Annotated in this window: 56 protein-coding genes (2 of these 56 running past the window's edge); 35 read left to right on the forward strand and 21 right to left on the reverse strand. The window is 63.0% G+C overall.

All coding sequences use genetic code 11. From position 1 onward, the window contains the following. The 9 genes from gshB to P9875_RS04675 all read left to right on the forward strand — a co-directional run. Positions 1-248, forward strand: partial view of a glutathione synthase gene (gene gshB / locus P9875_RS04635; protein ID WP_278317699.1) — the 3' end only. Its footprint begins 709 nt before the window's first position; 248 of the gene's 957 nt are visible here — the last part of the coding sequence; its start codon lies beyond the left edge, outside the window; its stop codon occupies positions 246-248. Positions 249-262: 14 nt separating this feature from the next. Then, positions 263-667 carry a PTS sugar transporter subunit IIA gene (locus P9875_RS04640; RefSeq protein WP_035824452.1) on the forward strand — a complete coding sequence of 135 codons (405 nt, stop codon included), beginning with the start codon at positions 263-265 and terminating at the stop codon, positions 665-667. A gap of 92 nt (positions 668-759) precedes the next feature. Further along, on the forward strand, positions 760-1,029 hold the full coding sequence (locus P9875_RS04645) for an HPr family phosphocarrier protein (RefSeq protein ID WP_278317700.1): 270 nt from the start codon (positions 760-762) through the stop codon (positions 1,027-1,029). A 44-nt stretch (positions 1,030-1,073) separates the two neighbouring features. Further along, the gene (gene ptsP / locus P9875_RS04650; protein ID WP_035828605.1) at positions 1,074-2,816 is read left to right on the forward strand and encodes a phosphoenolpyruvate--protein phosphotransferase; all 1,743 of its coding nucleotides are present in this window, start codon (positions 1,074-1,076) and stop codon (positions 2,814-2,816) included. A 134-nt stretch (positions 2,817-2,950) separates the two neighbouring features. Next, positions 2,951-4,150, forward strand: a complete 1,200-nt coding sequence (metX, locus tag P9875_RS04655; protein ID WP_278317701.1) for a homoserine O-succinyltransferase MetX — start codon at positions 2,951-2,953, stop codon at positions 4,148-4,150. Beyond that, positions 4,147-4,758, forward strand: a complete 612-nt coding sequence (gene metW, locus P9875_RS04660; protein ID WP_034749410.1) for a methionine biosynthesis protein MetW — start codon at positions 4,147-4,149, stop codon at positions 4,756-4,758. Before metX ends, metW begins: the two co-directional genes overlap by 4 nt. After that, positions 4,758-6,017, forward strand: coding sequence for an AmpG family muropeptide MFS transporter (locus tag P9875_RS04665; protein WP_278317702.1), 1,260 nt, complete (start codon positions 4,758-4,760; stop codon positions 6,015-6,017). Before metW ends, P9875_RS04665 begins: the two co-directional genes overlap by 1 nt. Then, positions 5,998-6,900 (forward strand): M48 family metallopeptidase, encoded by a 903-nt coding sequence (locus tag P9875_RS04670; RefSeq protein WP_099403370.1) that lies wholly within the window; start codon positions 5,998-6,000, stop codon positions 6,898-6,900. The genes P9875_RS04665 and P9875_RS04670 overlap by 20 nt, the downstream gene beginning before the upstream one ends. Position 6,901: 1 nt before the next feature. After that, a complete protein-coding gene (locus P9875_RS04675) occupies positions 6,902-7,801 on the forward strand; it encodes an RluA family pseudouridine synthase (RefSeq protein ID WP_278317703.1) in 900 nt (299 codons plus the stop codon). A 6-nt stretch (positions 7,802-7,807) separates the two neighbouring features. Here P9875_RS04675 and P9875_RS04680 read toward each other — a convergent pair whose 3' ends face one another. Further along, complete coding sequence (locus P9875_RS04680; protein WP_219311942.1) at positions 7,808-8,584, reverse strand: exodeoxyribonuclease III; 777 nt, start codon at positions 8,582-8,584, stop codon at positions 7,808-7,810. Positions 8,585-8,692: 108 nt separating this feature from the next. Here P9875_RS04680 and pyrE point away from each other — a divergent pair, with 108 nt between their 5' ends. Further along, positions 8,693-9,355: an orotate phosphoribosyltransferase gene (gene pyrE / locus P9875_RS04685; RefSeq protein WP_035824465.1), complete on the forward strand. Its 663-nt coding sequence runs from the start codon at positions 8,693-8,695 to the stop codon at positions 9,353-9,355. On the opposite strand, the gene P9875_RS04690 is transcribed toward pyrE, so the two are convergent. Continuing rightward, the gene (locus P9875_RS04690) at positions 9,352-9,606 is read right to left on the reverse strand and encodes a GNAT family N-acetyltransferase (protein WP_278317704.1); all 255 of its coding nucleotides are present in this window, start codon (positions 9,604-9,606) and stop codon (positions 9,352-9,354) included. The two genes, pyrE and P9875_RS04690, sit on opposite strands and share 4 nt — an antisense overlap. Beyond that, entirely contained in the window at positions 9,594-10,337 is a 744-nt protein-coding gene (locus P9875_RS04695; protein WP_278317705.1) for a sulfite exporter TauE/SafE family protein, read from the reverse strand. Before P9875_RS04695 ends, P9875_RS04690 begins: the two co-directional genes overlap by 13 nt. A 124-nt stretch (positions 10,338-10,461) precedes the next feature. Between P9875_RS04695 and P9875_RS04700 the strand changes: the two genes are divergently transcribed. The 5 genes from P9875_RS04700 (at position 10,462) to P9875_RS04720 (ending at position 13,392) form a co-directional block, all read left to right on the forward strand. After that, a complete protein-coding gene (locus P9875_RS04700) occupies positions 10,462-11,355 on the forward strand; it encodes a LysR substrate-binding domain-containing protein (RefSeq protein WP_034749390.1) in 894 nt (297 codons plus the stop codon). 21 nt (positions 11,356-11,376) lie between these two features. After that, positions 11,377-12,246, forward strand: coding sequence for an alpha/beta fold hydrolase (locus P9875_RS04705; protein WP_278317706.1), 870 nt, complete (start codon positions 11,377-11,379; stop codon positions 12,244-12,246). A 95-nt stretch (positions 12,247-12,341) separates the two neighbouring features. Then, positions 12,342-12,533 carry a YqaE/Pmp3 family membrane protein gene (locus P9875_RS04710; protein WP_035824477.1) on the forward strand — a complete coding sequence of 64 codons (192 nt, stop codon included), beginning with the start codon at positions 12,342-12,344 and terminating at the stop codon, positions 12,531-12,533. Positions 12,534-12,598: 65 nt separating this feature from the next. Further along, positions 12,599-13,063 carry a carboxypeptidase-like regulatory domain-containing protein gene (locus tag P9875_RS04715; protein ID WP_035824479.1) on the forward strand — a complete coding sequence of 155 codons (465 nt, stop codon included), beginning with the start codon at positions 12,599-12,601 and terminating at the stop codon, positions 13,061-13,063. Then, entirely contained in the window at positions 13,063-13,392 is a 330-nt protein-coding gene (locus tag P9875_RS04720) for a hypothetical protein (RefSeq protein WP_278317707.1), read from the forward strand. Before P9875_RS04715 ends, P9875_RS04720 begins: the two co-directional genes overlap by 1 nt. 6 nt (positions 13,393-13,398) lie before the next feature. Here the strand turns inward: P9875_RS04720 and P9875_RS04725 are convergent, their stop codons facing one another. The 3 genes from P9875_RS04725 to P9875_RS04735 form a co-directional block, all read right to left on the reverse strand. Then, positions 13,399-14,436, reverse strand: coding sequence for an oxidoreductase (locus tag P9875_RS04725; RefSeq protein WP_278317708.1), 1,038 nt, complete (start codon positions 14,434-14,436; stop codon positions 13,399-13,401). Positions 14,437-14,530: 94 nt separating this feature from the next. Next, positions 14,531-15,778: a M56 family metallopeptidase gene (locus tag P9875_RS04730; RefSeq protein WP_219311928.1), complete on the reverse strand. Its 1,248-nt coding sequence runs from the start codon at positions 15,776-15,778 to the stop codon at positions 14,531-14,533. Continuing rightward, a complete protein-coding gene (locus tag P9875_RS04735; protein WP_176389121.1) occupies positions 15,775-16,158 on the reverse strand; it encodes a BlaI/MecI/CopY family transcriptional regulator in 384 nt (127 codons plus the stop codon). Before P9875_RS04735 ends, P9875_RS04730 begins: the two co-directional genes overlap by 4 nt. A gap of 309 nt (positions 16,159-16,467) precedes the next feature. Between P9875_RS04735 and P9875_RS04740 the strand changes: the two genes are divergently transcribed. Continuing rightward, positions 16,468-17,022 (forward strand): hypothetical protein, encoded by a 555-nt coding sequence (locus tag P9875_RS04740; protein WP_158300227.1) that lies wholly within the window; start codon positions 16,468-16,470, stop codon positions 17,020-17,022. Positions 17,023-17,091: 69 nt separating this feature from the next. Here P9875_RS04740 and gatB read toward each other — a convergent pair whose 3' ends face one another. From gatB to gatC, 3 genes are read right to left on the reverse strand one after another with little or no spacing between them, the layout of a single operon-like run. After that, positions 17,092-18,552: an Asp-tRNA(Asn)/Glu-tRNA(Gln) amidotransferase subunit GatB gene (gatB, locus tag P9875_RS04745; RefSeq protein WP_423221813.1), complete on the reverse strand. Its 1,461-nt coding sequence runs from the start codon at positions 18,550-18,552 to the stop codon at positions 17,092-17,094. A 53-nt stretch (positions 18,553-18,605) separates the two neighbouring features. Next, the gene (gatA, locus tag P9875_RS04750) at positions 18,606-20,090 is read right to left on the reverse strand and encodes an Asp-tRNA(Asn)/Glu-tRNA(Gln) amidotransferase subunit GatA (RefSeq protein WP_423221814.1); all 1,485 of its coding nucleotides are present in this window, start codon (positions 20,088-20,090) and stop codon (positions 18,606-18,608) included. A gap of 52 nt (positions 20,091-20,142) precedes the next feature. Then, a complete protein-coding gene (gene gatC, locus P9875_RS04755) occupies positions 20,143-20,445 on the reverse strand; it encodes an Asp-tRNA(Asn)/Glu-tRNA(Gln) amidotransferase subunit GatC (protein ID WP_034784699.1) in 303 nt (100 codons plus the stop codon). Between the two features lie 350 nt (positions 20,446-20,795). Between gatC and P9875_RS04760 the strand changes: the two genes are divergently transcribed. From P9875_RS04760 to P9875_RS04785, 6 genes are all read left to right on the forward strand, one after another. Next, positions 20,796-21,839, forward strand: coding sequence for a rod shape-determining protein (locus tag P9875_RS04760; RefSeq protein ID WP_010393186.1), 1,044 nt, complete (start codon positions 20,796-20,798; stop codon positions 21,837-21,839). Between the two features lie 108 nt (positions 21,840-21,947). Continuing rightward, entirely contained in the window at positions 21,948-23,003 is a 1,056-nt protein-coding gene (gene mreC, locus P9875_RS04765) for a rod shape-determining protein MreC (protein ID WP_278317710.1), read from the forward strand. Beyond that, positions 23,000-23,512 carry a rod shape-determining protein MreD gene (gene mreD, locus P9875_RS04770; protein ID WP_034749354.1) on the forward strand — a complete coding sequence of 171 codons (513 nt, stop codon included), beginning with the start codon at positions 23,000-23,002 and terminating at the stop codon, positions 23,510-23,512. The genes mreC and mreD overlap by 4 nt, the downstream gene beginning before the upstream one ends. Before the next feature lie 12 nt (positions 23,513-23,524). Then, positions 23,525-25,495, forward strand: a complete 1,971-nt coding sequence (mrdA, locus tag P9875_RS04775; RefSeq protein ID WP_034784702.1) for a penicillin-binding protein 2 — start codon at positions 23,525-23,527, stop codon at positions 25,493-25,495. Between the two features lie 8 nt (positions 25,496-25,503). Beyond that, complete coding sequence (gene rodA / locus P9875_RS04780) at positions 25,504-26,619, forward strand: rod shape-determining protein RodA (protein WP_035824498.1); 1,116 nt, start codon at positions 25,504-25,506, stop codon at positions 26,617-26,619. Then, positions 26,619-27,662 carry a septal ring lytic transglycosylase RlpA family protein gene (locus tag P9875_RS04785; RefSeq protein WP_278317711.1) on the forward strand — a complete coding sequence of 348 codons (1,044 nt, stop codon included), beginning with the start codon at positions 26,619-26,621 and terminating at the stop codon, positions 27,660-27,662. The genes rodA and P9875_RS04785 overlap by 1 nt, the downstream gene beginning before the upstream one ends. A 52-nt stretch (positions 27,663-27,714) precedes the next feature. Here P9875_RS04785 and P9875_RS04790 read toward each other — a convergent pair whose 3' ends face one another. From P9875_RS04790 to argS, 7 genes are read right to left on the reverse strand one after another with little or no spacing between them, the layout of a single operon-like run. After that, the gene (locus tag P9875_RS04790; protein ID WP_278317712.1) at positions 27,715-28,410 is read right to left on the reverse strand and encodes an SPOR domain-containing protein; all 696 of its coding nucleotides are present in this window, start codon (positions 28,408-28,410) and stop codon (positions 27,715-27,717) included. Further along, a complete protein-coding gene (locus P9875_RS04795; protein WP_278317713.1) occupies positions 28,404-29,159 on the reverse strand; it encodes a type III pantothenate kinase in 756 nt (251 codons plus the stop codon). The genes P9875_RS04790 and P9875_RS04795 overlap by 7 nt, the downstream gene beginning before the upstream one ends. Before the next feature lie 4 nt (positions 29,160-29,163). Then, positions 29,164-29,958 (reverse strand): biotin--[acetyl-CoA-carboxylase] ligase, encoded by a 795-nt coding sequence (locus tag P9875_RS04800; RefSeq protein WP_278317714.1) that lies wholly within the window; start codon positions 29,956-29,958, stop codon positions 29,164-29,166. Between the two features lie 10 nt (positions 29,959-29,968). Continuing rightward, entirely contained in the window at positions 29,969-30,742 is a 774-nt protein-coding gene (locus tag P9875_RS04805; protein ID WP_278317715.1) for an SDR family oxidoreductase, read from the reverse strand. Positions 30,743-30,779: 37 nt separating this feature from the next. Next, positions 30,780-31,451, reverse strand: a complete 672-nt coding sequence (locus P9875_RS04810; RefSeq protein ID WP_278317716.1) for a thiol:disulfide interchange protein DsbA/DsbL — start codon at positions 31,449-31,451, stop codon at positions 30,780-30,782. Positions 31,452-31,460: 9 nt separating this feature from the next. Continuing rightward, positions 31,461-32,177, reverse strand: coding sequence for an SPOR domain-containing protein (locus tag P9875_RS04815; protein WP_099403353.1), 717 nt, complete (start codon positions 32,175-32,177; stop codon positions 31,461-31,463). Between the two features lie 20 nt (positions 32,178-32,197). Continuing rightward, positions 32,198-33,907 carry an arginine--tRNA ligase gene (gene argS, locus P9875_RS04820; RefSeq protein WP_278317717.1) on the reverse strand — a complete coding sequence of 570 codons (1,710 nt, stop codon included), beginning with the start codon at positions 33,905-33,907 and terminating at the stop codon, positions 32,198-32,200. A 376-nt stretch (positions 33,908-34,283) separates the two neighbouring features. Between argS and rsmB the strand changes: the two genes are divergently transcribed. From rsmB to P9875_RS04860, 8 genes are all read left to right on the forward strand, one after another. Continuing rightward, entirely contained in the window at positions 34,284-35,705 is a 1,422-nt protein-coding gene (gene rsmB / locus P9875_RS04825; RefSeq protein WP_176389131.1) for a 16S rRNA (cytosine(967)-C(5))-methyltransferase RsmB, read from the forward strand. Positions 35,706-35,802: 97 nt separating this feature from the next. Next, on the forward strand, positions 35,803-36,309 hold the full coding sequence (locus P9875_RS04830) for a DUF4390 domain-containing protein (protein WP_225243733.1): 507 nt from the start codon (positions 35,803-35,805) through the stop codon (positions 36,307-36,309). Next, positions 36,309-38,606 (forward strand): sensor histidine kinase, encoded by a 2,298-nt coding sequence (locus tag P9875_RS04835; RefSeq protein ID WP_278317718.1) that lies wholly within the window; start codon positions 36,309-36,311, stop codon positions 38,604-38,606. The genes P9875_RS04830 and P9875_RS04835 overlap by 1 nt, the downstream gene beginning before the upstream one ends. Positions 38,607-38,704: 98 nt before the next feature. Beyond that, positions 38,705-39,424 (forward strand): response regulator, encoded by a 720-nt coding sequence (locus P9875_RS04840; RefSeq protein ID WP_035824525.1) that lies wholly within the window; start codon positions 38,705-38,707, stop codon positions 39,422-39,424. Then, positions 39,421-39,822 carry a GTPase gene (locus P9875_RS04845; RefSeq protein ID WP_278317719.1) on the forward strand — a complete coding sequence of 134 codons (402 nt, stop codon included), beginning with the start codon at positions 39,421-39,423 and terminating at the stop codon, positions 39,820-39,822. The genes P9875_RS04840 and P9875_RS04845 overlap by 4 nt, the downstream gene beginning before the upstream one ends. Positions 39,823-39,975: 153 nt before the next feature. Then, positions 39,976-40,233, forward strand: a complete 258-nt coding sequence (locus P9875_RS04850; RefSeq protein WP_035824528.1) for a BTH_I0359 family protein — start codon at positions 39,976-39,978, stop codon at positions 40,231-40,233. Positions 40,234-40,310: 77 nt separating this feature from the next. Further along, positions 40,311-41,090 carry a class II glutamine amidotransferase gene (locus P9875_RS04855; RefSeq protein ID WP_099403398.1) on the forward strand — a complete coding sequence of 260 codons (780 nt, stop codon included), beginning with the start codon at positions 40,311-40,313 and terminating at the stop codon, positions 41,088-41,090. Between the two features lie 137 nt (positions 41,091-41,227). After that, on the forward strand, positions 41,228-42,508 hold the full coding sequence (locus tag P9875_RS04860; protein ID WP_219311899.1) for an EAL and HDOD domain-containing protein: 1,281 nt from the start codon (positions 41,228-41,230) through the stop codon (positions 42,506-42,508). 155 nt (positions 42,509-42,663) lie between these two features. Here P9875_RS04860 and P9875_RS04865 read toward each other — a convergent pair whose 3' ends face one another. Beyond that, positions 42,664-43,035 (reverse strand): SPW repeat protein, encoded by a 372-nt coding sequence (locus P9875_RS04865; protein WP_099403347.1) that lies wholly within the window; start codon positions 43,033-43,035, stop codon positions 42,664-42,666. 111 nt (positions 43,036-43,146) lie between these two features. Further along, on the reverse strand, positions 43,147-46,917 hold the full coding sequence (gene metH, locus P9875_RS04870; RefSeq protein ID WP_423221845.1) for a methionine synthase: 3,771 nt from the start codon (positions 46,915-46,917) through the stop codon (positions 43,147-43,149). Positions 46,918-47,604: 687 nt separating this feature from the next. On the opposite strand from metH, the gene P9875_RS04875 reads away from it, so the two are divergent. Both P9875_RS04875 and P9875_RS04880 read left to right on the forward strand, forming a co-directional pair. Then, complete coding sequence (locus tag P9875_RS04875; protein WP_278317721.1) at positions 47,605-50,070, forward strand: IPT/TIG domain-containing protein; 2,466 nt, start codon at positions 47,605-47,607, stop codon at positions 50,068-50,070. Positions 50,071-50,226: 156 nt separating this feature from the next. Further along, entirely contained in the window at positions 50,227-50,634 is a 408-nt protein-coding gene (locus P9875_RS04880; RefSeq protein WP_278317722.1) for a tautomerase family protein, read from the forward strand. Here the strand turns inward: P9875_RS04880 and P9875_RS04885 are convergent, their stop codons facing one another. From P9875_RS04885 to def, 3 genes are all read right to left on the reverse strand, one after another. Beyond that, positions 50,635-51,537 carry a LysR family transcriptional regulator gene (locus P9875_RS04885; RefSeq protein ID WP_278317723.1) on the reverse strand — a complete coding sequence of 301 codons (903 nt, stop codon included), beginning with the start codon at positions 51,535-51,537 and terminating at the stop codon, positions 50,635-50,637. Between the two features lie 14 nt (positions 51,538-51,551). Then, positions 51,552-52,508 (reverse strand): methionyl-tRNA formyltransferase, encoded by a 957-nt coding sequence (fmt, locus tag P9875_RS04890; RefSeq protein WP_278317724.1) that lies wholly within the window; start codon positions 52,506-52,508, stop codon positions 51,552-51,554. 97 nt (positions 52,509-52,605) lie between these two features. Continuing rightward, positions 52,606-53,148 carry a peptide deformylase gene (gene def, locus P9875_RS04895; protein WP_099403342.1) on the reverse strand — a complete coding sequence of 181 codons (543 nt, stop codon included), beginning with the start codon at positions 53,146-53,148 and terminating at the stop codon, positions 52,606-52,608. Between the two features lie 305 nt (positions 53,149-53,453). On the opposite strand from def, the gene dprA reads away from it, so the two are divergent. The 3 genes from dprA to P9875_RS04910 all read left to right on the forward strand — a co-directional run. Continuing rightward, the gene (gene dprA, locus P9875_RS04900) at positions 53,454-54,557 is read left to right on the forward strand and encodes a DNA-processing protein DprA (protein ID WP_278317725.1); all 1,104 of its coding nucleotides are present in this window, start codon (positions 53,454-53,456) and stop codon (positions 54,555-54,557) included. 94 nt (positions 54,558-54,651) lie between these two features. After that, on the forward strand, positions 54,652-55,116 hold the full coding sequence (locus P9875_RS04905; RefSeq protein WP_034749287.1) for a DUF494 family protein: 465 nt from the start codon (positions 54,652-54,654) through the stop codon (positions 55,114-55,116). 263 nt (positions 55,117-55,379) lie between these two features. Further along, positions 55,380-56,648: the 5' portion of a DNA topoisomerase III gene (locus tag P9875_RS04910; RefSeq protein ID WP_035824548.1), read on the forward strand. Its footprint extends 1,395 nt past the window's final position; the window shows 1,269 of its 2,664 coding nt (coding positions 1-1,269); it begins with the start codon at positions 55,380-55,382; the stop codon falls past the right edge of the window.

Consider the following 56,648-nt stretch of genomic DNA (forward strand, 5'->3'; position numbering starts at 1 on the left):
CCGGCGGCACGGGCGTGGCGCAGCCATTGACGGCGCGCGACCTGGAAATCGCAGAAAAGCTTGGGCCGATCCTGGCCGCGCGCGGCCTGATGCTGGTAGGATTGGACGTGATCGGCGACTATCTGACGGAAGTCAATGTCACCAGCCCGACCTGCTTCCAGGAAATCATGCAGCAGACGGGTTTTGACGTGGCGGCCATGTTTGTCGACGCCGTCGAGCATGGCGTTGCGCAAGCGCAGCAGCGCTAGAAGGTGAAATGACTATGGTAGGGATTTTGCTCATGACACATGCACCGCTGGGACAGGCCTTCATCGCCGCCTGCGCGCATGTGTTTCGGGGGCCAACGGAACGGTTTGAAGCCATCGACGTCGTCGCTGACCAGGATCTGGCGGAAGTGCAAAAGCTGGCGTCGGACGCCATCTGCCGCCTCGACGACGGTTCCGGCGTGCTGGTGATTACCGACGTGAAGGGCGGCACGCCGTCGAACTGCTGCAACAAGCTGGCCGATGCGGGTCGCGTGGAAGTCATCGCCGGCATCAGCCTGCCGATGCTGCTGCGCGCCATCACGTATCGCCGCGACACGCTCGACGTGGTGGTGGAGATGGCGCTGGCCGGTGCGCAAAGCGGCGCCGTGCGCGTCGATAACCGCATTCGCGTGGGCGAGTAAAGAGTGACATGGCCGCCGCCCTGAAGGCGGCGGATTTTATAGGCAATGGCTGGTAACAATGCAGTGCATTCAGGGATAGAGACCATACAAAAATGATTCAAAAAGAACTCGAAATCATCAACAAGCTGGGACTGCACGCACGCGCCTCCGCCAAATTTACCCAGCTCGCCGCCAAGTTCAAGAGCGACGTCTGGCTGACCCGCAACGCGCGCCGCATCAACGCCAAGTCCATCATGGGCGTGATGATGCTGGCCGCCGGCAAGGGCGCGAAAGTGACGCTGGAAGCCGAGGGCGATGATGAGCAGGTATGTGTCGATGCGCTCACCGCCCTGATTAATGACAGGTTTGGCGAAGGCGAGTAATGCTCGCCGAACGCAGCCGCAGCCGCATTCCGACAGGTCACCCCATGGCATCTTTCACGCTCCACGGCATCCCGGTCTCCCGCGGCATCGCCATTGGCCGCGCGCATCTGCTGGCGCCGGCCGCCCTTGACGTCAAACACTACCTGGTCGCCCAGGAACAGATCGAAGCCGAAGTCCAGCGTTTGCAAAACGCCATCGCCGCCGTCCACAAGGAACTGCAGACCCTGTGGAACGAGCTGCCGAAGGACGCCCCCACGGAACTGGGCGCCTTCATCGACGTGCATGCGCTGATCCTGTCGGATCCGCTGATCGCCGAAGCGCCGCTCGACATCATCCGCTCGCGCCACTACAACGCCGAATGGGCGCTGCTGACGCAAATCGATGAATTGTCGGCCCAGTTCGACGAAATCGAAGACCCGTATCTGCGCGAACGCAAGGCCGACATCCAGCAAGTGGCCGAACGCGTGCTGAAGGTCTTGCTGGGCACGGAACAGCTGCTGCCAAAAGCGGCCACGGCGGATGAGTTGGTGGCGCAGATGATCGTCGTCGCCCACGATATCTCGCCGGCCGACATGCTGCAGTTCCGCGACCGCTCCTTCATCGGCTTCATCACCGACGTGGGCGGGCAGAACTCGCACACGGCCATCGTCGCACGCAGCCTGGATATCCCGGCCGCCGTCGGCATGTCGCAGGCGTCGATGCTGATCGACCAGGACGACTGGCTGATCATCGATGGCGACGCCGGCGTCGTCATCGCCAACCCTAGCGCCCTGGTGCTGGAACAGTACCGCGAGCGCCAGACGGCCATGCAGCGCGCGCGCAAGAAGCTGGGCAAGCTGAAAAAGACGCCGGCCGTGACCAAATGCGGCACGCCCGTCACCCTGCTGGCGAATATCGAACTGCCCGAGGATTGCGCGTTTGCGCTGGAATCGGGCGCCAGCGGCGTGGGCCTGTTCCGCTCCGAATTCCTGTTCATGGGCCGCGCCCACAAGATTCCCACCGAGGACGAGCAATTCGAGGCTTACCGCAACACGGTGCAGTCGATGAAAGGGCGCGTGGTGACCATCCGCACGCTCGACATCGGCGCCGACAAGCCGCTCGACCAGGCCGACCATACGGCCTTGAATCCCGCGCTGGGCCTGCGCGCCATCCGTTACTGCCTGGCTGAGCCGCAATTGTTCCTGACGCAGCTGCGGGCGATTTTGCGCGCCTCCGCCTTCGGCAAGGTGCGCATCCTGATCCCGATGCTGGCGCATGCCTTCGAGATCGACCAGTCGCTGGCCATGATCGCGCAAGCGAAGGCCAGCCTGCGCGAGGAGGGCGTCAAGTTCGACGACGAGGTCGAAGTGGGCGCCATGATCGAGATTCCCGCCGCCGCGCTGGCCTTGCCCATGTTCGTCAAGCGCATGGATTTCCTGTCGATCGGCACGAATGACCTGATCCAGTACACCCTGGCCATCGACCGGGTCGACTATGAGGTGGCGCATTTGTACAATCCGCTGCACCCGGCCGTGCTGCAACTGATCTCCATGACGATCGCCGCCGGCCACAAGGCGGGCATCGACGTGGCCGTCTGTGGTGAAATGGCGGGTGACGTGAAGCTCACGCGCTTGCTGCTGGGCATGGGGCTGCGCGAGTTTTCCATGCACCCGGCCCAACTGCTGGCGGTCAAACAAGAGATCCTCAACAGCGACCTGGGCCTGATTGCGCCACAAATGCGCAAAATTATGCGTTCCATGGAACCAAATGTGATCGCGGAAGCCGTACAACAGTTGCAGCTCATGTAAACTGTCACCTATCAGCAGCAGGACACCTCGCGCGCGGCAAGAGGTGTCCTGATGCTAAAGTTGCAGCACCTATCATCGCGGTGCTGCATCGACCATGGCCCGTGGGGCCGCCCCCCTTTTATAAACCGACACACATGTCATCCATTGGAATCGTTTCGCCGCAAACCATGTATTTTGCGCAACCCTTGCAGCTGCAAAGCGGCGCATCGCTGCAAGACTATATGTTGATGTATGAAACCTACGGCACCCTGAACGCCGACAAATCGAACGCGGTGCTGGTCTGCCACGCCCTGAACGCCTCGCACCACGTGGCCGGCGTCTACGCGGATGAACCGAAAAGCACGGGCTGGTGGGACAATATGGTCGGTCCCGGCAAGCCGCTCGACACGGACAAATTCTTCGTCATCGGCGTCAACAACCTCGGTTCCTGCTTCGGTTCGACGGGCCCTATGCACACCAATCCCGCCACCGGCAAGCCGTATGGCGCCGCTTTCCCCGTCGTCACGGTGGAAGACTGGGTCAGCGCGCAGGCGCGCCTGGCCGATGAACTGGGCATCACCCAGTTCGCCGCCGTGATGGGGGGGTCTTTGGGCGGCATGCAGGCGCTGGCGTGGAGCATCATGTTCCCCGAGCGCCTGCGCCACTGCGTGGTGATCGCCTCGACGGCCAAGCTGTCCGCGCAAAACATCGCCTTCAACGACGTGGCGCGCCAGGCCATCCTGTCCGACCCCGATTACCATGGCGGCGACTTCTATGCGCACGGCGTGGTGCCGAAGAATGGCTTGCGCGTGGCGCGCATGGTGGGCCACATCACCTATCTGTCGAATGACGACATGGCGGAAAAATTCGGCCGCAAGCTGCGCGACGCGGCGCAGACGGGCGACTACAAATTCGGCTTCGGTATCGATTTCGAGATCGAATCGTATCTGCGCTACCAGGGCGACAAGTTCTCTGAATACTTCGACGCGAACACCTACCTGCTCATTACCAAGGCGCTCGATTACTTCGATCCGGCGCGCGCGCATGGCGGCGACCTGGCCAAGGCCCTGTCGGGCACCAAGGCCAAGTTCTTCCTCGCCTCGTTTTCCACCGACTGGCGCTTCTCGCCCGAGCGCAGCCGCGAAATCGTCGAGGCGCTCGTCTGCAACCGCCGCCAGGTGACCTATGCGGAAATCGACGCGCCGCACGGCCACGACGCCTTTTTGCTGGAAGACGCGCGCTACATGAATATGGTGCGCGCCTATTATGGCCAGGTATGGAACGACATCGGCGCGAGCTTGCCCGCCGCAGTAAAGAACATCGCCGTCCGCCAGGGCGCCAAGGAGACCGCATGACTTTTGACGAATTGAGCGCACTGCGCCCCGACCTGGCCTTCATCGCCCACTGGGTGCCGAACAACGCGCATGTGCTGGACGTGGGCTGCGGCGAAGGCGTGATGCTGCAGTATCTGCAAAGCGACAAGGAATGCAGCGGTTACGGCATCGAGATCGCCGACGACAAGGTGTTGGCCAGCACCCGCCGTGGCGTGAACGTGATCCAGCAGGACATGGAAAAGGGTTTGTCGATTTTTGGCGACAACAGTTTTGATACGGTGCTGTGCCTGTCGTCCTTGCAGATGATGAAGCAGGTCGAGCCGCTGCTGCGCGACATCGTGCGCGTGGGCGCCGAAGCCATCGTCTCGTTCCCCAATTTCGCCTACTGGCCGCACCGCGTGGCATTGCTGAAAGGGCGCATGCCTGTGTCGAAATCGCTGCCCTACCAGTGGTACGACACGCCCAACGTGCGCTGCGCAACCATCAACGACTTCCGCGAACTGGCCGAGGAATGCGGCCTGGAAGTGATCGAATGCGTGGCCCTGGCCGAAGGCAAGATGGTCTCCGTGCTGCCGAACCTGCGCGGCGACCTGGCTGTCTTCCGCCTGCGTAAAAAAGCGGTGCATTGATGAGCAAAAGCCCGGCGCCAGGCTGGCGTTCCCATGCCAATGGCCGCATGCTGGCCGTGCTGGTGCTGGGCTTCAGTTCCGGCCTGCCCCTGTTCATCCTGCTGTATCTGCTGCAGGCATGGCTGGCCAAGTCGGGCCTGAACGTCAAGGCGCTGGGGCTGTTCGCCCTGGTGCAGTTCCCCTACATCTGGAAGTTCCTGTGGGCGCCCCTGATGGACCGCTACCGCATCCTGGGACTGGGACGCCGGCGCGGCTGGATGGCGCTCACGCAAGTGGCGCTGTTCTTTGCCATCGGCGGCATGGGCATGCTGAACCCGCTCACGCAGATCGGCCTGATCGCGGCCGCCGCTGGCGGCGTGGCTTTTCTGTCGGCCAGCCAGGACATCGTCATCGACGCCTACCGGCGCGAAATCCTCAGCGACAATGAGCAGGGCCTGGGCGCGGCCGTCATCGTCAACGCGTATAAAGTGGCGGGCATGGTGCCGGGCGCGCTGTCGCTGATCCTGGCCGACCGCATGCCGTGGCAGCCCGTCTTCTGGATCACGGCCGCCTTCATGCTGCCGGGTTTTGTCTGCACCCTGCTGATCAAGGAACCCACCGTGTACGGCTCGCCGCCGAAGACCATGCGCGAAGCGATCATTCTGCCGTTCCAGGAATTCATCGCGCGCGATGGTTGGCGTAACGCAATGTGGATCCTCGCCTTCGTATTACTCTACAAAATCGGCGACAGCATGGCCACGGCGCTGGCGACGAAGTTTTATCTCGACCTGGGTTTTAGCATGACGCAGATCGGCCTGGCCGCCAACACCACGGGTTTCTGGGCCAGTCTGGCCGGTGGCGTGGTGGGCGGTGTGTGGATGCTCAAGCTGGGCATCAACCGGGGCTTGTGGGTGTTTGGCGCATTGCAGGCGATCGCGATTCTGGGCTTCGCCTGGCTGGCGCAGGTGGGGGCGAACACCATGCTATTGAGCGCCGTGATCGGTTTTGAAGCTTTCGCCAGCCTGGGCCTGGGCGCGGCCGCCTTTGTCGCGTTCCTGTCGCGCAGCACGGACCCGCGCTACACTGCCACGCAATATGCCTTGTTTTCCAGCCTGAGCGCCGTGCCGCGCACCCTGATCAACGCCTCGGTGGGTTTTCTCGTCGCCGAGTTGGGCTGGTTCTCGTTTTTCATCGTGTGCTTCTTCCTGGCTTTCCCGGCCATGATGATGCTGCCTAAAATCGCTCCATGGAGGTCTGCCAATGGCACCAATATCCCTTAAACGTTACACCGTCCTGGCCAGCCTGTGCGCGGCCACCGCGCTGGCGCCCCTGTCCGTCTTCGCCCAGCAGGCGACGGTACAGGATGGCATCAAGGTGCGTCCCTTGTCGACTACGCGCATCTTTGCCGGCGGCGCCGATTTCAATGCGGAATCGAAGCAGCAATATACGCAGCTGGTCAATGAAGCGAAGGAAAAAAATGCGCTGGTGCCGGACAGCGATCCGCAAGTAAAACGCCTGCGTGCCATCGCCCAGCGCATCATCCCGTTCGCCACGCGCTGGAACGAGGCGGCGGCCAACTGGAACTGGCAGATCAACCTGCTCAACTCGGACGAGGTCAATGCCTTTTGCATGCCGGGCGGGCAGATTGCTTTTTACAGCGGTATCATCACCAAACTGAACCTGACCGACGATGAAGTGGCCGTCGTCATGGGCCATGAAATTTCGCACGCTTTGCGCGAACACTCGCAGGCGCAGGCTGGCAAGGGCAACCTGGCCGCCGTCGGCTCGAAGCTGGTGGGCGCGGGCCTGTCGGCCTGGCTCGGCGTCGACCCGAATCTGACCAGCACCGCCACGAACATGGCGGCCAAGGGCGTGATGCTGAAATTCTCGCGCGACGATGAACGCGAGGCAGATTTGATCGGCATGGACCTGGCCGCGCGCGCCGGTTTCGATCCGCGCGCCGGCGTGGTGCTGTGGCAGAAGATGGCGGCCGTGAGCGCGGGCGCGCCGCCGGAATTCCTCTCGACCCACCCGTCGGGCAAGGACCGCATCTCGCAGATGAACAGCCATATGGCGCAAGTGCTGCCCCTGTACGCGCGCAGCAAGGGCGTCAGCGTGGATGCCTTGCCGCCATACCGCAGCAACGCCATCGCGCAGCGCTAGGATGTGCAGCCGCCACACCGCCGCACCCTTGCCCATGCGCGATGGCGTGGCGCCCAGCTACCTGTGGCTGCCGGACGGGCAGTGGCCCGACATGCTGTCGTTTCTGCTCGAGCGCTATCCGCAGATCAGCGCGGCGCAATGGCGGGACCGCATGGCGCGCGGTGAGGTGGTCAATGGCGACGGCGCCGTGCTGGCGCCCGATAGTCCATACCGGCGCGGCATGCGCATTTTTTACTACCGCGAGCTGGAACGGGAAACACCGATCCCCTTCCAGGAAGCTATCCTGTTCCAGGACGAGCATTTGATCGTGGTCGACAAGCCGCACTTCCTGCCCATGACGCCGGCCGGGCGCTTCGTGCAGGAGACCCTGCTGACGCGGCTGAAGAAAAACCTGGACTGCGCCGAGCTGACGCCGATCCACCGCCTCGACCGCGAGACGGCCGGCGTGGTGATTTTTTCGCGCCAGGTGGCCAGCCGTGGCGCCTATCAATCGCTGTTCCAGCGCCGCGAAGTGCGCAAGACGTACGAGGCGCTGGCGCCCGTGCTGGCGGGGCGCGATTTTCCATTTATCTACCGCAGCCGCATGGTCGAGGGCGAGCAGTTTTTCCTCATGCGCGAGGAAGCGGGCGAGCCGAATTCGGAAACCATCATCGAGGTGATCGAAGAGCGCGGCGACGTCAACCTGTACCGGCTGCAGCCGCACACGGGGCGCAAGCACCAGCTGCGCGTGCACCTGGCATCGCTGGGCATCCCCATCGTCAACGATGCGTTTTACCCGGTGGCCCTGCCGTGCAAGGAAGACGACATGTCGCAGCCCTTGCAGCTGCTGGCGCGGGCCATCGATTTCACGGATCCGTTGAGCGGCGAGCCGCGCCACTTTGAAAGCCGGCGCAGCCTGTAGCGGTGCTTAGGCCTTGATCGTGTAATCGATGATCAACGGCGCATGGTCGGAAAAACGCTCGTCCTTGTAGACGCTGACCGTATGCGCCTGGGCTGCGATGCCTGGCGTGGCGACGTGGTAATCGATGCGCCAGCCCACGTTTTTCGCATAGGCTTGTCCGCGGTTGCTCCACCACGTGTACTGGTCTTCGCGCTTGTCCAGGCCGCGGTGCACGTCGACAAAGCCCACTTCGTCGAAGACGCGCGTCAGCCAGGCCCGTTCCTCAGGCAGGAAGCCGGAATTTTTCTTGTTGCCCTTCCAGTTTTTCAGGTCGATTTCATGGTGGGCGATGTTCCAGTCGCCGCAGATGACCACTTCGCGGCCCAGCGCCTTCAATGCCAGCAAATGCGGCAGGAACAGTTCCATGAAGCGGAACTTGGCTTCCTGGCGCTCCGGGCCGGACGAACCGGACGGGCAATACACGGAAATGACGGACAGGTTGCCAAAATCGCAGCGCACGTAGCGGCCTTCGGCATCGAATTCAGGGCTGCCGAAACCGATATGCACGGCGTCCGGTTCGACCTTGCTGTACACGCCCGTGCCGGAATATCCCTTTTTCTCGGCGTAGTGGAAGTGGCCATGGTAGCCATGCGGGTTGAGGAATTCCGGCGTCATGTCGGGCAGTTGCGCCTTCAATTCCTGCACGCAGATGAAATCGGCCGTCTGCGTGCCCATCCAGTTGAAAAAGCCTTTTTTGGCGGCGGAACGGATACCGTTCAGGTTGGCGGAGATAATTTTTGGCATAGGCTGAGAGTGAAAGGGCGTTGTACGGGGCCGGCGGGCGCGGCATGGCGATTGTCTCGCCGGTGCGCGCGGATTAAAATACAGGCACTTTTAAAAAATGAGGCTAATGTGAATAATTTACGCCAGCAGTTTATCGCGTTTTCAGTATCCAAGGGAGTCTTGCGGTTCGGCGAGTTCACCACCAAGGCCGGGCGCCAGTCGCCGTACTTCTTCAATGCGGGCCTGTTCCACGACGGCGCCACCCTGGCCGAGCTGGCGCAGTTCTACGCGCAGACCCTGCTCGACTCGGGCGTGGAGTTCGACATGCTGTTCGGTCCCGCCTACAAGGGAATCACCCTGGCGTCGGCCACCGCCGTGGCGCTGGCCGGCAAGGGCCGCAACACTTCGTTTGCCTTCAACCGCAAGGAAGCCAAGGACCACGGCGAAGGCGGCACCATCGTCGGCGCCAAGCTGCATGGCAAAGTCGTCATCATTGACGATGTGATCTCGGCCGGCACCTCGGTGCGCGAATCGGTGGACATGATACGCGCCGCCGGCGCCGAGCCATGCGCCGTGCTGATCGCCCTGGACCGCATGGAGCGTTCCGGCCCGGACGGCCAGCTGTCGCCAAGTTCGGCCGTGCAGGAAGTGTCGAAACAGTATGGCATCCCCGTCATCTCGATCGGTAACCTGGATGACTTGTTCGGCTACCTGAATGGCGCGGGCGCCGATCCGGAATTGCTCAAGCATAAAGAGGCTGTTTCCGCCTACCGCACCAGGTATGGCATTTAAGTAGTCTTGTCCAGCAGCGCCCGCAGCCGCGGGTCGCTGCAGGCGGCGGCAGCTTGCGGGTGGCGTTGCAACAGCCGCCGCAACAGCGCCCCGCCGATGCCACGCCGGCGGAACGGCGGTTTCACGAACAGCATGTTCACCGTCACTTCATCGGCGCGTTTGCTGATGTCGAGCATGGCCACCTGCTGGCCGTCGATCCACGCGCACAGCGCGCTGTCCCCTTGCCAGTCGATGTGCATCACGCCAGCCATGGTTTCAACGCCGCGTGCAAGCCCAGGGCGAACAGGCCGATAAAAAAACACCGTTTGAATACCTGCTGCGCGATGCGCCCGCGCAGCCATTGACCGGCCAGCATGCCGGCCAGCGCTGGCAGCAGCGCATACGCGGAGGCGCCGGCCGCGCCGAGGCTGAAGTCGCCGTGCAGGGCCAGGCTGGCCGCCAGCGCCACGGTCGACGCCGTAAACGCCAGGCCCAGCGCCTGCACCAGCGCATCGCGCGCCAGCCCCAGTCCCTGCAGATACGGCACGGCGGGGATGACGAACACGCCCGTGGCGGCCGTCACCAGTCCCGTCACCGCGCCCGCCAGAGGCCCCAGCCACGTTTCGCGCCGCGCCGGCACGCGCAGCTGCAGCGAGAATAATCCCGCCAGCGCATACAGCATCAGCGCCACGCCCAGCGCGGCGACGGCCCAGGCCCCGCTGTCCTTCGGCAGCAGGGCGCCGCCCGCCAGGGTACCCACCATGACGGCGGCCAGCAAGGGCCACAAACGGCGCAGCAGGGCGTGCAGGCCGGGGCCGGCCGCCAGTTGCCAGACATTCGTCACCATCGATGGCACGATCAGCAGGGCGGCCGCCTGCACGGGCGGCATGACGAGGCTGAGCGTGCCCATGGCCACCGTCGGCAAGCCCAGGCCGACTACGCCCTTGACGAAGCCAGCGACGAGGAAACTGGCGCCGACGGCCAGCAGGAATGACGTCTCCATCTTTTTTATCCACAGTGAATTGCGTGGATTCTGCGCTTGTCAGGAACTTTCGCCAAGGTGGATTATTTTGAGTCAGCCTTAGTCAAATACGAAGGCTGATAAGATGGCGAAAAGGAGGGCCGCCATGCGCTTTGATCTGGTCGATTTGCAGCTGTTTGTCAACGTGGTGGAGGCGGGCAGCCTGACGGCGGGCGCCGCGCGCAGCCATCTCGCATTGGCTTCCAGCAGTGCGCGCGTGCGCGGCATGGAAGAGATGCTGGGCATGCCCCTGCTGCTGCGTGGCCGGCGCGGCGTGGAACCGACGCCAGTGGGCCAGACCTTGCTGCATCACGCGCGCCTGGTGCTGCTGCAAATGGAGAAAATGCGCGGCGAGCTCGGTGAATTTGCGCGCGGCTTGAAAGGGCAGTTGCGGCTGCTGTGCAATACGGCCGCGCTCAGCGAATTTTTGCCCGAGGCGCTAGGCGCTTTTCTCGACCGCCATCCGAACCTGACCATCGACCTGGAAGAGCGCCTCAGTTACGATATCGTCAAGGCCGTATCGGAAGGACTGGCCGACATGGGCATCGTGTCCGACTCGGTCGACATGCGCGGCTTGCAGACGTTTTTGTTCCGCCCCGACCGGCTGGTGGTGATCGCCGCGGCCGACGGCGTGCATCACCGTGCCCTGGGCCAGGATGGCGTCGTCGACTTTGCCAGCGTGCTGGATCACGATTTCATCGGCCTGGCCGACGACAGCGCGATGCAGCAGTACCTGGGCATGCATGCGGCGCGCCTGGGGCGTCCGTTGAAGGTGCGCGTGCGCCTGCGCAGTTTCGATGCAGTGTGCCGCATGGTGGCCAGCGGCGTGGGCATCAGCGTGGTGCCGCTGGCGGCTGCCAGCCGCTGCCAGCAGACGATGGCGCTGCGCTGCCTGGAATTATCCGATCCCTGGTCGGTACGCAATCTGACGATCTGCGTGCGCCAGTTCAGTGAATTACCCCTGTATGCGCGCCAGTTGATCGATCATCTGAAGGCGTGACAGGGCATGACAGGAGCAGCGATGCGTTTTTCAGAAGACAAGATGGCCAGCCTGCGGTGCAGCGACCAGGTTGAGCGGCCGATCCACATCTGGCAGCCAGCAGCGCCACCACGCGCCGTGATCCTGGCGATCCACGGCGGCATGGCGCATGCGGGCGACTACGTCACGCCGGCGCTGTATTTCCGCCAGCACGGCATCGCCACCGTCAGCTTCGACATGGTGGGCCACGATGGCCAGCGCAAGGTCGATATCCCTTCGTTCGACGCCTTCCTCGACGACGAGGAACTGTTCCTTGCGTGGGTCAAGGCCACGTATCCGGGCGTGCCGATTTTCGTCATGGGCCACTCCATGGGCGGCCTGATCGCCACGCACCTGGGCTTGCGGTGCTTTGCGGGCGACCCGGCGATCAAAGGCTTCATCATCTCGTCGCCGTATTATGTGAATGCGATTCCCGTGCCGAAGGTGTTGCAGATGCTGTCCGGATGGCTGGCGCAGCGTTTCCCCACGATGAAGGTACCGCTGGGGAACCTGACCATGCTGCTGACGCACGATCAGACCATCACCGCGCGCCATTTCCAGGATGAGCGTGACGGCATCCGCGCCAGTGCCGCATCGGTGCGCTTTGCCCATGCCTTGACGTCGGCGCAAAAGGAGCTGGCGGGCGGCTTGTCCGGCTGGCGCTTCCCCCTGTTCGCCGTGGTGGCCGGCGACGACAAGCTGGCCGACAGCCGCGCCACGGAAAGCATGCTGCGCAGCGTGCCCGATGGCCTGCTCGACTATCACTACTATCCAGCCAATTATCACGAGAATTTCAATGAAGTAAACCGCGACGTGATCTTTGCCGCCATCCTGGCGTGGATGGAGAAACTCCTGGCACCCGTAGCGCCGTGAGGCGCCAGTATCGTTATAATCGGATTCACTGAATTGACCGCCGGCGCATGCCGGCCCGGTCCCCGCGGCACAGGGGAATACTCAAGGAATGAACGATGCGCTTGCTGATTGCCCTGATACTCCCGTGGCTGACCTTTTTCACGATCGGCCGTCCGATCGCCGGCATCATTTGCCTGATCCTGCAAATCACCCTGATCGGCTGGCTGCCGGCGGCGATCTGGGCCGTGTATTCGCTGAGCCAGTACAAGACGGACCAGAAGATCGCCGAGGCCATGCGCCGGCGCTGATGCGGGGCTAAGTCTTGTTTAAGCTGCGCTTCCTATCTTGATTCAACCGACATGAGGAGAGTGAGATGGCACCAGACAGACGCGGTACCCTGACCCTGGCGGCGGCAATGCTGGCCGCCGGGCTGTTGCTGGGAAGTGCGGCGCAGGCGCAAAGCGACAGCGCACTGCCGCCCGTGCAGAAAAGCGGGGCGGTGGAATACCTGAGCGGCGGCATCGGCCTCGATGAATCGACGGCCATCAAGAGCGCCAGCCGGCACTGGCCCTTGAGCCTCGTGTTTTCCGTGCAGGCGGCGGGCAAGGCGGAATTTGCCTCCGACGTGAAGCTGACCATACGCGACGCCAAGGGCGCGCCAGTGCTGGAAACGACGGCCAGCGGACCGTTCCTGCTGGCGAAACTGGCGCCGGGCAGCTACAGCCTGAGCGCCACCCTGGCCGGCAAGACACTGGAGCGCAAGGTGCAGGTCAAGGCGGGCAGTTCCGCGCGCGTGGAACTGGTCTGGCCGGCGGGAACGAACCAAGGTAAATCCTGATGGCTGGCGACGGCAAGGCACCTGAACAGGGCTTGTCGGCGCGGGGCTTGTCGGCACATATCCTGCCCACGTCGGCGACGATGGTCGGCGTGTGCATGACGGTGCTGTCGATCGGCCACCTGGCGCCGCGCGGCGAGGTGCGCGTGGCCATCGACAAGCTGCTCGCTATCGATGCCATCGTATTTCTCGTCAGCGCCGTGCTCTCGTTCATGTCGCTGCGCCCCGGCCAGTCGCGCCTGCGCTACGAATGGTGGGGCGAGCTGCTGTTCATCTGCGGGCTGGCCCTGCTGGCGCTGGGCGCCGTGGTGCTGGCCTTTGTCATCAACTGAACCCGATCAGCTGACCGCGAGCACGCGCCCTTCGGCGGCGCTTTGCAGTGCCAGTTCGATCAGGCGTATCGTTGCCGCCGCATCTTCGGCCGCCACGGGCGCCGCTGCGCCATGGCGGATGGCGTCGGCCATGCCCTGGTAAAAGTCCTGGTAGCGGCCCGCCTGCATCTCCAGGTGTTCACAATGCCCGTCCGGCTGCGCGCCCAAATGCAGCGCGCCGCGCACGGGATCCGTGCCCCAGCCGGGCTGTCCCGGCCTGCCGCCCGCCTTCAGGGCGTCTTCCTGCGGGTCGAGGCCAAACTTCACGAAACTGCCTTTATCGCCATGCACGGCGAAGCGCGCCGTCGGCGCTTTTACAAGGCAGCCCGCTTGCAGCACCACGCGCAGCCGGTCGTAGTACAACACAATGTGCATGTAGTCGACGGCTTGCGCGCCATCGCGCTGCAGGGCGATATCGGCGTACAGCTTTTCCGGCATGCCGAACAGCTGCATGGCCTGGTCCAGCATGTGCGGACCCAGGTCGTACAGCAAGCCGCCGCCCGGTGCGCCGGACTCGCGCCAGCGCTGGCGGATCTCGGGGCGGAAACGGTCGAAATGCGATTCGACGCTGGCGATGCGGCCCAGGGTGCCCTGTGCCAGCAGCGCTTTCAGTGTCAGGAAATCGCCATCCCAGCGCCGGTTGTGGTACACGCTGAGCACCAGCTTGCGCTCTTTCGCCAGCGCGATCAGGCTCTGCGCCTCGGCACTGGAAATGGTAAATGGCTTGTCGACCACCACGTGCTTGCCCGCCTGCAGGGCCGCTTGCGCCAGGCTGAAATGCGCCTCGTTGGGCGCCGCGATGACGACCAGTTCGATGGACGGATCGGCAAACAGCTGCGCGGGCTGCGCATACACGGTGGCGTGCGGCCAATCCTTGTGCACAAGCTCCGGCTTGCTGGAGGCGACGGCCGTCAGTTCCAGGGCCTCGATGGCGGACAGCACGGGAGCGTGGAAGGTGGAGCCGGCAAAGCCGTAGCCGACCAGGCCGGTTTTGATCTTGTTCATGGCGTGTTCACAGGTGTGTGGAAGAATCCATGATCATACCCGCAAGCGGGCGGCGGCAGCGCTGCAGCAATGTTGCAACGCCGCCGCTCCTGCCTTAGTTCAGGCGCCAGACGTATTGCACCTTGACGCTGGCGCTGACAGGCTTGCCGCCAGCGAGGGCCGGCTTGAACGTGCACTTGGCGATGCCGCTGCGCGCCGCCTCGTCGAGGGCCGGGTGGCCGCTGCTTTTGACCACGCTCGACCCCGTTACCTTGCCGGCCGCATCCACGTCGAAGGACATGTTGACCGTGCCCTCTTCCTTCGCCTGCCGTGATGCTGCTGGCCAGACCGGCTTGTTGCAGACGCCAAAGTCGATGACGGGGCGGCGCTCCAGTACGGGCGCGCTGTCGGCGGCGACGGCCTGACCGTAGATGCCGAGGCAGGCGCCTGCCAGGGCCAGCAGCGGCACGGCCGCCTTCCAGTTCAGGGTGTGTGGTGCGGGGCGCAGCAATCGTTTGATACGTGACATAAGATCTCCTCCGTTGGCCGCCTGGGCCAGGTGGTGGGTTGAGAACTGGAGACGTTCCAGTTCCGAGAGTGCAAGAGCCAGACGCCGCGGTTCGCCCAGTTGTCTTGCTGCGAAATCATCTGCAATGTGTTCGCGCTCCAGGCGCACGCCGCGTGAAATCCACCAGACGGCAGGGTGGAAGAACAGCAGCGCCTCGATGGCGTTTTGCAGCAGGTTGATCAGATAATCGTGGCGCCGGATGTGCGCCAGTTCGTGCGCCAGCAGCGCGTCGAGCAGGTGCGGCGGCATGCCGGTCAACAGTGCGGCGGGCACCAGCACCATGGGGCGCCAGATGCCGGCAGTGAGCGGGCTGGTGATGTTGTCGAGCACGCGCAGCCGCACGGGCCGCGTCACGCCCGCGTCGTGCGCCATGTGCGACAGCCTTGCCTGCAGTGGTCCATGCGTGGCGCCCGTGTTCCTTGCGCTGCGCTCTATCCACAGCATGCCCAGCGCCATGCGCACGGCCAGCACGGCGGCGCACAGGGCCCACACGCCGACGATGGCGCGCAGCAGCAAGTCCAGGTCGGGCAGGCTGTCAGGTGCCAGCAGGGCGGGCGGCAGCAAGGCGCTGGAGTACAGGGCGCTCGTGGCGTCGCCGCCGGCCAGGCGCAGAGACAGGCCCGCCGCCGGCCATGCCAGGCAGGCCAGCAGGGCGCCGCAACCGACGGCGTAGCGCGCTTCCGGACGCGCATTGCGCAGGGCCGCCCACGCCAGCGCCGTGGCGCAACCGATCAGCAAGCCTTGCCACAGGAAGTGCAGCAGGGTCCAGCCCAGCGCTGGCACGAAGCCGCTCATGACTGATCGTCCTTGAGCATTTTTTCGATTTCTTCGCGTTCGGCGCGCGACACGCCCGTGCGCAGCGCCGCCAGCACCAACGCCTTGGCCGAACCGGCAAAGGCTTTCTGCATCAATTCCTTGAGCAGGTTCGTCTGCAGGCTGTCCTGCGCCTGCGCCGGCGCATACACGTGCGAGCGCTGGCTTTCGTCGCGGATCAGCAAGCCCTTGCTGTGCATGATCTGCATCAGGCGCAGCACAGTGCCGTACGTGATGGCTGGCTTGGCCAGCGCCATCGCCTCATGCACCTGCTTGGCCGTGGCGGCGCCCAGCGGCCACAGCGCCTGCAGCAGATCGAGTTCGGCTGCCGTCGGTTTCGGAATGTCGTGCGTCTTGGCCATGCGGTTTCCTCTTGCCTGAAATTCAATAGGGCTAGAGTAAACCTTGTAGACAAAAATGTATACTTTAATTTTCAGACTGGCGAAAAGTGCCGTTTTTAAAGCTGATATGAACTAGACATACCGATATACTTCATGTCCGGCAGCGGCGTGGGCGCAAGTCATTGGATAGAATGACAGAAATTAGTTGCGTTTGAGAAATTACTATATAATCATTGCCAATTTCGCCAGGAGTACAGTTTGGCCTGTCTGGCCGCTGCCTGTTAATCCATCTATTTATTAAGCCTCGCTGAGCCAGGCCCAACTCTCCCCATGACAATGAAAGCAGCAATCCTGTCGACAAGCTGTGCCTTGCTTCTGGCAGGATGCATTAATACGGCGCCGCACCCCCGATATATATTGCCGAATCCGGCGCAACCTTCGACTACCCTGACCATCAAGCCCATTTTCACGGGGTCGAGGAAAGTGGCTGTCGTGTGGCGTAACGAGGTCGATTTTGCTGCGGATGGAAAATGGGCGGCCCAGCGCAGTTTTACGCTGGCCAGTTTCAATAAGGATTACCAATCCAATCCAGTAGTGACGAGGCTGCCGGCTGGCGTATCGCATTTTTTCGTGAATTATCCTTTGGGGTCCTCCCACGAGTGTTCGATTTCCTTTGCTGCCCAGCTGCAGGAAGGGCGCAAATACACCTTGCGGACGGATGACAAAGCAGGCGGGTTCTTCTCTCTGGGAGGCTGCGGTGTCAGTGTGCATGACGACGATACGCAGCAAGCCTTGCCACTCATGGTGTGCCGGGACGTCGCCACGGTGTTCAGTTCATTCTTCTGTCGCAAGCCCGCTGACGCGGCTGCAGCCGGCGTCCCGTAAAGACGAAAAACATGCCTGTTGCGCATAAAAAAAGGACGCCGTGGCGTCCTTTTTTTTTCAAGCGGACGGTCAGCCCGCCAGCTTGGCCTTCAGCAGTTCCGTCAGCTGGGCCGGGTTGGCCTTGCCTTTGGAGGCTTTCATGGCCTGGCCGATCAGCGCGTTGATGGCCGCTTCCTTGCCAGCGCGGTACTGCTCCACCGACTTGGCGTTTGCCGCCAGCACTTCATCGACGATGGCTTCCAACGCGCCCGAGTCCGAGATTTGCTTCAGGCCCTTGGCGTCGATGATGGCGTCGACCAGGTTCTCGTCGCTGGACTTCGCTTCCCACATGCCGGCGAAGACTTCCTTTGCCGCCTTGTTCGAGATGGTGCCGTCGGCGATGCGCTTGAGCATGGCGGCCAGCTGCGCGGCGGAGACGGGGGCGTCGTCCAGGTCCACGCCTTCGCGGTTCAGGGTAGACGAGACGTCGCCCATCAGCCAGTTGGCGGCGGCCTTGGCGTTTTCCTTGCCGGCCTTGTCGACGACGGCGACGAAATAGGTGGCCATGGCTTTCGACTGCGTCAGCACCAGCGCATCGTAGTCCGGCAGCGCATATTCGCTGATGAAGCGGGCGCGCATGGCGGCCGGCAGTTCCGGCATCGACGCCTTGACCGTGTCGATCCACTCCTGCGAGATGACCAGCGGCGGCAGATCAGGGTCCGGGAAGTAGCGGTAATCCTGGGCGTCTTCCTTGCTGCGCATTTCGCGCGTTTCTTTGCGGTCTGGATCGTACAAACGCGTCGCCTGCACGACCTTGCCGCCGTCTTCGATCAGTTCGATCTGGCGGCGCACTTCGACGTGCACGGCTTCTTCGATGAAGCGGAAGGAGTTCAGGTTCTTGATTTCGCAGCGGGTGCCGAATTCCTTCTGGCCGACGGGGCGCACGGACACGTTGACGTCGCAGCGGAACGAACCTTCCTGCATGTTGCCGTCGCAAACGCCCAGCCACATGACCAGCGAGTGCAGTGCCTTGGCGTAGGCCACGGCTTCGGCGGCGCTGCGTATCTCCGGTTCCGAGACGATTTCCAGCAGCGGCGTGCCGGCGCGGTTCAAGTCGATGCCGCTCATGCCCGCGTAGTCTTCGTGCAGGGATTTACCGGCGTCTTCTTCCAGGTGGGCGCGCGTCAGGTTGACCGTCTTGGTGACGAATTCGCCATCCTTTTCATAGCCGAAGGTCAGGGCGCCGCCGATGACGACAGGGTCTTCGAACTGGCTGATCTGGTAACCCTTGGGTGAATCAGGGTAAAAATAGTTTTTGCGTGCGAAGACCGAGTGCGGCGCCACGGTGGCGCCCACGGCCAAACCGAAGCGGATCGCGCGGTCGACGGCTTGCTTGTTCATCACCGGCAGCACGCCTGGCAGCGCCAGGTCGACGGGACTCGCTTGCGTGTTGGCGTCGGCGCCGTACTTGATCGGCGAACCGCTGAAAATTTTGGATTCGGTCGTGAGCTGCACGTGGTTCTCAAGACCGATGACGACTTCCCATTGCATAGTGTTCTCGCTTATTTTTTGGTGGCGCCGCCTGGGCGGCGCGTCTGTTCTTATTAAATACCGGCAGGGCTGCGCGTATGCCAGTCCGTCACTTGCTGGAACTGGTGGGCCACGTTCAGCAGCCTGGCTTCGCCAAAGTAATTGCCAATGATTTGCAGGCCGACGGGGCGCTTGCCGTTTTTCTCGCCTTCGCCAAAGCCGCAAGGGATCGACATGCCGGGCAGGCCGGCCAGGCTGGTCGACAGGGTGTAGATGTCGGCCAGGTAGTTCGCCACCGGGTCGTCCGTCTTGTCGCCCAGGTCCCAGGCGACGGTCGGCGCGACCGGTCCCATGATGACGTCGCAGACGGCGTTCGGGCCATTCAGGACGGCGTCGAAATCCTGCGCGATCAGGCGGCGGATCTTTTGCGCCTTCAGGTAGTAGGCGTCGTAGTAGCCGTGGCACAGCACATAGGTGCCGACCATGATGCGGCGCTGCACTTCCGGGCCGAAGCCCTGCGCGCGCGACTTTTTGTACATGTCCTGCAAGTCCTTGTACTCGGTGGCGCGGTGGCCGTAGCGCACGCCGTCGTAGCGCGACAGGTTCGACGACGCTTCGGCCGGGGCGATCATGTAATAGGCGGGAATCGACAGGGCGGTGTTTGGCAGCGAGATGTCGACCAGGGTGGCGCCCAGCTTTTCATACTGCGCCAGCGCGCCGCGCACGGCCGCTTCCACGTCCTTGGCCAGGCCCTCGCCGAAGTATTCGCGCGGCACGCCGATGCGCAGGCCCGTGAGGGGTTGTCCCAGTTCGCGCGAAAAATCTTCCGCCACGCCGCCCTGTTCCGGCGACAGGCTGGTCGAGTCGCGCTCATCGAACCCGGCCATGGCCGTGAGCAGCAGGGCGCAGTCTTCGGCCGAGCGGGCCATTGGGCCGCCCTGGTCGAGCGACGAGGCAAAGGCGATCATGCCGAAGCGCGAGACGCGGCCATACGTCGGCTTGATGCCGGTGATGCCGCAAAAAGCGGCAGGCTGGCGGATCGAACCGCCCGTGTCGGTGCCGGTGGCCGCCGGTGTCAGGCCAGCCGCCACGGCCGCCGCCGAGCCGCCGGACGAGCCGCCCGGTACGGCGTTTTTGTCCCACGGGTTCTGTACGGCGCCGAAGGCCGAATTCTCGTTGCCGGAGCCCATGGCGAATTCATCGCAGTTAACTTTACCCAGGGTGACCATGCCGGCCGCCTGGAATTTCTCCACCACGGTGGCGTCAAACGGGCTGGCGTAGTCGGCCAGCATTTTCGAGCCGGCCGTCGTGCGCCAGCCTTTCGTGACGAACAAGTCCTTGTGCGCGATCGGCACGCCCGTCAATGGCGTGGCCGTGCCGGCGGCGATGCGCGCATCCGCTTCGGCAGCTTGCGCCAGGGTCAGGGCACGGTCGACGTGCAAAAAGGCGTTCGAGTTGTCCGCTGCGATGCGGTCGAGGAAATGCGTCGCCAGCGCAACGGCGGAAATTTCCTTGTTCTGCAAGAGCGTGGACAGCTGTTTGATGGATTTTGTATGCATGGCGTTTCTATTTTGATATTCGACGGGAAGGCAACAGCATGGAGCGGCGCAGTTACTCGATCACTTTTGGCACGAGATACAGGCCATCCTGTACCTTTGGCGCCACGGCCTGGTAGGCGTCGCGGCGGTTTTGTTCCGTGGCGATGTCTTCGCGCAGGCGCAGGGCGATATTGTCCATGTGGGCGGCCAGCGGGTGGCTCAGGGGCGCCACGCCATCGGTATTGACAGCTTGCATTTGTTCCGCGAGTGCAAAAATCTTGTTCAATTGGGCCAAAGACGTGACGGCCTGGTCGTCGGCCATTTCAAGTTGGGCCAGGTGGGCGATGCGTTTTACGTCGGAGAGTGTCAGGGACATGGCGAATGGCGCGGAGTGCCGCGCATTAGTATTAAGTTGGCGTTTTGATAAAACGCGGGTATTTACTGCTATTTTGCTCACAAAAATCGAGGAATGCCGCGTAACTCGCGGCTGCAAGAGTCGCACTTTTCCATGGTTTTTGAGCAAATCGCATTCAAATTATAAGGTAGAATGGCGGGTTAATGCGTTGCCGGCGCTGATGGACTGCTGCCGCAGCATAGAAAAGATTGCGCAAGCGCCAAGCGAAACCCGGAAAAATCGCCTTTTGGATTTTCAGGGTGCCTGAAAGCGCCCGCTTTGAAACTCCCCATAAACAGCTTTTGCGCAGCTCGATGCGCTACAGGACACTCATGTTTGGTTTTTTACGCAGGTATATCTCCACCGATCTGGCCATTGACTTGGGCACGGCCAACACCCTTATTTATGTACGCGGCCTCGGTATCGTCCTGGACGAGCCATCCGTTGTCGCCATCCGCCAGGAAGGCGGTCCGAATGGCAAGAAGACCATTCAGGCAGTCGGCAAGGAAGCCAAGCAGATGCTGGGCAAAGTGCCGGGCAATATCGAAGCGATTCGTCCGATGAAAGATGGCGTGATCGCCGACTTCACCGTGACCGAGCAGATGCTCAAGCAATTCATCCGCATGGTGCACGACTCGAAATTCTTCCGTCCATCGCCGCGCATCATCATTTGCGTGCCGTGCGGTTCGACCCAGGTCGAGCGCCGCGCCATCCGCGAATCGGCCCTGGGCGCCGGCGCCTCGCAGGTGTACCTGATCGAAGAACCGATGGCAGCGGCCATCGGCGCGGGCTTGCCCGTGTCCGAAGCGACCGGCTCGATGGTGGTCGACATCGGCGGCGGCACCACCGAAGTGGGCATCATTTCGCTGGGCGGCATGGTCTACAAGGGTTCCGTGCGCGTCGGCGGCGACAAGTTCGATGAAGCCATCGTCAACTACATCCGCCGCAACTACGGCATGCTGATCGGCGAACAAACGGCCGAAGCCATCAAGAAGGCCATCGGTTCGGCTTTCCCGGGTTCGGAAGTGAAGGAAATGGAAGTCAAGGGCCGCAACCTGTCCGAAGGCATCCCGCGTTCGTTCACCATCTCCAGCAACGAGATCCTCGAAGCGCTCACCGACCCGTTGAACAACATCGTCTCGGCCGTGAAGAACGCGCTGGAACAGACGCCGCCGGAACTGGGCGCCGACATCGCCGAAAAAGGCATGATGCTGACGGGCGGCGGCGCACTGCTGCGCGACCTGGACCGCCTGCTGATGGAGGAAACCGGCCTGCCGGTGCTGGTGGCCGAGGACCCGCTCACCTGCGTGGTGCGCGGTTCCGGGATGGCACTGGAACGTATGGACAAGCTCGGCTCGATCTTCTCCTACGAATAATCTGACAGAAGGGCCGGAAACCAATCCGGCCTTTTTTTGGTTTTGGCGCCGGCGTCTGACCGGGGCCTGCACGTTGGCGCACTGCGCCTGGCCTGATCATTGGAAGTCATGGAATACAGTCCTCCGCCACTTTTCAAACAAGGCGCCTCCGCCCGCGTCAAGATGATGGTGTTCGCCGGCATTTCTATCGCCCTGCTACTGGTCGATTCGCGCATGCACGCGCTGACGGCCGTGCGCCAGGCAGTCGGCACCGTGCTGTATCCGGTGCAGATGGCGGCCCTGGTGCCGCGCGACGTGGCGCTTGGCGTCGGCAATTACTTTTCTTCGCTGTCCGCCCTGGAAAAACAGGTGCGCGACCTGAAACACGAACAGATCGCCTCGGCGCAGATCCTGCAGCAGGCGCAGCTCAACATCGTTGAAAACAACCACTTGCGCAAATTGATGGAAGCGCGCGAGCGCGTGCCCGTCAAGACCATGATGGCTGAAGTGCTGTACGACACGCGCGATTCGGCCACGCGCAAGATCGTGCTCGATCGCGGTATCCAGCATGGCGTGGAACTGGGCCGCCCCGTGATCGACAACCTCGGTGTGGTGGGGCAGGTCACGCGCGTGTTCCCGTTCACCTCCGAAGTGACCTTGCTGACGGATGAAGAGCAGGCCATTCCCGTGCAGCTGCTGCGCAATGGCGTGCGCAGCGTGGCCATCGGGCGCGGCAAGTCCGGCACCATGGAGCTGCGCTTCACGGCCCCCAGCGCCGACATCCAGATCGGCGACATCGTCATTACCTCGGGCCTCGACGGCCTGTATCCTGCCGGCCTGGCCGTGGCGCGCGTGACCCTGGTCGAGCGCAATGCACATGGCCCGTTCGGCCGCGTCGTGTGTCAGCCGCTGGCCGGCATCGAACGCAACACCCAGCTGCTCATCCTGATGACGTCGCCGGAAATTCCACCGCGTCCGCCCGCTGAAGATATCAAGACGGGCCGCAAGATCGCCGGCAAGATGGCGCCGATCAAGGACCCGGCCAAGGAGGCCGCCGCTGCGGTGCCGGCCGCCGCGCCTGCCGCCAAGCCGCCTGCCGCCAACACGGCTGCGCCCGCACCCGCAAAACCTGCGACGCCAGCGCCTGCACCTGCCGCCGTGCCACCGAAGGAAGCGACACGATGAACCGCCCGCATTACATCCTGCTGCCGGTCAGCCCCCTGTTCATCGGGTTTTCCCTGCTGTGCGCTTTCCTGCTGAACCTGCTTCCATGGGGTCAGTTCGTCGGCGTGCCCGATTTCGTCGCCCTGGTGCTGGTCTTCTGGGGCATCCACCAGCCGCGCAAGGTCGGTATCGGCGTGGCGTTTTTCATGGGCCTGATGATGGACGTGCACGACTCGACCCTGCTGGGCGAGAATGCGCTGGCCTATACCTTGCTGTCGTACTTCGCCATCATGATGCACCGCCGCGTGCTGTGGTTCCCCATCATGACGCAGGCGCTGCACGTGCTGCCGCTGCTGCTGCTGACGCAGGCGCTGCAATTGCTGACGCGTCTGATCGTCTCGGGCCGCTTCCCCGGCTGGCTCAATTTCATCGAGAGCTTCGTCGCCGTCGCCCTGTGGCCCATCGTCACGTGGATCTTGCTGGCACCGCAGCGCCGCGCCGTGGACCGCGACCATAACCGGCCGATTTGACGGGCGCCTGCAATGACTGAACTTAAGAACACCGAGCGCGAACTGCATTTTTTCCGCATGCGCCTGACCATCCTGGGCGCGCTCGTCTTCGTCTGCTTTTCGCTGCTGCTGGCGCGCTTCATCTGGCTGCAGGTGATCAAGCACGAGGACTACGCGACCAAGGCCGAGGACAACCGTATCGCCGTGGTGCCCATCGTGCCCACGCGCGGCCTGATCCTCGACCGCAACGGCGTGGTCCTGGCGCGCAATTACTCGGCCTATACGCTGGAAATCACGCCATCGAAATTGAGCGCCAGCCTCGATTCCGTGATCGACGAGCTGTCGACCCTGGTGCAGATCGACATCAAGGACCGCCGCCGCTTCAAGAAGCTGCTGGAAGAATCCAAGAATTTCGTCAGCGTGCCGCTGCGCACGCGATTGACGGACGAGGAAGTGGCGCGCTTCACGGCGCAGCGTTTCCGCTTCCCTGGCGTCGAGGTGCAGGCGCGCCTGTTCCGCCAGTATCCGATGGGCGAGGTGGCGTCGCACGTGGTGGGCTTCATCGGCCGCATCAACCGCAATGAAGCGAAGGCGCTGGAAGAGGGCGAGGACGCGGCCAATTACAACGGCACCGACCATATCGGCAAGGAAGGCCTGGAAAAAAGCTACGAAAAGCAGCTGCATGGCACCACCGGCTATGAAGAGGTGGAAGTGTCGGCCGGCGGGCGCGCCATGCGCACCCTGTCGCGCACGGCCGCCACCCCTGGCAACAATCTGATCCTGTCGATCGACATCGAGCTGCAGAAGGTGGTCGAGGAAGCGTTCGGCGAATGGCGCGGCGCAGCCGTGGCCATCGACCCGGCCACGGGCGACATCCTCGCTTACGTGTCCAAGCCAGGCTACGACCCGAACCTGTTCGTCGACGGCATCGACCAGCAAAGCTGGAACGAACTCAATACCTCGCTGGACCGGCCGATGGTCAACCGTCCCCTGTCCGGCACCTACGCGCCCGGCTCGACCTTCAAGCCCTTCATGGCGCTGGCCGCACTCGAATTGGGCAAGCGCACGCCGAGCCAGTCGATTTCCGATCCCGGTTTCTTCATCCTCGGCGGCCATACCTTCCGCGATGACAAGGTGGGCGGCCATGGCACGGTGGACATGCACAAGTCGATCGTCGTTTCGTGCAACACCTATTACTACCAGCTGGGTCGCGACATGGGCATCGATGCTATCCACGACTTCATGAAACCGTTCGGTTTCGGCCAGCTGACGGGCATCGACCTGAATAACGAAAAGACGGGTGTGCTGCCGTCGACGGAATGGAAGCGCAACCGCTTCAAGACGCCGCAGCAGAAAAAATGGGTGGGCGGCGACACGATTTCGGTGAGTAACGGCTCCGGCTACAACTCGTATACACCGCTGCAGATCGCCCACGCGACGGCCAACCTGGCCAATAACGGCGTGGTGATGAAGCCGCATCTGGTGAAGATCATCGAGGACGCGGCTACGCGCGCGCGCACCCTGACGGTGCCCAAGGAAAGCTACCGCATCGCGCTCAAGCAGGAAAACATCGACGTCATCAAGCGCGCCATGGTGGGCGTGACCAGCGAGCAGGGTGGCACGGCCGCGCGCATCTTCACCGGCGTGCAGTACACGGTGGGCGGCAAGACGGGTACGGCGCAGGTGGTGGGCATCAAGAAAAACGAGAAGTACAATGCCAAGCTGCTGGCCGAACGCCTGCGCGACAACGCCCTGTTTACGGCCTTTGCGCCGGCCGACAAGCCGCGCATCGCGATCGCCATCGTGGTGGAAAACGCGGGCTTCGGCGCCGGCGTGGCCGCGCCGATCGCGCGCAAGGCGCTCGACTACTACCTGCTGGGCAAGCGCCCGAGCGACAAGGAAAAGGACACCACCAAGGTGCCCAAGGAAGATGTCGACGAAGTGCGCACCCTGGAAGAAATCACTGACGAGCAGGCCGCCCCGGCGGTACCTGCCAGGCAATAAGGAAGCACATGCCCATTAACGAGAGGCGCTCGCTGTGGCGGCGCGCCAAACCCTACCTGGCGGTGTTCGATCCGCCGCTGATGATCATTATCCTGATGCTGCTCAGTACCAGCTTGCTGACACTGTATTCGGCCAGCATCGGCATCCCCGGCAAGATCGAGGACCACCTGCGCAACATCCTGCTGTGCTTTTTCGTCATGTGGGTGGCGGCCAACGTCACGCCGCAGATGATGATGCGCATCGCCGTGCCGGCGTACACGGTATCGGTGATCTTGCTGGTGGCCGTGGCGCTGTTCGGCACCATCAAGCTTGGTGCGCGGCGCTGGCTGCATATCGGCGTGATCGACATCCAGCCGTCCGAATTCCTGAAGATCGCCACACCGCTGATGCTGGCCTGGTTCTTCCAGCACAATGCGGGCGCCCTGCGCTGGAAATCGTTCCTGATGGCGGCGATACTGTTGCTGGTGCCCGTCTATCTGATCGCGCGCCAGCCCGACCTGGGCACGGCGCTGCTGGTGGTGGCGGCCGGCTTTACCGTCATCTTCCTGGCCGGCCTGTCCTGGAAGGTGCTGGCCGGTTTGCTGATCACTTTTGTTTCCTGCCTGCCGATCGCCTGGTCGCACCTGCATGATTACCAGCGCGACCGCGTGATGATGCTGATCGACCCGACCAAGGACCCGCTGGGCAAGGGCTTCCATATCATCCAGTCCATCATCGCCATCGGTTCCGGCGGCATGACGGGCAAGGGCTGGACGCACGGCACGCAAGCCCACCTGGAGTTTGTTCCGGAACGCACGACCGATTTTATTTTTGCCGTGTATTCCGAGGAATTCGGCCTGGTCGGTAACTTGATCCTGATGCTGATGTATTTGCTGCTGGTGGGACGGGGGCTGATGATCGCCGCCAACGCCCCCAGTTTTTTCACTCGCCTGCTGGCAGGAGCGATCACTATGATTTTCTTTACTTACGCCTTCGTCAATATGGGTATGGTCAGCGGCATCGTGCCGGTGGTCGGCGTGCCCCTTCCATTCCTCAGTTATGGCGGCACCGCGCTGCTGACCCTGGGCGTGGCCACCGGTATCCTGATGAGCATTCAGCGCCACCGCAAGCTGGTGCAGACCTGATGCGCGCGCATTTCGATATCTTCGCCATGCGCGGATTGAGCCTGGCCGCTTTGCTGACCCTGGCCGCCTGCGGTACGACGCCGCAAAAGCCCGCATCGAATAACGTGCCGCTGCCGTCCGGCGGCAAAGTCAAGGTGCCCGTGCGCCAGGATCCCACCCTGCCGGTATTGCCGGCGGCCGGCTCCGGGCGCGGCGGCTACTACAAGGATGATGGCCCGGGCGACAATCCGCCCGCCAACCTGCGCGACGTGCCCGACGCGGAAGTGCGCAACGAGCCGTATTCGACTCGCTCGAACCGCCCCTATGTCGTCTTCGGCAAGACGTACACGCCGATCACCGACAACGAACCGTTCAAGCAGAAGGGCACGGGTACCTGGTATGGCAAGAAATTCCATGGCCAGCGCACTTCGTCGGGCGAAATTTACGATATGTACAAGATGACGGCGGCCCATCCGACCTTGCCGATTCCATCGTATGCGCGCGTGACGAGCATTGACAGCGGCGAGCAGGTGATCGTGCGCATCAACGACCGCGGCCCGTTCCACGCCACGCGCGTCATCGACGTGTCCTACACGGCGGCGCTGAAACTGGGCTTCCTTGGCAAGGGCAGCCACCAGGTGGTCGTCGAACGCCTGCTGCCAGCCGATATCGACGCCATCCTGGCGGCCCGTGCGGCGCCGAAGCCGGTGCCTTCCGTGGTGGCCATTTCCATCGACACGCCCGTGGAAACGGGCGCCGTGGTGCAGCCGGAAGTGTCGTCGCAGATGCTGCCCGTCGATGTGACGGTGGCCATGCCGGCACCGGCGGCGCTGGCCAGCGGCTTTTATCTGCAGCTGGGTGCCTACTCGCGCGCCGACAATGCGGAATCGGGACGTTCGCGCCTGGCGCCGTATGCGGCAGCCTTGGGGACCCTGGGCGTGGTGCAGGCCGGTAACCTGTTCCGCCTGTACGGCGGACCGTTCTCCAGCCGCGCCGAAGCGGCACGGGCGGCGGCGAATTTGCCGGAATCGACGGGCATCAAGCCTATCGTGATCGAGAGATAAGCGTAGGTCGGATTAGGCGCAAGGCGCCGTAATCCGACGCGATTGCCACGTGTCATTTACAGGTGCGCAATTCCTGCTCCGGGAATTGCGTTTTGATTTTCTCCAGCCGGGCGCGCGTGGCGGCGTCGAGGTCGCGGAACTGGTAAGCGAACTGCTTGCTGGCGCTGTAGCGCGGTGCGACGCGGGCGCTGTGCACGCCCTGTTTGTTGAGTGATGCCAGCTGGCTTTGCGCGCTGGTTTCCGACTTGAATACGCCCAGTGAAATGCCCCAGCGCAGCGGGCTGCTTTCATTCATGATGAAGTAATTCGTCACGCCCAGCTGCTTCAATTCGCCGGCCTTGCGGTCGGCGCCTTCCTTGCTGCCCTGCGGCGGGATGTACACCATGTAGCTGGAAATGTCCTGGCCTGCCACGTTGCGGCGCGACTGGCGGTCGCCCAGGTCCAGTGCCGCCACTTGCGCCTCGAAGCGGCGCCCGTCCGCCAGCAGGAAATTGCCCACTTCCGTACAGGCATACGATGGCGGCGGCGCCGGTGCCGCCGCAGGCTTCGCAGCCTCTTCGGCGGCTGGCGGCGCGGCGGACGCCGTGGCCTGCTCCTGCGTCAGCAAGCTGAGTTTATTCGCTTGCAGCTGGTTTTTCAGGCGCGCCGGCTCGCGCGTCTCCGTGCGAAAACTGCCCAGATAACCCTGGCCGATGGCCAGCACCAGCAGGTTGACGCCGGCCAGCAGCCAGAAGACGAATTTCAGCATACGTGGTTTCCTTGTGTTCCTGCGGCCCCGGCGCGCGCAGCCGCCTGCAGGCCGAGCATGACGATATTATCGACCAGGTGCAGCGGTACCGCCAGCGCCAGGGCCGGCGCGATGCGTGCTGCGGCGCCGCCCGACAACAGACAGGCGCTGGCGCCGTGCATGCGCACGGCCCGTTCGATGGCGCCCGCCTGGGCCGCCAGGCAGCCGGAGAGGATGGCGTCGTCCGTGTTGTCGGCAAAGCCGGCCGGCAGCGCGGCGTCGCTGGCGATTTGCGGCAGTTGCGCCGTATTGCGCGCCAGCGAGCTGGCCATCAATCCCAGTCCCGGCAAGATCATCCCGCCGAGGAAAACGCCATCGGCCGTGATGGCGTCGATGGTGGTGGCCGTGCCGCAATTGGCGACGATGACGGCCTGGCCAGGCGCCAGCGCGTGCGCGCCGATGGCGGCGGCAAAGCGGTCGCAGCCCAGCTGCGATGGCGTGCGGTAGCCGTTCGTCAGGCCCGCCAGCTGCGGCAGCGAGGCAAAGTCGCGGGCAGCGACTGGCAGCATGGCGCGCAGGCGCGCGCCGATGATGGCGCCTGCCACATTCGACAGCAGCACCTCATGAATGGCGAGTGTCGCCCATTGCGCGGCCAGCGTGTCGATCTGCGCATGCGCGACGGCGCCGCTGGCCAGCCAGCCGCCGGCGGCACTGTCGGCGGCCACGAGTGCCCATTTGATGCGTGTATTGCCGGCGTCGATCAGCAGCATGTGCTTACTCCCCCAGCAGGCGCAGGGACACGTCGCCGGACATGACTTCCTGCAGCCCGCCATCGCTGCGCAGCAGCAGGCGGCCCAGCTGGTCCACGCCGGCCGCCACGCCTTGCTGCAGCAGCTGGCCGTTGTCGAGGATTTTCACGTGCTGGCCTTGCCACGCATGCAGCGCGTTCCAGCGTTCGGCAAACGGCGCAAAGCCCGTGTCGTCGAATTCGGCCAGCACGCCGGCCAGGCGGCTCAAGAGCCCTGCCACCAGGGTATTGCGTTCCATCTGCGCCAACCAGGGCACGGCCGAGACGCTGCGCCCGATCTGCTGTTCCAGTGCATCGGGCATCAGCAGATTGATGCCGCAGCCGATCACGGCCCACACGGCACCATCGGCCGCCTGCTGCGTCTCGACGAGGATGCCGGCCAGCTTGTGGCCATCCTTGAGCATATCATTCGGCCACTTCAGTTGCACCGGCACGCCCAGCGACGTCATGGTCTCGGCCAGCGCCACGCCGACGGCCAGCGGCAATCCCACCAGCTGGTGCAGCGGTCCCTTGAAGCGCCAGGCCAGCGAGAACATCAGGCTGGCGTCCGCCTGCGACACCCACGGCCGCCCGGCGCGCCCACGTCCGGCCGTCTGCTGGCCGGCGATGCGCAGGGTGGGACCGGCCAGGGTGGCGCAGCGCGCCAGCAGGTCGGCGTTGGTCGATCCCGTTTCGTCGACCACTTCGATGGCCACGTGGGAGGCGCCCGTGGCGCAATGGGCGGCGATGGCCGCGCTGTTCAGGTCTGAGTGCTTCGTCATGGTGGTCGGTTCAGTTGCGCGCCTTGTGCGGCGCATTCGCGAAGGCCCGGTCGTAGACGGCATTGGGCAGCGCGCGCAGCAGCTTGGCGACGACGCCCATCTGCCACGGGATCACGCGGTAGCTGTCGCCGTCGGCGATGGCGCGCGCGGCGCGCACGGCGAATTTTTCGGCCGGCATCAGGAAGGGCATGCGGTAGGCATTGTGGCGCGTCATCGGCGTGTCGATGTAGCCGGGCGTGATGGTGACGACCTTGACGCCAGCCGGCTTCAGTTCCAGGCGCAGCGATTCGCAGTAGCTGATGACGGCCGCTTTCGAGGCGCTGTAGGCTTCGGCGCCGGGCAGGCCGCGGATGCCGGCCACGCTGCCGATGCCCACCAGGCGGCCGCTGCCCTGGCTTTTCATGGTAGCGATGAAGGGCGCGAAGGTGGCGACGGTGGCCGTGACGTTGATGGCGATCAGGCGCGCGAAGGCGTCGAGGTCTTCCGCGTGCTCGCTCAGGGTGCCGTAGGACACGCCGGCGCTGGCGATGACGACGTCGATGCCGCCGGCATGGGCGATGAAGTCGGCGGCCGCGCTTTTCAGGGCGGCGTGGTCGCACACATCGACGGCGTAGGCGCGGTGGCGTTCAGGGTGGGGCAGGGAGGCGATCAGTTGCTGCAGCGTGTCGCCGCGGCGGGCCAGCAAGCCCAGATGGGCGCCCTGGCGCGCGTACTGCAGCGCCAGGGCGGCGCCCAAGCCGCTCGACGCGCCCGTGATGAATACGCTGTAAAGCACGCGTTGCATCAGGCGATGCCCGGGCGCGCCAGGGAAGTGGCCATGCTTATTTCTTTTCCGCTTTGGCTTTCGCGACCAGCACGTCCATCACGCTGAGCGCCTGGGCGTTCAGCTGCTCTTCGTTCTTGGCCGATTTGCTGCCCTGATCGGCTTGCGACGGCGAGGTGATGTAGCGGCCATCGATGGCGATCATGGGCCAGAACGTCACGTTATAACCTTGCATCATGGCGTCCGCGCGGCGCACGCGGGCCGAGACACCCATGGAACGGTAGGTGTCGATGAATTTCTGGCGGTCCACGCCCTGTTTGGCGACGAAATCGAAAACGGCGTCGTCGGTGTTCAGGCGGTTGCGTTCCACGTGCATGGCGTGGAAGACGCTGGTGTGCAGCTTGTCGACCAGGCCCATGGCTTGCAGGGTGAAGAACAGCCGCTGCTGCGGCGCCACGCTGTCATCGCGCGACACGTGCACGCGCTTGAAGACGATGTTGTCGCCCTGTTTCTTGACCCAGGCGGCCAGTTGCGGTTCGAGCACGTTGCAATGCGGGCAGTAATAGGCGAAGAATTCCGTCACTTCGATTTTCTTGCCCGCTTCCGTCACCTGCGGCGTGGGCAGGGTTTCGTACTCGACGCCGTTTTTCGGGTCTGCCGGCGAGGCCGATGCGCCCATGGCGGCCGTGCACAGTGCGGCGGCGATCAGGATGTTCTTCAGAAAACGCATGCTGGTTCCTTATTTTTGGTTGCGGACGACGGCGACGTCGATGCCGTTTTCAGACAGTTTCGTGCGCGCGCGGTTCATCGCTTCGAGCTGGTTGAACGGTCCGACGCGCACGCGGTGCAGCACGCCGGCGTCGGTGCTGCGGTCGCTGATGGCCGCTTCGAAGCCGAGCAGCGCCAGTTTGCCGCGCGTGCTTTCGGCGTCCGACATGTCATGGAAGGCGCCGGCCTGCAGATAATAAATCCATTTGTCGCTGGCTGCATCGGCCTTGGCTTCTTTCACGTCGGCCTTGGCTTGCGGCGCTGCTGGTGCTGCCGCCGGCGTTTTCGGCGCCGGCTTGTCCTTCAACGTACCGATCAATTCCTGCAGCGCGTCCGGCGGCGGCGCCTTTGGCTGCTGCGCTGGCGCCGGTGCCGGTGCGGCTGGCTGCGTCGGCGTGACGATCTCGCGCGGCTCCTTGGAGAAGTCGCGCGCCGCTTCCTTGGCCGCTTCCTTGTTGCCGTACATCGGCTTGTTCGGGTCGGCGATCTGGCCGGCCGTCGGTTCGGTCGATTTGCCGGCCTTGCCCGACTTGTCGGTGAAGGGCGAGGCGCCCTTGGTGATCACCAGGGCGACCACCACGGCGATGCCCAGGCCGATGACCAGGCCGATGATGATGCCGACCAGGGTATTGCCCTGCTGGCGCCGGGTCGAAGAGAAGCGGCTGGCGTAAGAGGAAGCGTGATTCATTGACGGTTTGACCTTCGCGATTACATTTTGTTTGGCGCGGATACGCCGATCAGTGCCAGGCCGTTGCGCAGTACCTGGCGCGCGGCGATGACGAGGGCCAGGCGGGCCATCTTGACGGCTTCGTCCTCGACCAGCACTTTTTCGGCGAAGTAGAAGCTGTGCAGGTTGGCGGCCAGGTCGCGCAGATAGAAGGCGACCTGGTGCGGTCCCAGTTCGGCTTGCGCGCGCGCCAGCATTTCCGGGTAGGCGGCCAGGGTCGCCAGCAGGGTCGCTTCGGTCGGCGCCGTCAGTGGGGAAAGGTCGACGTTGGCGACCGCGCTTTCATCGCCGCCCCAGTTTTCCAGGATGCGGCAGATGCGCGCATGCGCGTACTGCACGTAATAGACGGGGTTTTCATCGGTAGTTTTCAGCGCCACGTCGACGTCGAAGACGAATTCCGTGTCGGCCTTGCGCGAGATCAGGAAGAAGCGCACGGCGTCGCGGCCCTTGGCGATGTCGCCGCCGCCCGACCATTCGATCAGGTCGCGCACGGTCACGTAGGAGCCGGCGCGCTTCGAAATCTTGACTTCTTCGCCGTCCTTCATGACGGTGACCATCTTGTGCAGCACGTAGTCGGGGTAGCCTTGCGGGATGCCCATGTCGACGGCCTGCAGGCCGGCGCGCACGCGCGCGATGGTGCCGTGGTGGTCGCTGCCCTGAATATTGATGGCTTGCACGAAGCCGCGCTGCCATTTCACCAGGTGGTACGCGACGTCCGGCACGAAATACGTGTAGGTGCCGTCCGTCTTGCGCATCACGCGGTCCTTGTCGTCGCCGAAGTCGGTGGTGCGCAGCCACAGCGCGCCATCCTGCTCGTAGGTGTGGCCCGCCTTGATCAGGGTTTCGACGGCGCTATTGACCTTGCCGTCCGCGTACAGCGACGATTCCAGGTAGTAATTGTCGAACTTCACGCCAAACGCCTGCAAGTCGATGTCCTGCTCGTTGCGCAGGTAAGTCACGGCGAACGGGCGGATCGAATCGATGTCTTCCACGTTGCCATTGGCCGAAGCCGGCTGGCCATCGCTGGCCGAGACGGTCTTGCCGGCCTTGAAGTCGTTGGCGATGTCGGCGATGTAGTCGCCGTTGTAGGCGGACTCTGGCCATTCGGCATCGCCGGGCTTGAAGCCGCGCGCGCGCGCCTGCACGGAATTGGCCAGGGTCTGGATCTGCACGCCTGCGTCGTTATAGTAGAACTCGCGCGTCACCTGGTAGCCTTGCGCGTCGAACAGCGAGGACAGGGCGTCGCCCAGGGCCGCCTGGCGGCCGTGGCCCACGTGCAGCGGACCGGTCGGGTTGGCCGAGACGAATTCCAGGATGACCTGCTTGCCGGCGCCTGCCGTGCTGCGGCCATAGCCGTCGGCTTCGCTCAGGATGGTTTTCACCACGGCCTGCTTGGCGGCGTTTGACACACGCACGTTGATGAAGCCGGGGCCAGCGATTTCCACTGCCTCGATCAGGCCCTTGCCGGCCGGGTTGGCCAGCACGGCGCTGACGATGGTTTGCGCCAGTTCGCGGGGATTCTGTTTCAGCTGCTTGGCCAGTTGCATGGCGATATTGCAGGCGACGTCGCCATGCGATGCATCGCGTGGTCGCTCGAGCACCACGGCAGGCGCTAGCGAAGTGCCGGCCAGGACGGGAGCGAGGGCGGCCTGGAACAGGGCGATGATTTCTTGTTTCTGTTGGGCGAGCATGAGCAGGATGGCGGCGGAACCGCGTTAAGAATGAATAGAATGAATCAAAAAGCAAAACGGACGGCCAGTACCCAAGCCGCCCAGACTGCGTTAATTATACTGGTTTGCTGCCGGGAACAATACGCTGGCAGGCAGTGTGCCCTTGCCGGCGCGTTTCACGATATTATCAGGACAGCATGCCCATGTTGGTGCACGAAAACATCAGCATGGGGCATTCTGCTTGTATATATGCAGTTTTTTGCCGCAATTTACAGGTATCGCTGCAATCGCTTGGGCCAGAGGGCGCCACAAACGCTACAATCGACCCTTTATTGATGACGCGCGACCGCGACTTTGCCACCATGCAGCCCGCCGCGCGCAGCCACACCGGATAACTATGAACAAGCGCCCCACGCTGAAATTGAAAACCAAGCCGGCGCCAGGCCAGGCGCCTGCCGCACCGAAACTGCGTCCCAGCTACCATCCCGACCTGAAACCGGTCTTGCAGCCAGGCTTCCAACCCGATTTGCGCGCCGACTCGCTGGCGTTTTGCCTGCTGGGCGCGGCCAATGCCGTGGCGCAAGTGCGCACGGGCACGGCCCTGCCGCAGGCGCTGGCCAAGGTGTTTATGCAATCGAACGCCAGCCCGCAGGCGCGCGGCGCGATCCAGGATATTTCCTATCGCACCATGCGCCAGCTGGGCCGCAGCGAAACCCTGGTCGGCCTGATGACGTCGAAGGCGCCCGAGCCGCCGATGCTGGCCGCGCTGCTGTGCTGTGCGCTGTCGCTGATGTCGGCCGAGCCGGGCGAGCAGCCGTACGAAGAATTCACGGTGGTGGACCAGGCCGTCACGGTCGCCACCTCGCACCCTGACCTGGCGCACGCCAAGGGCATGGTGAATGCCGTGCTGCGCCGTTTCTTGCGCGAGCGCAAATCCTTGCTGGAAGCGGCCCTGCAGCAGCCGTTGGCGCAATGGAATTATCCGCAGTGGTGGATCGACTCGCTGCGCCTGGCTTATCCGCGCGACTGGCAAGCCATTTTGACGGCCGGCAATGCCGTGCCGCCCTTGACCCTGCGCGTGAACCGCCGCAAGAGTACGGTCGAAGCGTATCTGGCCGTGCTGGCGGAGGCGGGCATTGCCGCGCGCCAGGTGGGACCGTTCGCCGTGCGCCTGGACAAGCCGATCGGCGTGGCCCTGATTCCCGGCTTTGAGCAGGGCGTCGTCTCCGTGCAAGATGCTGGCGCGCAACTGGCCGCGCCGCTGCTGGACTTGCACGATGGCATGCGCGTGCTGGACGCCTGCGCGGCACCTGGCGGCAAGACGTGCCACATCCTGGAACTGGCCGACGTGCACGTGACGGCCATCGACGCGGACGCCAAGCGCCTGCCGCGCATCGCGGAAAACCTCGAGCGTCTGGGCCTGGACGCCACCCTGAAGGCGCAGGATGCGCAATCGAGCGCGTGGTGGGACGGCCAGCAGTTCGACCGCATCCTGGCCGACGTGCCGTGCACGGCCTCGGGCATCGTGCGCCGCCATCCGGACATTCGCTGGTTGCGCCGCAAGGGCGATGCGTTCCAACTTGCAACACTTTCATCCAAAATTCTGGACAACCTGTGGCAGATGCTGCGCCCCGATGGTAAATTGCTGTTCGTGACATGTTCATTGTGGCCGCAAGAATCCGAGGCACAGGCGGCGGCATTTGCGGTACGCAATAATGCAACCCGATTGACAGCGCCTGGCCAGCTGTTGCCGACTGGCAGCGCGGAGCAGGACCACGACGGTTTGTTCTATGCGCTCTTCCAAAAAAATGCGGCTTGAGCGATTCGTCGAACCTTATCCTACGGACTACACCGGCACACTTGTGACAACACGACTCTTCCGACTCCTGGCCCTGCTGCTGATGCTGGCATGTATCATGCCACGCGCGCATGCCGCCGACATGGTCGACATCACCCGTGCCTACATCGAGTCGGGCGAAGAGGGCTACAAGCTGGCCGCCACGTATTCCTTCGAGCTCAATCACGACCTCGATGACGCGGTACAGCATGGCGTACCGCTGTATTTCACGACAGAAATCGAACTGACCCGGCCCCGCTGGTACTGGTTCGATGAAAAAGCCATCGTGGCGCGCCAGACCAGCAAGCTGTCCTACAACGTGCTCACGCGCCAGTATCATGTGTCGGGCGTCGGCTTGCAGCAAAGCTTCCCCACCCTCGACGATGCGCTGTTCCTGATCCGCCGTCCCAGCCGCTGGCTGGTGGCGCGGCGCGGCGAGCTGAAAGTGGGGCAGACGTATAACGTCACCTTGCGCATGGGCATGGACCGCGACTACCTGCCCAAGCCGATACAGGTCAATGCCTTCAATAACAGCGACTGGCGCCTGGCTTCGAATAAAAAAACCTTCTTGTATACGGCGGAGTAGTGAGTCAAGCATTGCGCTATCTGCTGGTGGTGGGCGGCGGCATTGTCAGTATCCTGCTGTTCCTGCTGGCGTCGGCTTCCGACAATTCCGGCTTTTTCGACCGTTACTACACCTGGCTGCTGGGCCTGAACGCGGCTGTCGCCGTGTCGCTGCTGGCGCTGGTGGGCATTTCCCTGGCCCGCCTGTACGCGCGCTACAAGAGCGGCAAGTTCGGCTCCAAGCTGATGACGCGCCTGGTGATGCTGTTCGCCGCCGTCGGCATCCTGCCGGGCCTGGTGATTTTCCTTGTGTCAGTGCAATTTGTTTCCCACTCGATCGAATCCTGGTTCAACGTCAAGATCGAAGCGGCGCTGGAATCGGGGATTGAGCTGGGCCGTGCCGGCCTCGACGCGGCCTTGGTCGAGCTCGACCACCGGGGCCGCAAGGCCGTCGAAGAAATGGGCGCCGACCCGGTGGCCGGCCCGGCCGTGCTGACCAGTCTGCTGCGCGAAGAGGGCATGCAAAATGCCATGCTCGTCAGCGGCGACGGTGTGCTGCTGGCCAGCGCCGGGCCGCACAGCGCGGCCGACTTGCCGACGCCGGCCATGCTGGTGCAGGCGGCCTTGCCGGCCGGCTATGCCTCGGCCGAAGGGGGGCTGGAGTTGCACGATGATGGCGCGGAATCGGGTGGCGGTGGTTTCCGCTCGGGCCTGCCAGCGTCGCTGGAAACGGCGGCCAGCCTGCGCCTGCGCGTGCTGGTAGCCGTGCCGGGACCGTCCGTCTCGCCCCGCTATTTGCAACTGCTGCAATCGGTGCCGCCCAAACTGGCGACGAACGGCGAAGTGCTGCGCGCCGCCTACAGCGAATACAAGGAACGTTTCGTCGCGCGCGTGGGCTTGCGCAAGATGTATATGGAAATTCTCACCCTGACCTTGCTGCTGGCCATCTTTGGCGCCATCGGCAGCGCTTTCCTGATCGCGGGCAACCTGGCCCAGCCCCTGCTGCTGCTGGCCGAAGGCACGCGCGCCGTGGCCGAGGGTGACCTGTCGCCGCGTCCCATCGTTGCCACCAAGGATGAACTGGGCACCTTGACGCAGTCGTTCAATATCATGACGCGCCAGTTGCTCGATGCGCGCACGGCTGTGGAAAGCAACCGCGCCGCCTTGCAAAACGCCAAGGCCCACCTGGAATCGGTGCTGGCGAACATGTCGGCCGGCGTGATGGTGCTCGACGGCGACTTCAAACTGGTGACCTGCAATGAATCGGTCGAGCGCATCCTGCAGCATTCGGGCATGAGCATGGTGGGCCAGCCGCTGGCGCATATTGTTGGAATGGAAGAGTTTGGCGGCGCGATCATCAGCGCCTTCACGGCGCAAAGCGCGCAATCGGCGTCGGGCCGCAACCAGCAGCGATTGCACTGGCAGCGGCAGATCGAGATTCCGCGCCGCCTGGGCAGTAGTGCCGACGAGCATGACATCACCTTGCTGGCGCGCGGCTCGCGCCTGCCGCTGGAGTCCGGCAGCGGCTACATCGTCGTCTTCGATGATATTTCCGACGTGATTTCCGCGCAGCGCTCGATCGCCTGGGGCGAGGTGGCGCGCCGCCTGGCGCATGAAATCAAGAATCCGCTCACGCCGATCCAGCTATCGGCCGAGCGCCTGCAGATGAAGCTCGAAGGCAAGCTGGAGCAAGTCGATGCCGACCTGCTCAACCGTGCCACCACCACCATCGTCAAGCAGGTCGATGCGATGAAGCGCATGGTCGACGACTTCCGCGACTATGCGCGCACGCCGCCGGCCGTGCTCACGCCGCTGCGCCTGAACGAGCTGATCGAGGAAATCCTGAACCTGTACCTGCGCGGCGACGATGGCGACATCATCCACCCGCTGCTGGCGCCGAATCTGCCGATGGTGATGGGCGATCCGACCCAGTTGCGCCAGGTGATCCATAACCTGCTGCAGAATGCGCAGGACGCGATGGCCGACCTGCCGCCGGACTTGCCGCATCCGCGGATTGACGTAAGGACGGAAGCAATTCATTATCGCAGTGCGGACGGCGGCGTGAATATCGCCGTGCGGCTGGCCATCAGCGACAATGGCCCTGGTTTCGCGCCAAAAATCCTGGCACGGGCTTTCGAGCCCTACGTGACCTCGAAGGCGCGCGGCACGGGATTGGGCCTGGCGATGGTCAAGAAAATTATCGATGAACACGGCGGACGCATCGATATCGAGAACCGGGTCGACGGCAATGGCGCTTCGGTGGTCATTTTGCTGTTAAAGTTAGCTCCCGACACTCCTGCCCAGGAATTCCTGGCATGAGGGTCTGGTTTAGTATTTAAAACACTAATAAAATCATAGTTGTCCGCCGTGTGCATCTTGTGCGCGACGGCCGGCGAAATGAGGAAGGCAAGACACGAATGGCAAACATACTCGTAGTGGATGATGAAATGGGTATCCGTGAGTTGCTCTCGGAAATTTTGGGCGACGAAGGACATGCTATCCAGCTGGCCGAAAATGCGCAGCAGGCTCGCGAAGCGCGTGCCGCCGGTGCGCCGGATCTGGTATTGCTGGATATCTGGATGCCCGACACCGATGGCGTCACCTTGCTCAAGGAATGGCAGCGCGACGGCTTGCTGACCATGCCTGTGATCATGATGTCGGGCCACGCCACCATCGATACGGCGGTCGAGGCGACGCGCATCGGCGCCATGAACTTCCTGGAAAAACCGATTGCCCTGCAAAAACTGCTGAAAGCGGTGCAGCAAGGCTTGACGCGGGCACAGGAAACCGTGCGCGCGCCGAGCGTGGCAGCGCGTCCCGTGGCGCCCGTGGTGGCAGAGGAAAGCAGCCATCCCGTGCCCAGCTTTGGCGGCAGCGCGCCGCAACAGCTGATGGTGCGTCCAGGCATCGCCGTCCCGGCGGTGGCAGAAGGCCATGGCTACAATCTGTCGTTCGACTTGCCCCTGCGCGAGGCGCGCGACGCGTTCGAGCGCATGTATTTTGAACACCACCTGGGTCGCGAAGGCGGCAGCATGACCCGCGTGGCGGAAAAAACGGGCCTGGAGCGCACCCATTTGTACCGCAAGCTGAAACAGCTGGGCGTCGAACCGGGCAAGCTGGCCAAGAAAAGCCTGTGACGGCAGCCGTGCGGCGTCCGACGCCGCTGACCCTGGTCAGCGGTGGACGCGCCGCCGAGCGCGAGGCTGCCATCGCGCAAGCCTTGCCGCCGAACCAGCCGGCCGCCGTGATCCTCGAAGGCCTTGCCGATGGCAACGCCATCCTGGCCGACCTGGCCGAGCAAGTTTCCCCTTCTCCATCATTTCCCTTGCAACTGTTGCGCATCGCACCCGGTTGCCTGTGCTGCAGCGGCAATCTCGTATTGCGTGTAACATTGAATCGTCTGCTGCGCCATCCACCCGCGCACTTGTTCATCAGCCTGGCTGACGCCACGCACATCGAACAATTGCGCACCTGGCTCACCGCCAGTCCCTACGATGCCTTGCTGGCGCTGCAAGCGGACATCGTGCTTGCCTGACGATTTTTCGATCGACTTACCGCAGTCGCAGTTTGCATCTCGTTACAACTCTGTAGCCCGCAGGGTGGCCTGGCCGCTTGAAATGGCGGCGTGTGAACCCCACCTCTGTCCTGAAACCGCAGGAGCTTCTCCTGCTTGAGCGAAGGATGCAAAATGAACCTGATCTATAACAGCGAACAATACAGCGTCGTGGAATTCGGCATCGACGGCGACCTGGAAGCCCTGCGCTTTGGCGGCTATGAAATCGTCGACAAGGGGGGCAAACGCGAGACGTTTATCGCCGGCATCCTGGCGCAAAACTTTCGCCGCGACGTCACGGAGCTGATCGCCAGCGAACCCAGCATGGAAGAGATCGATGAATTCCTGGGCAGCTACGATTCCCTCATGAGCCAACCCGTGCTGTTGCACTAGAGTGATGGCCATCGCCGCCATACCAATCCGCCAGATGGCGTGGTATGGTGGCCGTGTTATCCCGCTGCAAACAGACCATGTGCCAACTTCTCGGAATGAATTGCAATGTCCCCACGGACATTGTCTTTAGTTTTACCGGCTTCGCCATGCGCGGCGGCCATACCGATACCCACCATGACGGCTGGGGCATCGCCTTTTTCGAGGGCGCCGGCGTGCGCCATTTCGTCGACCACCAGGCGGCCATCGCCTCGCCCGTGGCCGAACTGATCAAACGCTACCCGATCAAGTCGCGCAATGTCATCGCGCATATCCGCAAGGCCACGCAAGGCCAGGTCGCGCTGGAAAACTGCCACCCCTTCGTGCGCGAACTGTGGGGCCGCTACTGGGTCTTTGCCCACAATGGCGATTTGAAGGAATTCCATCCCGTGCTGACGGGCAGTTACCGCCCCGTCGGCTGTACCGACAGCGAACTGGCTTTCTGCTACCTGCTGCAGGAATTGCACGCGCGCTTTGGCGACGCCCCGCCGGCCTTGCCGCAACTGCATGCAGCCCTGGCGCAGTTGTTGCCCAGCATCGCTGCCCACGGCACGTTCAACATGATGCTGTCGAGCGGCGAGGCGCTGTTTGCCCATTGCTCGACCAGCTTGCACTATCTGGTGCGACAACATCCGTTCCCAACTGCTAAACTCTCCGATGAAGACCTGAGCGTGGACTTTTCCCAAGTGACGACACCGCAGGACAGAGTGGCCGTGATCGTTACCCAGCCGCTGACGACAAATGAGCAATGGACGGCGTTTGCGCCGGGCGAGTTGAAATTATTTGTCGACGGGATGGTGCAAGACACGCCAGTGCCCTAATTTGTTGACGACAATAAACTGGATTGCTGCCAAAATACCCACAGCGCGGGCGGAATTCAGCTAAAGTATTGTCAATAGTGAACCTTGATGCGGGCGCGGCGCGGCCGGTGTCACTCGACGTGATTGATGAAGAGTTAATGATCGATATTTCCAGCAACGACATCACCCCGAAACCCTTGCGCGTGCGCGAGTTTTATCTGGGGCGACAACCTATCCTTGACCGCAATCAAGCCCTGTTTGGCTATGAGTTGCTATTCCGCAACGCTCCGGTCGGCCCCGCCAACATTACCAGCGACCTGTCCGCCACGGCATCCGTCATCGCCCACGCTTCCCAGCTGGGCATGGAAAAGGTCATCGGCGACGCGCTCGGTTTCGTCAACGTCGATGCCGACGTGATCATGAGCGACATCTTCGTCTTCCTGCCGCGTGAAAAAGTCGTGCTGGAAATCGTCGAATCGATGCCCGTCACGCCGGAAGTGCGCGCGCGCATCAGCGAACTGGTGGGCCATGGCTTCACATTTGCGCTGGAAAACGTCGTTTCCGACACGGCGCAAGTGCAGGAACTGCTGCCGCTGGTGCAGTACGTCAAGATGGACATGAGCAAGGTCGACCCGAAAGTGCTGGCGACCCTGGCGCCTCGTTTCAAGCAGGAAAACAAGAAACTGGTGGCGGAAAAGGTCGAGACGCGCGAAGAATTCAAATCGGGCCTGGACCTGGGCTTCGATTACTTCCAGGGCTATTACTTTGCCAAGCCCGCCATCATGACGGGCAAGAAGCTGTCGCCGTCGCAACTGGCCGTCATGGAACTGATGACACTGGTGACGTCCGACGCCGACAACATGGATATCGAGCGCGCCATCAAGCGCGACGTGTCGCTGGCCCTGAACCTGCTGCGCCTGGTCAATACGCCGGCCGTGGGCGCGCGCCAGCGCATCGATTCGCTGAGCCAGGCCGTGACCGTGCTGGGCCGCCGCCAATTGCAGCGCTGGCTGCAAATCATGCTGTACGCGGAACCAAGCAAGCGCGGTCATAGCATGACGCCGCTGCTGATGCTGGCCACCACGCGCGGCCGTTTGCTGGAACTGCTTGCGCATAAACTGCGCCCCAACCACGCCCATTCGGCCGATATCGCCTTTACGGTCGGCATCATGTCCCTGATGGATACCCTGTTCGGCGTGCCGATGTCGGAAATCCTCAGCCAGATCGAAGTCATCGATGAAGTGGCCGAAGCGCTGCTGTCGCGCGAAGGCTTCTACGGCGACCTGCTGCGCCTGGCCGAATGCATCGAGCGCATCGAAGACATGGAAGGCGAGATCGTGCCAACCCTGCGCGACCTGGCCATGTCGCCGGACGACCTGGTGGAGCTGGAAATGGCCGCCTATGAATGGAGCGATAACGTTGTAAGGTATGCGCTGTAGGTCGGATTAGCGCGGCCGCCAGGCCACGCGTAATCCCACAACATTGTTGGCGATGACTGTGGTGTCGGATTACGCGCAAGCGCTAATCCGACCTACGCGACCCGTCCAAAAAACAGCCCTGCACGGCGCCGCCGTGACAGGGCTTTTTTACGCCGCTACGCCGCCGCACCGGGCCAGTGCTTGTGCAGCTCGGGGTCGGTGCGCAATTCCCACAGGGCCAGCACGACGACGGCGATACCGACGATCAGCTCGTTCCACATGACGACGGGCTGATCGGCCAGCCGCAATACCCATGGCGAGGCCGCCACCCACACGCCCACCAGCAGGTTGACGACGACGGCCCAGAAATAGGTCTTGTACAGGTCGAAGGCGGCCAGACCGGCGATCACCAGGCCCGAGACAAAGGCGTTGATCATCTGCGGTGACCCCTCGGGGTAGGAAAAGGCCCAGGGCGAGACGACCAGCCACAGGCCCAGCAACAGGATCACCTGATCCTGCCAGCGTTTCAGTTTGAAGTTGCTTGCCATATTACCTCCTTGCCAATTGAGAACGGGCCGGAGCGGGCATGCAGCATGCCGGCCGGCATACTGCGTTAGTGCGCTGCGGCGCGCGAAAAGTTCCGCGCGCCTTCTCACCGCTTATGACAGATTCGGCGCCAGCCAGCGTTCCACGTCCTCGATGCTGGCGCCACGGCGCTTGGCCATGTCTTCCACCTGGTCCATGCCGATCTTGCCGACGACGAAGTATTTCGACTCCGGGTGGGCAAAATAGAAGCCGGACACGGCCGCGCCGGGGAACATGGCGTACGATTCCGTCAGCTGCATGCCGATTTCCTCGGCCTGCATGATCTCGAACATCTGTTTCTTGACCGTGTGCTCGGGGCAGGCCGGGTAGCCTGGCGCCGGGCGGATGCCGACATATTTCTCGGCGATCATGTCGTCGTTGCCCAGGTGCTCGTCCGGCACATAGCCCCACAAATCCTTGCGCACGCGCTCGTGCAGGTATTCGGCGAATGCTTCGGCCAGGCGGTCGGCCAGCGATTTGAGCATGATGGACGAGTAATCGTCGTGCGCATCCTCGAAGCGTTTTTCGTATTTCTCAATGCCGAGGCCGGACGTGACGGCGAACATGCCGATGTAATCCTTCACGCCCGATGCCTTCGGTGCGATGAAGTCGGCCAGGCACTGGTTTGGACGCTGCACGCCGTCGACCACGGGTTTGACGCCCTGCTGGCGCATGCCGTAGTAGGTGAACGCCACGCTACTGCGCGTATCGTCCGTGTACACCTCGATATCGTCGTCATTGACGCTGTTGGCCGGCAGCAAGGACACGACGCCATTGGCCGTCAGCCAGCGTCCGTCGATGAGTTTTTTCAGCAAGGCCTGGCCTTCCGCGTACACCTTGGTGGCCGCGTCGCCCACCACTTCATCCGTCAAAATGGCGGGGAAGGGGCCGGCCAGGTCCCAGGTCTGGAAGAACGGGCCCCAGTCGATATAGTTGGCCAGCGTTGCCAGGTCGACATTTTTAAACAGGCGGCGGCCGATGAACTTCGGTTTCACGGGCGTGCAGGGGCCGTCGAAGGGCACGACCATCTTGTTGGCGCGGGCCTGCGCCAGCGGCAGGATGGGCAGGGCCTTCTTGTTGGCGTGCTGTTCGCGGATGCGCGCGTAGTCGAGCTCGATGTCTTCCACGTACTTGTCGCGCTGCTCCGGCGTCAAGAGCGACTGCGCCACGGACACGGAACGCGAGGCGTCCGGCACGTAGATCACGGGGCCTTCGTAGTTATGCGCGATTTTCACTGCCGTGTGGGCGCGGCTGGTGGTGGCGCCGCCGATCAGCAGGGGAATCTTGAGCATGCGGAAGTGTTCGTCGCGCTGCATTTCCTTGGCGACATAGGCCATTTCTTCCAGGGACGGCGTGATCAGGCCGGACAGACCGATGATGTCGGCGTTTTCCACCTTGGCGCGCGCGAGGATTTCCGAGCACGGCACCATCACGCCCATGTTCACCACTTCGAAGTTATTGCATTGCAAGACTACCGTGACGATATTCTTGCCGATGTCATGCACGTCGCCTTTCACGGTCGCCATGATGATCTTGCCCTTCGGCTTGGCCACGATGCCCGTGCGTTTTTCTTCCAGCAGCTTTTCTTCCTCGATAAACGGAATCAAGTGAGCCACAGCCTGTTTCATCACGCGTGCCGATTTCACCACTTGCGGCAGGAACATTTTGCCTTGGCCAAACAGGTCGCCGACCACGTCCATGCCCGCCATCAAGGGGCCCTCGATCACGTGGATCGGGCGCCCGCCATTGTGCAGCAGCTCCTGGCGCGCTTCTTCCGTGTCTTCCACGATGAATTGCGTAATGCCGTGCACCAGCGCATGCGACAGGCGCGCCTGCACCGTGCCTTCGCGCCAGGCCAGGGTTTGCGCCTCGGCCTTGCCGCCCGCCTTCAGGGTGCCGGCAAACTCGATCATGCGTTCGGTCGAGTCTTCGCGGCGGTTCAGCACCACGTCTTCCACGCGCTCGCGCAATTCCGGGTCCAGGTTGTCGTACACGCCCACCATGCCGGCGTTGACGATGCCCATGGTCATGCCGGCCTTGATGGCGTGGTACAGGAAGACGGTATGGATGGCTTCGCGGGCGGGATCGTTGCCGCGGAAACTGAAGGACACGTTCGACACGCCGCCCGAGATCTTCGCGTACGGCAAGTTTTCCTTGATCCAGCGCGTGGCGTTGATGAAGTCGACGGCGTAGTTGTTGTGCTCTTCGATGCCGGTGGCGACGGCAAAGATGTTCGGGTCGAAAATGATGTCTTCCGGCGGGAAGTCCAGCGCGTCGATCAGCAGGTGATACGCGCGCGCGCAAATCTCGATCTTGCGCTCGAAGGTATCGGCCTGGCCCTTCTCATCGAAGGCCATGACGATCACGGCCGCGCCGTAGCGGCGGCACAGTTTCGCCTGGCGCAGGAATTCCTCTTCGCCTTCCTTCATGGAAATCGAGTTGACGATGGCCTTGCCCTGCACGCATTTCAGGCCCGCTTCGATGACCGACCATTTCGACGAGTCGACCATGATGGGCACGCGCGAAATATCGGGTTCCGAGGCGATCAGGTTCAAAAAGCGCGTCATGGCGGCCAGCGAATCGAGCATCGCTTCATCCATGTTGATGTCGATCACTTGCGCGCCGTTTTCCACCTGCTGGCGGGCAACCGACAACGCTTCGTCGTATTGCTCGTTGAGAATCATGCGCGCGAACGCTTTCGAGCCCGTGACGTTGGTGCGCTCGCCCACGTTGACGAACAGCGACTCGTCATTGACGACGAACGGTTCCAGGCCGGCCAGGCGCAAGTCGTGCGATGGGGCCGGCACGGTGCGCGGGGTATTTTTCGACAGCAACTCGCCGATGGCGGCGATGTGCTCAGGCGTGGTGCCGCAGCAGCCGCCCGCCATGTTCAAAAAGCCCGCGTCGGCAAATTCGCGCAGCAGGGCGGACGTGTCGGCTGGCAACTCGTCAAAGCCCGTGTCGCTCATGGGGTTGGGCAAGCCCGCGTTCGGGTAGATGCAGACGAAAGTGTCGGCGATCTTGGCCAGCTCTTCCGCGTACGGACGCATCAGGGCGGCGCCCAGGGCGCAGTTCAGGCCGATGGTCAGCGGTTTTGCGTGGCGCACGGAATTCCAGAAGGCGGGCACGGTCTGGCCCGACAGGATGCGTCCCGACGCGTCCGTGACGGTGCCGGAAATCATCAAGGGCAGGCGCACGACGGTCGGGTTTTGCTCGTAGAACAGGTCGATGGCGAACAGGGCCGCCTTGCAGTTCAGAGTATCGAAGATGGTTTCCACCAGCAGCACGTCGGCGCCGCCCTCCACCAGGCCCTGCGTCTGCTGCAGGTAGGCGGCCACCAGCTGGTCGAAACTGACGTTGCGCGCGGCCGGGTCGTTGACGTCGGGCGAGATCGACGCCGTCTTCGGCGTGGGCCCGAGGGCGCCGGCGACGAAGCGCGGCTTGTCCGGGGTGGAATATTTATCGCAGGCGGCGCGCGCCAGTTTTGCCGCCTGCACGTTCATTTCATAGGCCAGGTGGGCCATGTGGTAATCGTCTTGCGCGATGGTCGTGGCGCCGAAGGTATTCGTTTCGATCAGGTCGGCGCCGGCCGCCAGGTAGCGCTCGTGGATTTCCTGGATGATGTGCGGCTGCGTCAGGGTCAGCAATTCATTATTGCCCTTGACGAACAGTTCGCGCGCGCCACTGTCGGCCGGCGCGGTGAAATCGATGAAGCGGCCGGCGGGGCCGCCACGGTACGCTTCTTCGTCGAGCTTGTATTGCTGGATGATCGTGCCCATCGCGCCGTCGAGAATCATGATCCGTCGCGCAAGAATGGCGCGCAAGGTGGCTTCGGTCGGGGACATGGCGGGGATCACGGTATCGTTCATTTCATGCTTTCAATAGGCAAACGGGCGGCGGCGCGGCGACAAGACAGGTACGAGGCGGATGCGGCCAGCAGGATCAGCTGACGGAGAGTGCCGGCCGGGTAGGGCAGGCAGAAGGTGGCAATCGCCTGATTTCACCGGGTCTAAAATTATACGGCATCAGGCTGCTTTGGTTTTAAGCAAAAGCGGCCGTTCGCCCCACGGCAGGCGTGGTTGCAACACATTGCAACACATCGCCCTCCGCCACGCCAGCTTCTGAAAATGACATTCCTGAAAATCTTACTCAAAACGTTAATTTTTCCGCCAAAGTTGGCAGGGAGATACTGCTCTCTAGGCTGTGGAAAAATTTCCACATTATTTGCGCCATATCAGCATATTTTTAATGAACCGAATAGCAATAGCTGCAAAGGAAAGTAATTTCGATTTAAGCCAATGCAGAGTGAAGCCAATAATGCTCAAAATAAAATTTGCCAAGAAGATATTTTAATTATTATCAAAACCAATTGAATCAAAAGCATTAATAGTTGTCTTTAGGAATCGAATTAACCCATAATATTGGTTCTTCGAAATTAAATTCTCACCAAAAGTCACCAATATGTCACATTTATCTCGTGTCCTCCCCGGCATCGCGCTGCATCAACATGGTTGCCAGCCATGAAAAACCATTTGCTTGTAGCATTGTTTGTCATGCTGGGCCTGTCCGCCTGCGGCGGCGGGGGCGGTGGTGGTGGCGACACGGTGGTGGCGACCACCTCGGGTACGCCCGTCCTGATTCCCGCCGTGACGGCCGTCTCGGCGGCGAATGTCGCCATCGGTGGCAGCCTGGTGGTGACGGGCACGAATCTGAGCCGTGTGACGGCTTTCCAGGTGGGTGGCGTGAACGTTGCCGCCAGTGCCAGCAGCGACACCAGCGTGACTCTGGCCATGCCGGGCGTGCCCGTCACGGGCGCCTTGAGCCTGGTCAGCGCCAGCGGCACGGCGGCCACCAGCTATAACGTCACTGTGTACCTGCCATTGAGCGTGGGCAGCGTCGCACCGGCGACGGGCGGTGTCGGTTCCAGCGTGACGATCACGGGCGCCGGCATGGGCGCCGTGACGGCGGTACAGTTTGGCAATGGCGCGGCGGCAACGCCGCAAAGCCAGACGGCCAGCAGCGTGACGGTGCTGGTGCCTGCGGGCGCCGCGACTGGCGCACTGACGGTGCGCGGTCCCTACAACGATGTCGCCAGCGGCGACGCGTACACGGTCCTGGCCAGCGTGGCGGTGACGTCGATCTCGTCGGTCGTCAACGGCACGACCTTGTCGGTGACGCTGCAGGGCAGCAATCTCGATCAGGTCAGCTCGGCTTCGGTGGGCAATACGCCTGCCGTCATCGTCAGCGCCAGCGCCAGCCAGCTGCTGCTGTCCGCGCCAGCCTCGGCAACGGGCAACGTGATGCTGTCGGCCGCGTCGCGCATCGCCGTGAATGCGGGCACGGTGTCGGCCTTTACCCTGGGCAGCATTGATTTCGCGCAAGTACTGAATTTGAACGCCAGCAATACAGCCTTGCGCCTGACGCGCGGCAAGCCGGCCGCCGTGCGCGTGTCCGTGCTGGGCGCGCAAGTGGGCCAGACCAGCCCGGCTGTCACCTTGAATGCGACGGCCGCCAATGGCAGCAATCTGGGCAGCATCGCGATGACGGGGCCGGCGCTCTTGCCGGCGACGAAGAACGATGACAGTTTCAACGGCAATTTCAGTGCCGTCCTGCCTTCCGGCTGGATCTTGCCCGGCGTGCGCGTGCGCGTGACGGCCGTCGGCAATGACGGCGTGCAAGTGAGCCAGGAAGCGGCGCCTGCGGTGGCCAGCCTGGCCAAAATTCGTCTGGTGCTCGTGCCCTTGAGCACCGATGATGGCGTGGCGCAACTGCCTGACGCCGAGGTGATCCGCGCCGCGCTGCTGCGCGTGTATCCGTATGCGACGGAAAATATCAGCATCACGACGCGCACTGCGCTGAGCATGCCGGGCAGCAGCACGGCCGACAGCTGGTGGAGCGATGCCCTGGGCAAGCTGGAAAACCAGCGCGCGCTGGAAGACAGCGGCGCCTATTATTATGGTTTCGTGCCGAAGATGTCCGTCAACAACGCCGCCGGCCTCGCCTATATCAACCAGCGCAGCAGCGGCAGCGACTTCACGTCGGCCATCGGCCTCGATGCCAGTTCCAACCGCATCGCAGCGGTCGACCCCTTCGGCAATCAATGGCCTCTATGGCTGACCACGCTCGTGCATGAGCTGGGCCACAACCACTCGCTGCAGCACGTAGCCTGCGGCGGTCCAGCCAATGCGGCTCCCGACTACCCGTATGCCAATGGCGATCTGGGTCCGCAAGCGCTGTACAACAGCAACTACGCGGGCAGCATCGGCCAGCTGAGCAAGGCGGTCTACGGCAGCACGCCGATGAAGGACGTGATGAGCTATTGCAGCGGCGCCTGGTTCTCCGACTACAGCTATGCGCGGGTGCAGCAATTCCTGGAAAAACGCAGCACGCAGATTACGGGCAGCAATGTGCTGGCCGCCAGCATGTCCGTGGCCGAGAATGGCTATCTGACGATTTCCGGCCGCATCACGCCATCGGGCGTGGGTCTGCGTCCTGCCGTTGCTTCGTCGGTGCGCATCGGCGTCGCTGCCAGTGGCAGCGGCCATGCTTATACCTTGCGCGTGCTGACGGCGTCGGGGCAGACTATCGACTTGCCCTTCGATGCCGTCTCCGTGGCCGACCATGGCGGTAACGCCATGAGCCATTTCCGCGTCAGCTTCGCCAACCCGGGCGACATCAGCGACGTGCAAGTGCTGCAAAACGGCAAGGCTTTAGCCAAGCTGGAGCGCCCGGCGCGCCGCAGCAAGGTCGCCGCCAACGATGCCACGTTCGATGCGACACAAAGCGGCGGCAAGCTGGCGCTGGTCTGGAATGCCCAGTCGGAACCGTATGCCGCCGTGCTGTACGTGGCCGCCGATGGCCGCAAGACGGTGGTCGCCACTGACTTGACGGGTGGCAAAGCCAGCGTCGACGTGAGCGCCTTGCCGGCCGGCGGCCGTTTCGAGGTCAGCCTGTCGTCGTCCGTGGGCGCACGCCTGATGAAGGTGCAGCGCCGCTAAGCCAGGGCGTTGGATGCAACAAGGGCTTGCCGCGGCAAGCCCTTTTTTATGCGCGCGCATTCGTGCGCAAACTGCACAAATCCTGTGCCGCGCGCAGGCTGCCATTTCTCATCCCGCCTGCCTAGAATGGGACTTCATTCACTTGCGGAGCATCCCATGCCCATCCTGAACCTGCGTTTGTCCACCGCGCCCGATGCGCGCCAGTCGGCCGCCATCGCCGCCACCCTGAGCCAATTGACGGCGCAGCTGCTGCACAAGGCGCCCGAACTGACGTCGGTGGCGATCAGCCATCTTGACGCGGCGCACTGGTTTGTCGGCGGGCCATCCTTGCAAGCGCAAGGCAAGGCCAGTTTTTTCCTCGATATCCTGATCAGCGATGAAACGAATACGGCCGCCGAAAAGGCCGCGTATATCGCCGCCGTGTTCGCCGCCATGGAGGAGTATCTCGGCGCCTTGCATGAGGTCAGCTACATCCACGTGCATGACGCGCGCCAGGCGGCCTGGGGCTACGGCGGCTTGACGCAGCAGTTCCGCGCCGTGCGCAAGGCGCTGCAGCAGCCGTGATCAATCCCAGCGGCGATCTTGATAGTGTTGCACGGCAAAATCGATGAAGGCTCTGACCTTCGGCGACAGCTGGCGGCTGTGCGGATACAGCGCGTACAGGGTGCGTGGGTGCAAGGTGTAGCCGGGTAGCACTTCCACCAGCTGGCCGCTGCGCAGCGCGTCGCGCACGATGAAGGCGGCCGCGCCGGCAATCCCCATGCCGCCCACGGCCGCTTCGCGCAAGGCAACGCTGGTATTGGCTTGCAGGCTGCCGCGCACGGCCACCTTGTGCGCGGCGCCGTCGCTATCCGTGAACGACCACTCCGCCGGCTTGTCGCCGGAGGTGTACATCAGGCAATTGTGCTGCGCCAGGTCTTGCGGCGTGGCCGGATGGCCATGGCGCGCCAGGTAGGCGGGCGCGGCGACGGCCACCGTGCGGCTGCTGGCCAGCTGGCGCGCCACCAAGGTGGAATCGGGCAAGCCGCGCGCCAGGCGCAGCGCCACGTCGAAGCCATCGTCGATCAGGTCGACGATGCGGTCATTGCAGACGAGGTCGATGTGGATGTGCGGGTATAGGCGGGAAAAATCGGGCAGCCAGGCGGCCAGTTCCAGGGTGCCGAAAGCCATCGGCGCATTGATGCGCAAGCTGCCGGACGGCTGCGCCTGGTGCATGGCGACGGCGCGGTCGGCCGCGTCGAGGGCGTCGAGGATGTCGCGGCTGGCCAGATAGTATTCCTGGCCGGCGGCCGTCAGGGCGAAGCGGCGCGTCGTGCGGTTGAGCAGCTGGGCGCCCAGCTGGCTTTCCAGCTGGCGGATCTGGCGCGAGACGATGGAGTGGGATATGCCCAGCGCGCTGCCAGCGGCCGTGAAGCTGCCCAGTTCCACGACGCGGCGCAGGGCGCGCAGGGCGGTCAGCTGGTCCATGGGCACGTGCCGGTTTAAACGAAGCGCTTGCCTTCGAGTGGGAAGCCCTTGATGAATTCGGCCGCAGGCAGGCGCTTGCCGCCCGGTTTTTGCAGTTCCGTCAGGCGCAGGGAGCCATTGCCGCAAGCGACGACGATGCCGTGCTGGGCGTCTGCCGCCAGCACCTGGCCGGGCGCTTCCTTGCTGTCCGCTTCGATTACCTCGGCGGCCCAGATCTTGACGGTGGTGCCATCGACCTGGCCGCAGGCACCGGGAAACGGATTGAAGGCGCGGATTTTCAGGCCCAGTTCCAGCGCCGGCAAGCTGAAATCGAGCGCCGCTTCTTCCTTGGCGATTTTTGCCGCATAGGTCACGCCCGCCTCCGGCTGAGGCACGGCTTCGAGCGGTTGCTGCTGCATCTTGCGCAGGGTTTCGACGATCATCTTGCCGCCCAGGGTGGCCAGCTTGTCGTGCAGGCTGGCGGTGGAGTCGCCCGCTTCGATGGGTGTGCGCTCGATGGCCAGCATGGGGCCCGTATCGAGGCCTTCTTCCATCTGCATGATGGTCACGCCCGTTTCATCGTCACCGGCTTCGATGGCGCGGTGAATCGGTGCGGCGCCGCGCCAGCGCGGCAGCAAGGAACCGTGGATATTGATGCAGGGTTTGAGGTCGAGCGTGCTGCGCGGCAAGATCAAGCCATAGGCGGCCACCACCATGACATCGTAGTCCGTGGCCAGCAGGCGCTCGTGGGCCGCCTTCGCTTCGGCGGCGCGCTGCGGGTCCTTGCTGTCCATGCGCAAGGACAGCGGCTGCAGCACCTCGATGCCGTGCTGCTGTGCGTACTGCTTGACGGCCGAGGCGTGCAATTGCATGCCGCGCCCGGCAGGGCGGTCGGGCTGGGTCAGCACCAGCGGAATCTCGAATCCCGCTTCGTGCAAGTCTTTCAGGGCCGTGGCGGCGAATTCAGGCGTGCCTGCGAAGATCACTTTCATATGGTTCCTTGACGTGAGGTGCGCAGGCCCGCGCCCGAGGGCGCCAGGCTGGCGTGGTAAGACGATTACTGTTGCTGCTTAGTCTATCAGCAGTAGCTTAGAAGCGGCGGTTCTGTGCACGCAAGCTCGCTTCGCGCTCGAGACCACGGATTTCCTTGATCATCTTGGTCTTGATGCGGTTGCGCTTGAGCGGCGACAGGTATTCGACGAATACCTTGCCCAGCAAGTGATCCATCTCATGCTGGATGCAGACGGCCAGCAAGCCATCGGCTTCCAGTTCGAACTGCTTGCCGTGGCGGTCCTGGGCGCGCACCTTGATGCGGGCCGGGCGCTCGACACCGTCGTAGACGCCAGGCACGGACAGACAGCCTTCGTCGTAGACTTGCTTTTCCTCGCTGGCCCAGGTGATTTCCGGGTTGACGAACACTTGCAGCTGGTTTTTCTCTTCGGTGGTGTCGATCACCATCATCTGGATGTGTTCGTCCACTTGCGACGCGGCCAGGCCAACGCCAGGGGCGTCGTACATGGTTTCAGCCATGTCATCGATCAGGGTTTGCAGGCGCGCGTCAAATTCGGTGACGGGCTTGGCGACCGTGTGCAGGCGCGGATCGGGGTAACGCAGAATATTTAATATGGACATACGGATTCGACTGGTTAAGGTGGGCGCCGGTGCGCCGGATTATTCATGCCTGGGCCATGCGAACGATGGCAGGGCTATTTTATTTTTGAGTACGCTACGGTTGGGCGCGTGTGGCGCAACGGCGCGGCAGATGCGTTTGCCAGTGCGCTATTCGTTTGCTGCAAAGGGAAATTTTATCACAGACGCCCCTTTCCCTGTGGACGGTGGGCCGTTTGCATGGCCATTGCACGCATTGTTGCGCGCGTCGGTATCGCGTGCGCGCCATGGCGCTAGCATGGAATGGCACCGTACACAGCGAGGTTGTCATGCATGCAATTGCAACGACGGCAGACACGGCCACGGAACTGGCGGGCTGGCTGCGCCTGCAGCACCTGCCCGGCGTGGGTCCCGTGGCGGCGCGCGCCTTGCTGGCCCGCTTCGGCTTGCCGCCGGCCATCTTCGCCGCATCGTTCGAGGCCTTGCGCGAAGTGGTGCCGGCCAGCGTGGCGCGCGCCATCGCGCAGCCGCCCAAGCCGGTGGCCAACAGCCAGCTCGAACTCACCCTGCAATGGCTGCAGCGGCCCGGCAACGCCGTGCTGACCCTGGCCGATGCCGCGTATCCCCAGTTGCTGCTGGAAATCGCCGATCCGCCGCTCTTGTTATATGTGCGGGGGCGGGCGGAACTGCTGTCGCGTCCCGGCGTGGCCATCATCGGCAGCCGCAATGCCAGCGCGCAAGGCATGCAGAATGCGGCCGCCTTCGCGCAAGCCCTCAGCGCGGCAGGCTTGACCATCATTTCCGGGCTGGCGCTGGGCATCGACACGCACGCGCACGAGGGCGGTTTGCGCGGCGCGGGCGCCACGGTGGCCGTGATCGGCACGGGCGCCGATCTGGTGTATCCGCGACGTAACCTTGATCTGGCGCAAAGAATCGCCGAACAAGGCTGCATCGTCAGCGAGTATGCGCTGGGTTTGCCGGCCATGCCAGGTAACTTCCCGCGCCGCAATCGCCTGATCAGCGGCCTGGCGCGCGGCGTGCTGGTGATCGAGGCGGCCGCGCAATCGGGTTCATTGATCACGGCGCGCCTGGCTGGCGAGCAGGGGCGCGACGTATATGCCTTGCCCGGTTCCATCCATGCGACGTTGGCCAAGGGTTGCCATGCACTCATCAAGCAGGGCGCCAAGCTGGTCGAGTCGGCCGATGACGTGCTGCAGGAACTGCAATGGCTGGGCGGCGTTCCCCACGTGCCGCCAACGGTGGAAGACGAACCGCCGCTGCTGGCCGCGCTGGGCCACGATCCGCTCGATGCCGATACCCTGGCCGCGCGCAGCGGTCTGGCCATGGGCGCGCTGATGGGCGAATTGCTGGCGCTGGAGCTGGCGGGCCGGGTGGAACGCTTGCCGGGAGGACTGTTTCAACGCTGCAAATGACAGCTAGGCACTTGTGTGGCGGCCTTGCCGCACGGGGGCGCTTTGTCTGTGCACACCCTTGTGTCTTAGCGAACTTAGCTGCTAGAGTAGAGCCATGTTCGATATCCTGGTGTACCTCTACGAGACTTACTATCGCCCCGATGCCTGCCCCGAGCCGGCGGTCCTGGCGCGCAAACTGTCGGCCGTCGGTTTCGACGACGTGGAGATTTCCGAGGCGCTCGTCTGGCTGACGGACTTGAACGCCATGGCCGGCGTCGAACAGACCCTGACGGCCAGTTCCACGGGCACGCGTTTCTATGTGCAGCAGGAAAGCGACGTGCTGGGCACGGCCGCCATCGGCTTCATCCAGTTCCTCGAAAGCGCCAAGGTGCTCTCGCCCTTGCAGCGCGAAATCGTCATCGAACGGGCGCTGGCGCTCGACGAGGCGCCCGTGTCGCTGGGCAAGCTGAAAGTCATCGTGCTGATGCTGCTGTGGAGCCAGGGCAAGGAACCGGATGCCCTGATGTTCGACGACTTGTTTGTCGACGACGAAGACCTGCCTCCCCGCTTGTTGCACTAATATAGTGTCATCACTGGCGCCGCCGTCCCGCCATCCCCTTTACTATGTGCCGCACCTGCGCCCACGCCGGCCCATTGTGTTTGCGCCTGCGCATTCTTGCTTGCAGATAACTTGCCGAATTCTTCAATAGGCGCTTATCATTGGCCGCTTGACAAGACCACAAGTCACAAGGCCTTGCGCAGACAAAAGCGTCGGCGCCTGGCAATGCACTGTATGATGCGCATGCTGAAACTATCCTAGAGCATTTTTCGAGACTAAAAAATATGACAAAAACCCTCATCATCGCCGAGAAGCCTTCTGTCGCGAACGATATCGCGAAGACGCTTGGCGGCTTCACCAAGCACGATGAGTACTTTGAATCGGATGAATACGTCCTGTCCTCGGCGGTCGGCCACTTGCTGGAGATCGCCGTACCGGAAGAATTCGACGTGAAGCGCGGCAAATGGAGTTTCGCGCACTTGCCGATGATTCCACCGTATTTCGCGCTGAACCCGATCGCCAAGACGGAAGCGCGCCTCAAAGTATTAAACAAGCTGATCAAACGCAAAGACGTTACCACCCTCATCAACGCATGCGATGCGGGGCGCGAAGGCGAGCTGATTTTCCGCCTGATCGCGCAAAACGCGAAAGCCAAGCAACCGGTCAAGCGCCTGTGGCTGCAGTCGATGACGCCGGGCGCCATCCGCGACGGTTTCTCGCACCTGCGCAGCGACGAAGAAATGCTGCCGCTGGCGGACGCGGCCCGCTGCCGTTCGGAAGCCGATTGGTTGATCGGCATCAATGGCACGCGCGCCATGACGGCGTTCAATTCGAAAGAAGGCGGCTTTTACCTGACGACCGTGGGCCGCGTGCAAACGCCAACCTTGTCCATCGTGGTCGAACGCGAAGATAAAATTAAGAAATTCGTGCCGCGCGACTTCTGGGAAGTGCGCGCCGAATTCGTCTGTGCGGCCGGCATCTATGAAGGCCGCTGGCTCGACACGAAATTCAAGAAGGACGAGAACGATCCCGAGAAGCGCGCCGAGCGCCTGTGGAGCAAGACGGCTGCCGACTCGATCGCCACCGCCTGCCGCGGCCGCCAAGGCATCGTCACGGAAGAATCGAAACCGACCACCTCGATGGCGCCGGGCCTGTTCGACCTGACCAGCCTGCAGCGCGAAGCGAACTCGCGTTTCGGCTTCTCCGCTAAAAATACCCTGGGCCTGGCCCAGGCGCTGTATGAAAAGCACAAGGTGCTGACGTATCCGCGTACCGATTCGCGCCACCTGCCGGAAGACTACATGCCGACCGTGCTGCAGGCGCTGGAAACGGTCAAGGAAAACAGCAACTACCACCAGTTCGCCAAGCAGATCATCGACAAGGGCTGGGTCAAGCCGAACAAGCGCATCTTCGACAATACCAAGATCTCGGATCACTTCGCGATCATCCCGACGACGATCGCGCCAAAGAATTTGTCCGAGCCGGAACAAAAATTGTACGACCTGGTCACGCGCCGCTTCATGGCTGTGTTCTTCCCGCCTGCGGAATTCCAG

The organism is Janthinobacterium rivuli, assembly GCF_029690045.1.
GTDB classification, from domain to species: domain Bacteria; phylum Pseudomonadota; class Gammaproteobacteria; order Burkholderiales; family Burkholderiaceae_D; genus Janthinobacterium; species Janthinobacterium rivuli.

Coding starts and splice junctions, on each gene's coding strand:
- P9875_RS04640 (WP_035824452.1), top strand. CDS start 263: ATGGTAGGGATTTTGCTCATGACACATGCACCGCTGGGACAGGCCTTC.
- P9875_RS04645 (WP_278317700.1), top strand. CDS start 760: ATGATTCAAAAAGAACTCGAAATCATCAACAAGCTGGGACTGCACGCA.
- ptsP (WP_035828605.1), top strand. CDS start 1,074: ATGGCATCTTTCACGCTCCACGGCATCCCGGTCTCCCGCGGCATCGCC.
- metX (WP_278317701.1), top strand. CDS start 2,951: ATGTCATCCATTGGAATCGTTTCGCCGCAAACCATGTATTTTGCGCAA.
- metW (WP_034749410.1), top strand. CDS start 4,147: ATGACTTTTGACGAATTGAGCGCACTGCGCCCCGACCTGGCCTTCATC.
- P9875_RS04665 (WP_278317702.1), top strand. CDS start 4,758: ATGAGCAAAAGCCCGGCGCCAGGCTGGCGTTCCCATGCCAATGGCCGC.
- P9875_RS04670 (WP_099403370.1), top strand. CDS start 5,998: ATGGCACCAATATCCCTTAAACGTTACACCGTCCTGGCCAGCCTGTGC.
- P9875_RS04675 (WP_278317703.1), top strand. CDS start 6,902: ATGTGCAGCCGCCACACCGCCGCACCCTTGCCCATGCGCGATGGCGTG.
- P9875_RS04680 (WP_219311942.1), bottom strand. CDS start 8,584: ATGCCAAAAATTATCTCCGCCAACCTGAACGGTATCCGTTCCGCCGCC.
- P9875_RS04690 (WP_278317704.1), bottom strand. CDS start 9,606: ATGGCTGGCGTGATGCACATCGACTGGCAAGGGGACAGCGCGCTGTGC.
- P9875_RS04695 (WP_278317705.1), bottom strand. CDS start 10,337: ATGGAGACGTCATTCCTGCTGGCCGTCGGCGCCAGTTTCCTCGTCGCT.
- P9875_RS04700 (WP_034749390.1), top strand. CDS start 10,462: ATGCGCTTTGATCTGGTCGATTTGCAGCTGTTTGTCAACGTGGTGGAG.
- P9875_RS04705 (WP_278317706.1), top strand. CDS start 11,377: ATGCGTTTTTCAGAAGACAAGATGGCCAGCCTGCGGTGCAGCGACCAG.
- P9875_RS04710 (WP_035824477.1), top strand. CDS start 12,342: ATGCGCTTGCTGATTGCCCTGATACTCCCGTGGCTGACCTTTTTCACG.
- P9875_RS04715 (WP_035824479.1), top strand. CDS start 12,599: ATGGCACCAGACAGACGCGGTACCCTGACCCTGGCGGCGGCAATGCTG.
- P9875_RS04720 (WP_278317707.1), top strand. CDS start 13,063: ATGGCTGGCGACGGCAAGGCACCTGAACAGGGCTTGTCGGCGCGGGGC.
- P9875_RS04725 (WP_278317708.1), bottom strand. CDS start 14,436: ATGAACAAGATCAAAACCGGCCTGGTCGGCTACGGCTTTGCCGGCTCC.
- P9875_RS04730 (WP_219311928.1), bottom strand. CDS start 15,778: ATGAGCGGCTTCGTGCCAGCGCTGGGCTGGACCCTGCTGCACTTCCTG.
- P9875_RS04735 (WP_176389121.1), bottom strand. CDS start 16,158: ATGGCCAAGACGCACGACATTCCGAAACCGACGGCAGCCGAACTCGAT.
- P9875_RS04740 (WP_158300227.1), top strand. CDS start 16,468: ATGACAATGAAAGCAGCAATCCTGTCGACAAGCTGTGCCTTGCTTCTG.
- gatB (WP_423221813.1), bottom strand. CDS start 18,552: ATGCAATGGGAAGTCGTCATCGGTCTTGAGAACCACGTGCAGCTCACG.
- gatA (WP_423221814.1), bottom strand. CDS start 20,090: ATGCATACAAAATCCATCAAACAGCTGTCCACGCTCTTGCAGAACAAG.
- gatC (WP_034784699.1), bottom strand. CDS start 20,445: ATGTCCCTGACACTCTCCGACGTAAAACGCATCGCCCACCTGGCCCAA.
- P9875_RS04760 (WP_010393186.1), top strand. CDS start 20,796: ATGTTTGGTTTTTTACGCAGGTATATCTCCACCGATCTGGCCATTGAC.
- mreC (WP_278317710.1), top strand. CDS start 21,948: ATGGAATACAGTCCTCCGCCACTTTTCAAACAAGGCGCCTCCGCCCGC.
- mreD (WP_034749354.1), top strand. CDS start 23,000: ATGAACCGCCCGCATTACATCCTGCTGCCGGTCAGCCCCCTGTTCATC.
- mrdA (WP_034784702.1), top strand. CDS start 23,525: ATGACTGAACTTAAGAACACCGAGCGCGAACTGCATTTTTTCCGCATG.
- rodA (WP_035824498.1), top strand. CDS start 25,504: ATGCCCATTAACGAGAGGCGCTCGCTGTGGCGGCGCGCCAAACCCTAC.
- P9875_RS04785 (WP_278317711.1), top strand. CDS start 26,619: ATGCGCGCGCATTTCGATATCTTCGCCATGCGCGGATTGAGCCTGGCC.
- P9875_RS04790 (WP_278317712.1), bottom strand. CDS start 28,410: ATGCTGAAATTCGTCTTCTGGCTGCTGGCCGGCGTCAACCTGCTGGTG.
- P9875_RS04795 (WP_278317713.1), bottom strand. CDS start 29,159: ATGCTGCTGATCGACGCCGGCAATACACGCATCAAATGGGCACTCGTG.
- P9875_RS04800 (WP_278317714.1), bottom strand. CDS start 29,958: ATGACGAAGCACTCAGACCTGAACAGCGCGGCCATCGCCGCCCATTGC.
- P9875_RS04805 (WP_278317715.1), bottom strand. CDS start 30,742: ATGCAACGCGTGCTTTACAGCGTATTCATCACGGGCGCGTCGAGCGGC.
- P9875_RS04810 (WP_278317716.1), bottom strand. CDS start 31,451: ATGCGTTTTCTGAAGAACATCCTGATCGCCGCCGCACTGTGCACGGCC.
- P9875_RS04815 (WP_099403353.1), bottom strand. CDS start 32,177: ATGAATCACGCTTCCTCTTACGCCAGCCGCTTCTCTTCGACCCGGCGC.
- argS (WP_278317717.1), bottom strand. CDS start 33,907: ATGCTCGCCCAACAGAAACAAGAAATCATCGCCCTGTTCCAGGCCGCC.
- rsmB (WP_176389131.1), top strand. CDS start 34,284: ATGAACAAGCGCCCCACGCTGAAATTGAAAACCAAGCCGGCGCCAGGC.
- P9875_RS04830 (WP_225243733.1), top strand. CDS start 35,803: ATGCCACGCGCGCATGCCGCCGACATGGTCGACATCACCCGTGCCTAC.
- P9875_RS04840 (WP_035824525.1), top strand. CDS start 38,705: ATGGCAAACATACTCGTAGTGGATGATGAAATGGGTATCCGTGAGTTG.
- P9875_RS04850 (WP_035824528.1), top strand. CDS start 39,976: ATGAACCTGATCTATAACAGCGAACAATACAGCGTCGTGGAATTCGGC.
- P9875_RS04855 (WP_099403398.1), top strand. CDS start 40,311: ATGTGCCAACTTCTCGGAATGAATTGCAATGTCCCCACGGACATTGTC.
- P9875_RS04860 (WP_219311899.1), top strand. CDS start 41,228: ATGATCGATATTTCCAGCAACGACATCACCCCGAAACCCTTGCGCGTG.
- P9875_RS04865 (WP_099403347.1), bottom strand. CDS start 43,035: ATGGCAAGCAACTTCAAACTGAAACGCTGGCAGGATCAGGTGATCCTG.
- metH (WP_423221845.1), bottom strand. CDS start 46,917: ATGTCCCCGACCGAAGCCACCTTGCGCGCCATTCTTGCGCGACGGATC.
- P9875_RS04880 (WP_278317722.1), top strand. CDS start 50,227: ATGCCCATCCTGAACCTGCGTTTGTCCACCGCGCCCGATGCGCGCCAG.
- P9875_RS04885 (WP_278317723.1), bottom strand. CDS start 51,537: ATGGACCAGCTGACCGCCCTGCGCGCCCTGCGCCGCGTCGTGGAACTG.
- fmt (WP_278317724.1), bottom strand. CDS start 52,508: ATGAAAGTGATCTTCGCAGGCACGCCTGAATTCGCCGCCACGGCCCTG.
- def (WP_099403342.1), bottom strand. CDS start 53,148: ATGTCCATATTAAATATTCTGCGTTACCCCGATCCGCGCCTGCACACG.
- dprA (WP_278317725.1), top strand. CDS start 53,454: ATGCATGCAATTGCAACGACGGCAGACACGGCCACGGAACTGGCGGGC.
- P9875_RS04905 (WP_034749287.1), top strand. CDS start 54,652: ATGTTCGATATCCTGGTGTACCTCTACGAGACTTACTATCGCCCCGAT.